The organism is Nitrospinaceae bacterium, assembly GCA_018669005.1.
Taxonomy (GTDB): Bacteria; UBA8248; UBA8248; order UBA8248; family UBA8248; genus UBA8248.
In genome coordinates, this window is sequence record JABJAL010000122.1 from 1 (window position 1) to 57,671 (window position 57,671).

The 57,671-nt window shown below is 53.6% G+C and carries 54 protein-coding genes and 2 pseudogenes (1 of these 56 running past the window's edge); 20 read left to right on the forward strand and 36 right to left on the reverse strand.

Annotated features, from left to right (window positions below; genetic code table 11):
• The coding region (locus HOJ95_18025) for a hypothetical protein (protein ID MBT6396593.1) at window positions 1-580 on the reverse strand (580 nt) is incomplete at its 3' end.
• A 329-nt stretch (window positions 581-909) separates the two neighbouring features.
• Here HOJ95_18025 and HOJ95_18030 point away from each other — a divergent pair.
• Entirely contained in the window at window positions 910-1,794 is an 885-nt protein-coding gene (locus HOJ95_18030; protein ID MBT6396594.1) for an alpha/beta hydrolase, read from the forward strand.
• A 20-nt stretch (window positions 1,795-1,814) separates the two neighbouring features.
• Here the strand turns inward: HOJ95_18030 and HOJ95_18035 are convergent, their stop codons facing one another.
• From HOJ95_18035 to HOJ95_18045, 3 genes are all read right to left on the reverse strand, one after another.
• A complete protein-coding gene (locus HOJ95_18035; GenBank protein MBT6396595.1) occupies window positions 1,815-2,306 on the reverse strand; it encodes a hypothetical protein in 492 nt (163 codons plus the stop codon).
• A gap of 332 nt (window positions 2,307-2,638) precedes the next feature.
• Complete coding sequence (locus HOJ95_18040) at window positions 2,639-3,721, reverse strand: NADH:flavin oxidoreductase/NADH oxidase (protein MBT6396596.1); 1,083 nt, start codon at window positions 3,719-3,721, stop codon at window positions 2,639-2,641.
• A gap of 85 nt (window positions 3,722-3,806) precedes the next feature.
• Window positions 3,807-4,595 carry an SDR family oxidoreductase gene (locus HOJ95_18045; protein MBT6396597.1) on the reverse strand — a complete coding sequence of 263 codons (789 nt, stop codon included), beginning with the start codon at window positions 4,593-4,595 and terminating at the stop codon, window positions 3,807-3,809.
• Window positions 4,596-4,791: 196 nt separating this feature from the next.
• Between HOJ95_18045 and HOJ95_18050 the strand changes: the two genes are divergently transcribed.
• The 6 genes from HOJ95_18050 to HOJ95_18075 all read left to right on the forward strand — a co-directional run bounded on the left by HOJ95_18050 (window position 4,792) and on the right by HOJ95_18075 (window position 10,157).
• A complete protein-coding gene (locus HOJ95_18050) occupies window positions 4,792-5,841 on the forward strand; it encodes an Ldh family oxidoreductase (GenBank protein ID MBT6396598.1) in 1,050 nt (349 codons plus the stop codon).
• Window positions 5,842-6,007: 166 nt separating this feature from the next.
• Window positions 6,008-6,307 carry a UxaA family hydrolase gene (locus tag HOJ95_18055; GenBank protein MBT6396599.1) on the forward strand — a complete coding sequence of 100 codons (300 nt, stop codon included), beginning with the start codon at window positions 6,008-6,010 and terminating at the stop codon, window positions 6,305-6,307.
• Window positions 6,308-6,319: 12 nt separating this feature from the next.
• On the forward strand, window positions 6,320-7,519 hold the full coding sequence (locus HOJ95_18060) for a UxaA family hydrolase (GenBank protein ID MBT6396600.1): 1,200 nt from the start codon (window positions 6,320-6,322) through the stop codon (window positions 7,517-7,519).
• Between the two features lie 23 nt (window positions 7,520-7,542).
• Window positions 7,543-8,118 (forward strand): hypothetical protein, encoded by a 576-nt coding sequence (locus tag HOJ95_18065; protein MBT6396601.1) that lies wholly within the window; start codon window positions 7,543-7,545, stop codon window positions 8,116-8,118.
• A gap of 63 nt (window positions 8,119-8,181) precedes the next feature.
• Entirely contained in the window at window positions 8,182-9,231 is a 1,050-nt protein-coding gene (locus HOJ95_18070) for an Ldh family oxidoreductase (GenBank protein MBT6396602.1), read from the forward strand.
• The gene (locus HOJ95_18075; protein ID MBT6396603.1) at window positions 9,228-10,157 is read left to right on the forward strand and encodes an inositol monophosphatase; all 930 of its coding nucleotides are present in this window, start codon (window positions 9,228-9,230) and stop codon (window positions 10,155-10,157) included. Before HOJ95_18070 ends, HOJ95_18075 begins: the two co-directional genes overlap by 4 nt.
• Before the next feature lie 33 nt (window positions 10,158-10,190).
• Here the strand turns inward: HOJ95_18075 and HOJ95_18080 are convergent, their stop codons facing one another.
• Genes HOJ95_18080 through HOJ95_18090 form a run of 3 tightly spaced genes read right to left on the reverse strand, consistent with a single transcriptional unit; the run spans window position 10,191 to window position 12,917 of the window.
• Window positions 10,191-11,453 (reverse strand): hypothetical protein, encoded by a 1,263-nt coding sequence (locus HOJ95_18080; protein ID MBT6396604.1) that lies wholly within the window; start codon window positions 11,451-11,453, stop codon window positions 10,191-10,193.
• A 49-nt stretch (window positions 11,454-11,502) separates the two neighbouring features.
• Window positions 11,503-12,294, reverse strand: a complete 792-nt coding sequence (locus HOJ95_18085) for an SCO1664 family protein (GenBank protein ID MBT6396605.1) — start codon at window positions 12,292-12,294, stop codon at window positions 11,503-11,505.
• 32 nt (window positions 12,295-12,326) lie between these two features.
• Window positions 12,327-12,917 (reverse strand): DUF3090 family protein, encoded by a 591-nt coding sequence (locus HOJ95_18090; GenBank protein ID MBT6396606.1) that lies wholly within the window; start codon window positions 12,915-12,917, stop codon window positions 12,327-12,329.
• A gap of 179 nt (window positions 12,918-13,096) precedes the next feature.
• Here HOJ95_18090 and HOJ95_18095 point away from each other — a divergent pair, with 179 nt between their 5' ends.
• Entirely contained in the window at window positions 13,097-13,249 is a 153-nt protein-coding gene (locus tag HOJ95_18095) for a hypothetical protein (protein ID MBT6396607.1), read from the forward strand.
• Window positions 13,250-13,271: 22 nt separating this feature from the next.
• Here HOJ95_18095 and HOJ95_18100 read toward each other — a convergent pair whose 3' ends face one another.
• On the reverse strand, window positions 13,272-13,565 hold the full coding sequence (locus HOJ95_18100; GenBank protein MBT6396608.1) for a peroxidase: 294 nt from the start codon (window positions 13,563-13,565) through the stop codon (window positions 13,272-13,274).
• Between the two features lie 54 nt (window positions 13,566-13,619).
• The gene (locus HOJ95_18105; GenBank protein MBT6396609.1) at window positions 13,620-13,898 is read right to left on the reverse strand and encodes a peroxidase; all 279 of its coding nucleotides are present in this window, start codon (window positions 13,896-13,898) and stop codon (window positions 13,620-13,622) included.
• A 247-nt stretch (window positions 13,899-14,145) separates the two neighbouring features.
• Between HOJ95_18105 and HOJ95_18110 the strand changes: the two genes are divergently transcribed.
• The gene (locus HOJ95_18110; protein ID MBT6396610.1) at window positions 14,146-14,913 is read left to right on the forward strand and encodes an SDR family oxidoreductase; all 768 of its coding nucleotides are present in this window, start codon (window positions 14,146-14,148) and stop codon (window positions 14,911-14,913) included.
• Window positions 14,914-14,944: 31 nt separating this feature from the next.
• On the forward strand, window positions 14,945-15,568 hold the full coding sequence (locus HOJ95_18115; GenBank protein MBT6396611.1) for a flavin reductase family protein: 624 nt from the start codon (window positions 14,945-14,947) through the stop codon (window positions 15,566-15,568).
• Here the strand turns inward: HOJ95_18115 and HOJ95_18120 are convergent.
• The 8 genes from HOJ95_18120 to HOJ95_18155 form a co-directional block, all read right to left on the reverse strand.
• Window positions 15,565-16,200: a GNAT family N-acetyltransferase gene (locus HOJ95_18120; GenBank protein ID MBT6396612.1), complete on the reverse strand. Its 636-nt coding sequence runs from the start codon at window positions 16,198-16,200 to the stop codon at window positions 15,565-15,567. The two genes, HOJ95_18115 and HOJ95_18120, sit on opposite strands and share 4 nt — an antisense overlap.
• 42 nt (window positions 16,201-16,242) lie before the next feature.
• Window positions 16,243-16,449, reverse strand: a complete 207-nt coding sequence (locus tag HOJ95_18125; GenBank protein ID MBT6396613.1) for a heavy-metal-associated domain-containing protein — start codon at window positions 16,447-16,449, stop codon at window positions 16,243-16,245.
• A gap of 28 nt (window positions 16,450-16,477) precedes the next feature.
• Complete coding sequence (locus tag HOJ95_18130; GenBank protein ID MBT6396614.1) at window positions 16,478-18,880, reverse strand: copper-translocating P-type ATPase; 2,403 nt, start codon at window positions 18,878-18,880, stop codon at window positions 16,478-16,480.
• A 54-nt stretch (window positions 18,881-18,934) separates the two neighbouring features.
• On the reverse strand, window positions 18,935-19,603 hold the full coding sequence (locus HOJ95_18135) for a TetR/AcrR family transcriptional regulator (GenBank protein MBT6396615.1): 669 nt from the start codon (window positions 19,601-19,603) through the stop codon (window positions 18,935-18,937).
• Between the two features lie 135 nt (window positions 19,604-19,738).
• The gene (locus tag HOJ95_18140) at window positions 19,739-20,677 is read right to left on the reverse strand and encodes a histone deacetylase (GenBank protein MBT6396616.1); all 939 of its coding nucleotides are present in this window, start codon (window positions 20,675-20,677) and stop codon (window positions 19,739-19,741) included.
• Between the two features lie 38 nt (window positions 20,678-20,715).
• Window positions 20,716-21,633: an ABC transporter permease gene (locus HOJ95_18145; protein ID MBT6396617.1), complete on the reverse strand. Its 918-nt coding sequence runs from the start codon at window positions 21,631-21,633 to the stop codon at window positions 20,716-20,718.
• 21 nt (window positions 21,634-21,654) lie between these two features.
• Window positions 21,655-23,205, reverse strand: coding sequence for a hypothetical protein (locus HOJ95_18150; GenBank protein MBT6396618.1), 1,551 nt, complete (start codon window positions 23,203-23,205; stop codon window positions 21,655-21,657).
• Window positions 23,206-23,256: 51 nt separating this feature from the next.
• Complete coding sequence (locus HOJ95_18155) at window positions 23,257-24,183, reverse strand: ABC transporter permease (GenBank protein ID MBT6396619.1); 927 nt, start codon at window positions 24,181-24,183, stop codon at window positions 23,257-23,259.
• A 164-nt stretch (window positions 24,184-24,347) separates the two neighbouring features.
• On the opposite strand from HOJ95_18155, the gene HOJ95_18160 reads away from it, so the two are divergent.
• From HOJ95_18160 to HOJ95_18180, 5 genes are all read left to right on the forward strand, one after another.
• Entirely contained in the window at window positions 24,348-25,799 is a 1,452-nt protein-coding gene (locus HOJ95_18160; GenBank protein ID MBT6396620.1) for an ATP-grasp domain-containing protein, read from the forward strand.
• Window positions 25,796-26,968, forward strand: a complete 1,173-nt coding sequence (locus HOJ95_18165) for a hypothetical protein (GenBank protein MBT6396621.1) — start codon at window positions 25,796-25,798, stop codon at window positions 26,966-26,968. The genes HOJ95_18160 and HOJ95_18165 overlap by 4 nt, the downstream gene beginning before the upstream one ends.
• Window positions 26,965-28,590, forward strand: a complete 1,626-nt coding sequence (locus HOJ95_18170) for a hypothetical protein (GenBank protein ID MBT6396622.1) — start codon at window positions 26,965-26,967, stop codon at window positions 28,588-28,590. Before HOJ95_18165 ends, HOJ95_18170 begins: the two co-directional genes overlap by 4 nt.
• An 84-nt stretch (window positions 28,591-28,674) precedes the next feature.
• Window positions 28,675-32,139 (forward strand): cyclic nucleotide-binding domain-containing protein, encoded by a 3,465-nt coding sequence (locus HOJ95_18175; protein ID MBT6396623.1) that lies wholly within the window; start codon window positions 28,675-28,677, stop codon window positions 32,137-32,139.
• A 159-nt stretch (window positions 32,140-32,298) separates the two neighbouring features.
• Window positions 32,299-35,148: a c-type cytochrome gene (locus HOJ95_18180; protein ID MBT6396624.1), complete on the forward strand. Its 2,850-nt coding sequence runs from the start codon at window positions 32,299-32,301 to the stop codon at window positions 35,146-35,148.
• Between the two features lie 57 nt (window positions 35,149-35,205).
• Here HOJ95_18180 and HOJ95_18185 read toward each other — a convergent pair.
• From HOJ95_18185 to HOJ95_18205, 5 genes and pseudogenes are all read right to left on the reverse strand, one after another.
• A pseudogene (locus HOJ95_18185) lies at window positions 35,206-35,482 on the reverse strand (hypothetical protein).
• A pseudogene (locus HOJ95_18190) lies at window positions 35,433-35,579 on the reverse strand (hypothetical protein). The pseudogenes HOJ95_18185 and HOJ95_18190 overlap by 50 nt, the downstream one beginning before the upstream one ends.
• A gap of 320 nt (window positions 35,580-35,899) precedes the next feature.
• Entirely contained in the window at window positions 35,900-36,973 is a 1,074-nt protein-coding gene (locus HOJ95_18195) for a potassium channel protein (GenBank protein ID MBT6396625.1), read from the reverse strand.
• 98 nt (window positions 36,974-37,071) lie between these two features.
• Window positions 37,072-39,294 (reverse strand): bifunctional (p)ppGpp synthetase/guanosine-3',5'-bis(diphosphate) 3'-pyrophosphohydrolase, encoded by a 2,223-nt coding sequence (locus HOJ95_18200; GenBank protein MBT6396626.1) that lies wholly within the window; start codon window positions 39,292-39,294, stop codon window positions 37,072-37,074.
• Between the two features lie 170 nt (window positions 39,295-39,464).
• Complete coding sequence (locus HOJ95_18205; protein MBT6396627.1) at window positions 39,465-39,983, reverse strand: 4Fe-4S binding protein; 519 nt, start codon at window positions 39,981-39,983, stop codon at window positions 39,465-39,467.
• A gap of 256 nt (window positions 39,984-40,239) precedes the next feature.
• Between HOJ95_18205 and HOJ95_18210 the strand changes: the two genes are divergently transcribed.
• Both HOJ95_18210 and HOJ95_18215 read left to right on the forward strand, forming a co-directional pair.
• A complete protein-coding gene (locus HOJ95_18210; GenBank protein MBT6396628.1) occupies window positions 40,240-40,407 on the forward strand; it encodes a hypothetical protein in 168 nt (55 codons plus the stop codon).
• 150 nt (window positions 40,408-40,557) lie between these two features.
• Entirely contained in the window at window positions 40,558-41,067 is a 510-nt protein-coding gene (locus HOJ95_18215) for a hypothetical protein (GenBank protein MBT6396629.1), read from the forward strand.
• Window positions 41,068-41,349: 282 nt separating this feature from the next.
• On the opposite strand, the gene HOJ95_18220 is transcribed toward HOJ95_18215, so the two are convergent.
• The 11 genes from HOJ95_18220 to HOJ95_18270 all read right to left on the reverse strand — a co-directional run bounded on the left by HOJ95_18220 (window position 41,350) and on the right by HOJ95_18270 (window position 51,071).
• Window positions 41,350-42,018 carry a cytochrome C gene (locus tag HOJ95_18220; protein ID MBT6396630.1) on the reverse strand — a complete coding sequence of 223 codons (669 nt, stop codon included), beginning with the start codon at window positions 42,016-42,018 and terminating at the stop codon, window positions 41,350-41,352.
• Between the two features lie 135 nt (window positions 42,019-42,153).
• A complete protein-coding gene (locus tag HOJ95_18225; protein ID MBT6396631.1) occupies window positions 42,154-42,942 on the reverse strand; it encodes a DUF4405 domain-containing protein in 789 nt (262 codons plus the stop codon).
• Window positions 42,943-42,993: 51 nt separating this feature from the next.
• Window positions 42,994-43,470: a ubiquinol-cytochrome c reductase iron-sulfur subunit gene (locus HOJ95_18230; protein ID MBT6396632.1), complete on the reverse strand. Its 477-nt coding sequence runs from the start codon at window positions 43,468-43,470 to the stop codon at window positions 42,994-42,996.
• A 363-nt stretch (window positions 43,471-43,833) separates the two neighbouring features.
• Complete coding sequence (locus HOJ95_18235; protein MBT6396633.1) at window positions 43,834-44,508, reverse strand: hypothetical protein; 675 nt, start codon at window positions 44,506-44,508, stop codon at window positions 43,834-43,836.
• A 10-nt stretch (window positions 44,509-44,518) separates the two neighbouring features.
• The gene (locus HOJ95_18240) at window positions 44,519-45,949 is read right to left on the reverse strand and encodes an MCE family protein (GenBank protein ID MBT6396634.1); all 1,431 of its coding nucleotides are present in this window, start codon (window positions 45,947-45,949) and stop codon (window positions 44,519-44,521) included.
• A gap of 1 nt (window position 45,950) precedes the next feature.
• Window positions 45,951-46,793 carry an ABC transporter ATP-binding protein gene (locus HOJ95_18245; GenBank protein MBT6396635.1) on the reverse strand — a complete coding sequence of 281 codons (843 nt, stop codon included), beginning with the start codon at window positions 46,791-46,793 and terminating at the stop codon, window positions 45,951-45,953.
• Between the two features lie 12 nt (window positions 46,794-46,805).
• Window positions 46,806-47,633 (reverse strand): ABC transporter permease, encoded by an 828-nt coding sequence (locus HOJ95_18250; protein MBT6396636.1) that lies wholly within the window; start codon window positions 47,631-47,633, stop codon window positions 46,806-46,808.
• A 3-nt stretch (window positions 47,634-47,636) separates the two neighbouring features.
• On the reverse strand, window positions 47,637-47,969 hold the full coding sequence (locus HOJ95_18255; GenBank protein MBT6396637.1) for an STAS domain-containing protein: 333 nt from the start codon (window positions 47,967-47,969) through the stop codon (window positions 47,637-47,639).
• A 5-nt stretch (window positions 47,970-47,974) separates the two neighbouring features.
• Window positions 47,975-48,391 carry an ATP-binding protein gene (locus HOJ95_18260; protein ID MBT6396638.1) on the reverse strand — a complete coding sequence of 139 codons (417 nt, stop codon included), beginning with the start codon at window positions 48,389-48,391 and terminating at the stop codon, window positions 47,975-47,977.
• Window positions 48,388-49,755, reverse strand: a complete 1,368-nt coding sequence (locus HOJ95_18265) for a SpoIIE family protein phosphatase (GenBank protein ID MBT6396639.1) — start codon at window positions 49,753-49,755, stop codon at window positions 48,388-48,390. Before HOJ95_18265 ends, HOJ95_18260 begins: the two co-directional genes overlap by 4 nt.
• Before the next feature lie 326 nt (window positions 49,756-50,081).
• Window positions 50,082-51,071 carry a C-terminal binding protein gene (locus tag HOJ95_18270; GenBank protein ID MBT6396640.1) on the reverse strand — a complete coding sequence of 330 codons (990 nt, stop codon included), beginning with the start codon at window positions 51,069-51,071 and terminating at the stop codon, window positions 50,082-50,084.
• A 187-nt stretch (window positions 51,072-51,258) separates the two neighbouring features.
• Here HOJ95_18270 and HOJ95_18275 point away from each other — a divergent pair, with 187 nt between their 5' ends.
• Window positions 51,259-51,825: an isochorismatase family protein gene (locus HOJ95_18275; protein ID MBT6396641.1), complete on the forward strand. Its 567-nt coding sequence runs from the start codon at window positions 51,259-51,261 to the stop codon at window positions 51,823-51,825.
• Window positions 51,826-51,855: 30 nt separating this feature from the next.
• The gene (locus tag HOJ95_18280; protein ID MBT6396642.1) at window positions 51,856-52,962 is read left to right on the forward strand and encodes a D-alanine--D-alanine ligase; all 1,107 of its coding nucleotides are present in this window, start codon (window positions 51,856-51,858) and stop codon (window positions 52,960-52,962) included.
• A gap of 421 nt (window positions 52,963-53,383) precedes the next feature.
• On the opposite strand, the gene HOJ95_18285 is transcribed toward HOJ95_18280, so the two are convergent.
• From HOJ95_18285 to apbC, 3 genes are all read right to left on the reverse strand, one after another.
• Entirely contained in the window at window positions 53,384-54,337 is a 954-nt protein-coding gene (locus HOJ95_18285; GenBank protein ID MBT6396643.1) for a hypothetical protein, read from the reverse strand.
• A 53-nt stretch (window positions 54,338-54,390) separates the two neighbouring features.
• Entirely contained in the window at window positions 54,391-55,419 is a 1,029-nt protein-coding gene (locus tag HOJ95_18290; GenBank protein MBT6396644.1) for a Gfo/Idh/MocA family oxidoreductase, read from the reverse strand.
• A gap of 107 nt (window positions 55,420-55,526) precedes the next feature.
• On the reverse strand, window positions 55,527-56,618 hold the full coding sequence (gene apbC, locus HOJ95_18295; GenBank protein MBT6396645.1) for an iron-sulfur cluster carrier protein ApbC: 1,092 nt from the start codon (window positions 56,616-56,618) through the stop codon (window positions 55,527-55,529).
• A 321-nt stretch (window positions 56,619-56,939) separates the two neighbouring features.
• Here apbC and HOJ95_18300 point away from each other — a divergent pair, with 321 nt between their 5' ends.
• Window positions 56,940-57,671 carry the 5' portion of an electron transfer flavoprotein subunit beta/FixA family protein gene (locus tag HOJ95_18300; protein MBT6396646.1) on the forward strand. It continues 69 nt past the right edge of the window, so the window shows 732 of its 801 coding nt (coding positions 1-732); it begins with the start codon at window positions 56,940-56,942; its stop codon lies beyond the right edge, outside the window.

A 57,671-nucleotide genomic window follows, 5' to 3' on the forward strand; every position in this document is an offset into this window, starting at 1 on the left:
ACACGAACCATGAGGCCCCAAGACCGCCATATATCTCGCCAGCGGCATATACAACAACAGCGAATGCCACCCATAGAGCAAAGAAATATCTATCAAAGAAACGCTGCACCGGATCACGATCCAGATCCTTGGCGAATCGACAGTATTCCTCATAAGCTTCACAACCGGGCATCGTCACAAAGAGCCAGCCCATGTGCGCCCACATGAATGTGACGAGCGGTGAATGCGGATCAGGCTCGTCATCAGCCTCCTTGTGGTGAATCCGGTGCTGGGCCACCCACTGCATCGGCCCGCTCTGAAGAGCGAGCACACCACAAAAGGTCAGAAAATACTCCATCCATTTGAACGTCTGAAAGCTTCGATGGGTGAGCAATCGATGAAAGCACAGTGTCACGCCCAGCATTCCGGCAACAAAATAGAGAACGACGGCGAGAATGAGGCCCGAGGTACTGTAGAAGCTCGGATTAAAAGCAGCAAGAACAGCGATATGGACACCAGCGATGATAACTACACTCCACCATTGAATCTTCCGTTCATTTTTTTTATGAACGGCGAGATGTCTCTTTTCAGTATGGGTCACCAAACTTCTCCTTAAAGATTGGCCAAGCAACGATGTGCAAAACCGACATTCCAGCAAATTAGCGGAGCACATGCGCCAAAAAACAATTGCGGACGAAATCTATACCACTCGATATTGAGTTATTCTTAAAATAACAAGCAGCTTGAGGTTCCATATTATAACGGATGCCCAAGCAGGGCCATTTTCAAGGAGATAATGGCTAAAATCAAGCCAAAAATTTCGGGATATTGCTACTCACTTTTGTTACGCCGCCCGCTTCCCCCAATTGCCGCATTGACATACATTTAGCTACCATTCTCGATACTCACCTACAGCGCAGGAGTGAAAACGTGCCTGAAATTAAAGCGAACGGCATTCAGATTCATTACGAAACCTCGGGAGAGGGAGCCCCCATCGTATTTGTCCACGAATTCGCCGCCGACCTCCGTAGTTGGGAAGACCAGGTGCGCTACTTCAACCGTCGCTACCAAACGATCACCTACAACGCCAGAGGATTTCCTCCCACGGAGGTTCCCGAGGAGGTTTCAGCATATAGCCAGGACCACGCCGTTAACGATCTCGCCGACCTTATCAGGGGCCTCAATCTCGCCCCGGCTCATATCGTAGGCCTATCGATGGGTGGTTTCGCATCGCTACATCTCGGGCTTCGCTATCCAGAGCTCGCCCGTTCATGCGTGGTGGCCGGCTGCGGCTACGGCTCTGACATGAGCCAACGCGATAAATTCCAGAGTGAGGCCCAAGAGGTTGCCCGGCGTTTCCTTGAGGATGGTCTTGAGAAATTTGGCCCCACCTACACAGCCGGGCCCACGCGCGTTCAGCTTGAGAGAAAAGACCCAATCGCCTACGAGCGTTTCCAGAGAGAATTTGTCGAGCGCTCGGCTCTCGGGGCGGCGAATACCATGCGGGGCCTTCAGGCTCTTCGCCCCTCGGTCTACGAACTTGAAGAATCGATGAAAAAATGCAAGGTTCCGATGCTTATTCTCACAGGCGATGAAGACGAGCCCTGTCTTGAGCCCGCGCTTTTCATGAAGCGCACGATTTCGACAGCGGCCCTCATCACATTTCCCAACGCTGGCCACCTTATTAACCTCGAGGAGCCCGCGATGTTCAACCGGGTCGTTCTCGAATTCATCACCGAGGTCGATGCCGGAAGATGGCCTACACGCGACCCAAGATCTATTAGTTCCTCCTCACTCATGCCTGAGGAAAAGTAGACGCGCTTAAAGGTGAGGTTTTACTTAAGTATCTCTTTTATGGCATTTCTCATCTCGCCGTCGATTTGTTTTGTTTTCTTGGGCGACATGTAGGGGTCGCTCGATCCAAACAACATAAAAGAGCTTATCGACTCCATGGTTGACCTCAAGTCCGCCTTCATCACAAGAGTTGACACCAGTGCAGTGACCAAACAGAAAAGAAACCAGGCCGCATACAATTTGACTGTTCTTGCCTTGTGCGCCCAATGGATATGCTCCATGCCACTCGTACTCTTGCTGGTCCCTCGCTTCCTGCGATGACTTCTTGACTTTCTGCCTCTGCCAGAGCGCCCTTTCTTTGGAGAAGGGTGGCTTGCCTTGTACAAACGCACGCTTCCGATGATCAGGAAGCTCATAAAGACCCCGTAAATATTCAGAGAAATATCTCGCCAGAGAAACCCAAATATCATGGTCGTATCATTGATTGATGCGCTCACCACAAGACCGACGAGACCTATGAAAATGAAAACCACCGCCATTCTCCTATTACACAGGCAGCTAACTCTGGGAGTGTCTACCCTGCGAGTGTTCACACTCACAGGTGTGCACAAAATCTGGATACGCTTTTTTGTAAAAGGCGCATCCGAGACAAAATTAATCTTATAAAGTGTTGTGATTATTAGCAATACAGCGTTTCAAGGGGCACCTATCGCGAAACTGTTATCCCAAGAGGTTTATATGGATATTGAGGCGTAACGATACGATGGAAAACCCACAAAACTTCGCGAAATAAAATTTCCCGTAGAGAAGCGCAACGGTGAATTTAATAGAGGAATTGCTCAAACTAGAATGTTGGCGGCGGGAGTTACCCCATCTTTCGCCCATGAGCCCGGTGGTAGGGATCAGGAACGTAGGCCAAATCTTTTTTTGCCAGCGCTGCCGCAGCACGTTGGGGCCAGTAGGGGTCGCGCAGATATTCGCGCGCCAAAAGAACGATATCGGCCTGCCCATTTCGGATGATTTGATCGGCCTGCCAGGGCTCGGTAATCATCCCGACCGCCGAGGTGGGGACATCCGCCTCTCGCCGAACAGCATCGGCAAAAGGAACTTGATAGCCAGCGCCAACGGGAATCTTAGCCAACGGCGTTCCCCCGCCACCGCTGCAATCAATCAAGTCCACTCCCTCAGCCTTTAGAATTTTTGCAAGCTCAATTGTTTCCTCAAGCGTCCAGCCCCCCTCGAACCAGTCCGTGGACGAGAGTCGGACCGACATGGGCCGATCCTCGGGCCATTCCTCTCTGACGATACGGACCGTATCCACTGTGAAGCGAACACGGTTCTCGAAGCTGCCACCATAGTTGTCGGTCCGCTTATTTGAGATTGGCGAGTGAAAACTGTGCATCAAATATCCATGTGCACCATGGACCTCTATCCAATCGAATCCCGCCTCCTTTGAGCGGCGTGCGGCCAAACGGAAGGCATCCTGAAGCCCGGCGATATCATCTAAAGTAAGTTCGCGGGGCACCGGTGCCGAATCATTAAACGGAACAGCGCTCGGAGCCACTATTTCCCAGGCACCCTCATCGTCCGAAAGATAACTGCCACCCTCCCAAGGCTCTCTACAACTGGCCTTGCGACCGGCATGGCCTATTTGAATGGCAGCTACTGCACCCTGCCCTTTTACAAACTTAGTAATTCGCTCCAGGGGCTCGATATGATCGTCTGACCAGATACCCAAACAGCCAGGCGTTATTCTCCCCTCAGGTACAACACCCGTCGCCTCGACGATTACAAGCCCCGCCCCGCCTGCCGCTCGCGCTCCGAGGTGAACGAGGTGCCACTCGTCGGCAAAACCGTCTTTTGCGACGTACTGGCACATTGGCGAAACACCGATACGGTTTCTTAGCGTTATACCGCGAAGTTGTAATTCATCGAAAAGATGAGGCATCCGGATAAACTCCTGTCAGAGAAATCATGCACAACGAATGAAAAAAGCCCGGAGCGCAAAACGCTCCGGGCCGATAACGCTCGGATCAGGGCGTGCTGCGGCGCGCACCACCATCCATATATATCGAGGCTGCCATAGAATAAGAATTCGCCTCCGAAGCCAAGAAGGCGGCCATCCGTCCGACTTCCTCGGGCTCGCAAATACGGCCAGCCGGTATCTTGGAGCCCCGCTCTTTCAAGAATTCCTCGACGCTCTTGCCTGCCTTATCGGCCCCGGCTTGAGAAATATCGCGGGCCCGCTGGGTGTTCGTCATGCCAGGACAAATGTTGTTCACGATAATTCCGTCGCCCGAAACAGCATCGGAAAGACCACGCGAGGCGTTGAGAACTGTGATGTTCGCAAAACTGGTGGGCAGATTCCCCCGAGCCGGGCTTGCGCCCGCACCGCCGCAAATGTTGATGACTCGGCCCCAGCTGTTTTTCTTCATGTGGGATACGCAGAGCTGTGCCATGCGAATATAACCGAAGGTCTTGAGGCTCAACGCATCGGAAAACAGGTCCACATCGATATCAAGAACATCGCCGCCCTTGGCTGCACCAGCACTATTGATGAGAATATCCACGCCACCGAACTTACTCGCAGTGGCATCTACTACTTTCTTGCATCCATCGAGCGATGTCAGGTCGGACACGACGTACATCCCCTCGCCGCCTGCTGCGTTGACATCATCAACCGCCTTTTTGAGCAGTTCCTCATCACGCGCCGTCACACAGACTCGCGCCCCCTCACCGGCCAGTGCAATTGCGCACTCGCGCCCGATGCCCCGGCTCGACCCGGTGACGATGGCACTTTTCCCCTTCAATCCAAGATCCATTCTGCACCCCTTTCACATAAGTAAAAATGCTTCAAAATTCCGCGTGCAACAGACATGGGGACACCTGCCCCCAGCCTGACTCCCCATCAATTTTCGATGCCTAACTATATAACGCCATTTCGCCTCCACGCCAAGGCGAGACCGGAGGGCATAAATATGATATTTGTTCATCCCACATACATATGAGGGAGACTTCATGCCAGATACCACGATTAGCGCCGAGGCGCTTAACGATTTTCTCACTCGCGCCTACGAGGCGCTGGGTCTGCCAGCCGGGGACGCGGCAAAGTGTGCCGCCCAGACTGTCGATGCTGAACTCCGGGGAGTGGGCTCCCACGGCTGCGTGCGCTTCGGGGTGTTCGCCGAGCGCCTTCGCCGCGGCACCGCCAACCCGCGCCCGAACATTACGACCGTAACCGATCTTCCCGCCTTTTCGCTTCTTGATGGAGACCTTGGCATGAGCGCCGTCGTCGCGAGCCGGGCCATGGAAGTGGCGATGGAAAAAGCCGAAGCCTCGGGAATTGGCGCAGCCGCCATTCGCCGCTCCTCGCACACGGGGCACATCGGTTATCTCGCCGCCATGGCCCTCCAAAAGGGCATGATCGGTATCGTCATAAGCGGGGCAACCGGAAACCTCGCACCATGGGGCGGGGCCGAGCGACTTTTGGGCAACAGTCCGATTGCCTTCGCCATTCCCTCATCACAAGAGTTTCCTATTATCTTTGATATGGCGACCTCGAAGGTGGCCAAGGGATATGTCCTCCTCGCAGCAAAGTCCGGGGAGCCCATCCCCGAGGGCTGGGCTCTTGACCCGGAAGGTCAGCCTACGACCGACGCCGCCCTGGGCGCGAAGGGCACAATGCTCCCCCTTGGCGACTACAAGGGTTATGGGCTCGCGCTAATGTTCAGCTTTATCACCTCGGCCCTTTCGGGGAACGGCTTCGATGCCGAGCAGCCAGAGTGGACCGAGACAGACAAACAATTCGCACTTCCCATGCTCGCCATCGCCATCGACCCAGAGCGCTGCCTTGGGGGCGACTACCAGGCGGCTGTAGACGAAACCGTTCGTGAGATAAAAAGCTCGCGCCTTGCGCCGGGCTTCGATGAAATTCGAATCCCAGGAGAGGGTGCCCACCGCCGCTATCGCGATGCGCTTGCAGGCGGCATTAATCTCAAGCCAGCCCTGATAGAGGATCTCAACCGCATTGCCAACGAGCTTGGCGTGCGGCCCCTCTCTAATGCCTGACATTTGTTTACCTGCAATTTGGGCATGTGTTCCTTGAACACCACTCAAACGTTGCGGTAAAGTGCCGGTGGAAACACAACCAAGTCGATTGAATCGGGTCGCTGTCGCCATCGCAATTCGCCTGAGCGGCAGGCATGTTATTTACCTTTTAATTCGGAGGAGTGCTGTGGCTAAAGTCGCCATGATTATTGACAAGTCGGACAATGTCGCTACCTGTATCGCCAAAATAAAAAAAGGTGAGACGGTCGAGTTGATGTTCAACGGCAAGAAAACGAAGAAATTAAAGGCCAGACAGAGTATCCCGTTTGCCCACAAGATTTGCGTCAAACCGCTTAAAAAGGGCGACCAGTGCCTAAAGTATGGCCTTTCGATCGGCTCTGCCAGCAAAGAGATCAAGATGGGCGACTACATTCACGTTCACAACATTGAAAGCAACCGGGGCCGCGGCGACCTCGAAGAAAACTAAGGAGCACTGCACATGGCCAGAAGAAAAAAACCGACCCCCCGGCTGCGCAAGACATGGTTCGGCTACCCAAGAGAAAACGGCGACGTGGGAGCAAGGAACTATCTCCTCGTCCTGAGCGGTACGCTATACGCCAACCCCACCTGCGAGCGAGTGACGCGCACTTTGCGCCATAGCGTCTCCATCACCCATCCCCTCGGGCGCTGCCAGATTGAACCCGACCTCAGGCGCACGTTCGAGACCCTCGTCGCACACGGTCAGAACGCAAACGCCGGTGCGGTCGTCGTCATCGACCACCACCGCGAGGAGGGCTGCACCGCCGAGGAGATCGCCCACGAGATTGCCAAGACCGGCAAGCGCGTTGAGGCCATCAACATCCGGCTGGACGGCGGCGCCATCGATGCCACCGCTAAGGCAACGCGCATCGGCATGGAAATGATTCGTGAACTCACCAACGAGCACCGCCAGGAAGTGCCCGTCTCAAAGCTCCTCCTCGGCCTCAACTGTGGCACATCGGACACGACCTCGGGCATCTCGCACAACAAGGCGACCGGCTGGGTCACCGACCAGGTCATCAAGCTTGGTGGTCGCGCCCTTTTGGCCGAAACAACGGAGATGATGGGCGGCGAGGATGTTCTCGCGGCCAAATGTGTACGTCCGGCGCTGGGCAAGAAAATCTGGGCAATGGTCAACAAGATGGAAGCCGACATCCTCGCTTGCGGCGTGGACCTTCGCGGAAGCCAGCCCACGGGCGACAACATGGAGGGTGGCCTCTCCACCATCGAGGAAAAATCACTGGGCGCCATTCAAAAAGCGGGCTCGGCCCCCATCGTCGACGTGATTCCCTACTCCGTGCGGGCGAAGAAAATACCCGGCCTCCACGTCATGGACACCCCCGGCCACGGCGGCGAGTCCATCACCGGCATAGCCGGTGGAGGCGCCCAGGTGCTTATTTTCTCAACGGGCGGCGGCCATACCATCAACCACCCGCTGATGAGCACCCTGCGTATTACGGGAAATCCCGTATCCGCCAAGTTGCAGCGCGACACCCTCGACGTTGACGTGTCGGACATGTTTACGGGAACAACCATCGAGGAGGCCGGGCGGCGCGTTTATGACGAGGTGATCGACATCGCCAACGGCAAGATGACCAAGGCCGAAATCCTTCACGAGGACAATGCCTTTGCCATCACCCGCAACGGCCTGAGCGTCTAGGTTGCAGGGAGGGCGGCAAAACGATGCCGCTCATCGGCTATGATGAGGCGCTAGCCCGCCTCGCCAGCGAGGAGGCTGGCGAGGGCTGGTTGCCCTGGTGCGAGGCGCATGACATTTACCAGCTCCCCACCGTCGAATGGGTCGAGGCGCTAGCTGATACCATCCGGCCACTGGCTCCGAGGCACGTTGTTGAGGTGGGCTCAGGGGCTGGGGCACTTGGTCGGGCACTCATGGCGCAGGGAATTCCCCTTCGAATGACGGACCCGGCGGGCGATGACGATATTGAGCCTCTTGGCGCGGAAGAAGCCCTGTCCCGCTATCGTCCCGACATGGTCGTGTCTTGCTGGCTTCCCTTCGATCTTGGCGCAGAAAAAATCATCTTGGCCAACCCCGATGTGCGCTGGTACCTCGTCATCCTACAGGAGGGGCCTGGTTTTGCCGGAAGCGAGCATCTCTGGCGCAATTCAGATTGGATATCGCAGCGCATTGAAACAGCTGATCGATGGTCAGTGTCGCGTAGCGACTACTTAACGGAAGTGGTGAGCGGCGAGCACATCCGCCACGGAGGCGCATATCTTTTTGAGCGCCATAAAAACTGAGGACACAAACTCTCACGCAAGGCCTCGCCTTCAACCGCTGGCCAAAATCCCAAGGAGCGTTAAATGAGTCGTCTCGTTCACAAAGAAGAGCTCAAACGATTCATCACCGAAGTTTTCAAACGCGCGGACATGCCCGAGGCGGATGCGGCATGGACCGCCGACACGCTCACCCAGGCAGAGCTTCGCGGCACATCGAGCCACGGCGTCATCCGCACTTCTGCATACGTCACTCGTTTAAAAAGTAAAACCAACAACCCCACACCCAACATCAAGGTCATCAAAGACGCCGGCGCGCTCGCCCTCATGGATGGCGACAACGGCATGGGTCAGGTGGTCTCCAAGCGCGGGATGGAAGAGAGTCTAGACCGTGCTGAAAAACACAACGTCGGCGTCGTCATCATGCAACGCAGCAACCACTTCGGCGCGGCTGGAACCTTCGCCCAGTTGGCGCTTAAGCGAGGCATGGTCGGCATCGTCACAACAAACGCGGTGAAGACCATCGCGCCTGCAGGCGGGAAAGAAAAAATTCTCGGGAACAATCCGGTCGCCATCGCCATACCAGGAGACCCGCCCATCGAACTCGACATGGCGCTCAGCACGGTGGCGCGCGGCTATGTCCTCCAGGCGCACATGGCAGGCAAAAACATCCCTGAGGGCTGGGGGGTGGATGCCGAGGGCGAGCCCACGACAGATCCTAACGAAGTCCTCGAATCAGGCTCCCTCACCGCAATTGCCGGCTACAAGGGCGTTGGCCTCTCGGTCGCCATCGACGCCATTTTGGGTGCACTAACGGGCGGCGCCCATAGCCACGGCATCGGCGGGCTCATGGACCCCACGGACCCCGGCAACGTCACCCACTTTTTCGCCGCCATCCGAATTGAATCCCTAATTCCTATGGCGGAGTTTCGGGCCACGGTAAACACGCTATGCAGCGTGCTTCGCGCCGCGCCTAAGGCGGCTGGCGTCGAGCGCATCTATATGCCCGGGGAGAAGGAATATGATAGCGAGCAGGCGCTTAGGGCAAGCGGCATACCCCTGCTTCCCGAGCGCTACACCGAACTCGCTGAGCTGGCTCGCCAGCTCGACATCCCCGAAATGGAAACCTTCGAATGACACCCTCCCCCAAAATCGCCCCCGAGGCGCTGGCTGATTCTGCTGCCGAATTCGCACGCGGGGCAGGCGCGATTCTTTTGGGTCTGTTCGGCAAGCGCGTCGAGGTGGACTACAAGAACAAGGCGAAAACTGATCCCGTCAGCGAGGCCGACACCGCGAGCCAGGATTTTCTCTCCAAGGCCATTGTCGCCAAATTTTCGGACCACGCCGTATTAGGCGAGGAAACCTCCAAGGATAAAGAAGAGGCCAAACGCGAAGGGGAAAAAGAGGTCCCCGATTACCTGTGGATACTCGACCCACTGGACGGCACTAAAAATTTTTTAAACGGTTTATCCGTTTGGGGGTGCTCGGTCGGCGTACTTTACAAAGGCCGCCCAGTCGCGGGCGCTATCTTCACGCCGGAGCCCTCGTCAAGCGGGGGCACCATCTACCGCGCATGGGAGGGGGGCGGCGCATTTCGCGAGTCGCATCCTATTCAAGTGGCCGAGGACGGCAAGCCAACCGGCAAGCGAATCGCGAGTCTGCCTGGCGCCTACTGGACCCAGTTCCGGCCGACGGGACCTCTCAAATCTAGCCTCGGCGAGGTTCGTGCGCCGGGCTCCATCGCTTATGAACTCGCGCTCGTGGCAAGAGGCGGGCTTCACTATGCCCTTTTCGGCGCTCCTAGCATCTGGGATGTGGCCGCAGGCGTCCTCATCGTCAAGGAAGCAGGCGGGCGTCCCGTTATCCGGCAAAACGGCACTGACCGATGGGAGCCATTCGAGAATTTTTTCCCGCCCGAAAACCTACCTAAAAATATCGACGCCGCCAGAAAATGGCGGCGCTCGCTGCTGGTAGGCAATCCCGAACTCACGAAATTCATCTCCACCAATATCCGCAAGGTGAACAGGCCGGGGCTTTGGACCAAGAAACGACCCGGCAACTAATTTTTCTTTTTTCCCAATACAAATGAAGTGGCTTCAACGCCTTTTGCCCAACGGCGGGACGGGTACGGGCTTGAAGCTATCGACGGGCGATTTCTTTCCAAACGTCTGTATCTCGGTCAGTGATTCTTTCTCGTTTCCAGATGAATTTCTATAGGAACTAGACGACTTGATACGAAGCTCATAGTTGGGGGGGCGGCCCTTGGGCTCTATCCCGGGAATCGAGAACGAAAAGAGGCGACTCTCGCCCGGCACAATCCCCCTTACGCTGTGCGATGTTTTACAGCAGCGCCTTCCCTTTTCAACAATCTCGATCTCAAGGACCAGATCATAGACAAAATCCTTGTCGATGTTCGCGAGCGTGCCGTGCACCTTGAGGTATGGTTTGCATTTTGGGCATTTTCGGGGCCTGTAAACATCTAGCTCGACTTCCTTAACCTTCATCCATTTCTCCGCCCGCCGGTCCCGAATTTTCGACATGAGGGCGAGCGAGGAGAGAATACGCCCACGGTGCGGCGTCTTAGGATAGCGCTTTAAATATTTATCGAGAGCCGCCGCGCTTCCCGAGCGCTCGGCAACGCGGAGCTCTTGTTTCTCCATGTGTTTAGAGACGATCTCAGCCTCTTGGCTCCTGGGATAGCGCCGAATAAAAGCATCCCAGTCGTCAGCAACCATCGAGTTCATGGCTCGCTCAAAGGAGGCCTGCTTGAGCGCTTCTCTGGCCTCATCCATGTAGGGGTTACCGGGATTATCATGAATGTAGCGAGTAAGTGTGAGAACATTATCCGATGACTTGGCGCGGTCCAAAAGAAGGCGCTCTAGCCGCTGGGTCGCAGCAGCTGTCCACTCGCTAGGCGTTTTTATGTGGCGTGCAATGAAGGCACGGTAATCTTTTATCGAATCCTTCCGCTTCACTTTGTCGTACTCTGTCTTTTGGAGCTCTTCTTGTGCGGTCGAGGCGAATTTACTTTTTGGGTACTTGCGGATGAACGCTTCAAGCTGGCTAGACTTCATACGCGAGATCACATCGTAATAAGAAATCTTCTCGACCAGCAGCTCAGCCCGTCTGGTATGCGCTCCGGTGGGATGAAGTTTTATGTACTTTCGGTAGGCGTTAGCAGTGTGGACAGACTGTGCCGTCCGAAAGTCGGCTTCATCACTCTGCTTGGGAGATATCGCTTGCGAGCCGCCACCACCCAAACCCAATCTGTCGACAAGTCCGCAAGCACCTAAAACCATCACCAGAAAAATAGCGCCAACGAGAGGTTTGAGGAAAATCATCCGCCTGACATCTTGCATACCACGCACCTCTTCTCGCCTGTGTAAACCCGGGCGTTTTTCATTTCGCTTAAATGGGAGGCCAGGGGAAACTTCTGTACTCCTCGGGATGCGGTAACCGAGGATTAGCCAGAAATGCTCCTACCCGCCTGCGAAGCATATCGAATTCTTCGGGCTCAAGCCGTGAAATTATTTCACTTGTCATGGGATTTTCGCCATCATCCAGCTTTCTGTCGAGCCCTCTGAGATCGTCGAGAATGTTTTCCGAAAGTTCATGGCCCGCAAAATCCCATATAACGGTTCTCAGCTTCGGTTCGACATGAAAAGTCAGGCCATGGTCGATGCCCCAAACGCGGCCGTCCTGGCCTTTGAGGCAATGTCCCCCTTTGCGGTCGGTATTATTTACAATGAGATCAAAAACCGCGAGGAGAAAAAGCTCGGGCCTACCCTCTTCCAGGAGGGTGAAGTAGTCAGATTCAGGGTCATGGGCAATGTAGAGTTGAACTGAGCCCTCACCGTGCGGGCCCTCTCGCACGATTGTGGGCGGCACGAGTTGCCAGCCGAGAGCCTGGCTAATGAGAAAAGAGCAGCGCTCGCGATGGTGAAGGGTGCCATATGGATAATCCCACAACGGGCGCTCGCCGCCGGCAGGCTTGTAGATACCCAGAAAGCGCAGGTCGCCATTTCGAAGCTCGACCGCAAAGGTGTAGTTCGAGCCCCGGGGAACGAGCTCGCCCCCCTCAATTTCGGCCCCATCGATTAGACTTTCGATCTCATCGATGGATAGGCGAGTGCCTTCATCCTCCTCAGAGGAAGGCGCATCCTCCCCAAAATCTGTCTCGGGAAACGACTCAGAAGACACGCTGGCTTTCCTATGAAATGGGCGGCGGCAGATTAATGTTTAAAGTGACCGTTCGTATTGGGATTGACCTTACCCGCAGCAACAAGGGCCTGCCTGGAAACCGAATCAGTTCCCCTGCCCGAGGCGCAGAGTTCAAGACTCTTATTCACGAAACTCTCGGAGTGACTCACCTCTAGAGAAATTTGCAACTTCGCCCGAATGGTTGGCTCTGCGTCGCCTACCTCCTCGGAATCCTCGAAGTCCTCAAAGGTGTCTTCCTCGGCCTCCTCAAGTGCATCGTGGAAAAAAAGCGTGACATACTTTTTGCCCGGCCCAAAGGCGAGACCCAGACGACCGACCTTGAACTCCACCATTTCCTCGGATGAGCACTGAAGGATACTCATGTCCTCAAGGTAGGGGACATCGGCCTCCTCTGGATTAGCCCCTTCCTTCCATGGGGTGCTCTCGATAAGTTTCTTGATGGCCACGGACAGGCCGTAGAGCTGCTCTTTTTCGAGCCACAGTGTCGCGGCGGCCTGCGGCGTACTGTCAATCAACAACCTGAATACACGTTTGCCCGGCAAGCCCAGAGATTCGGGCTCGACAGTATCAACCAGTCCAAAATTATGTTCTGCCATTTCCATTGATATTTGAATCCTCATTTCGAAAAGAGATAATCAGTTAGCCAAAGCCATCAATTAGCCAAAACCCAGGGCGCTCTCCTTGCATACGCAGGCACCAAGCTTATAATCCTCCTACCTCACCGCCAGGGCGGCGAGGTTCATCCTATGCCGCCACGACCCGATAACACCAGGCCATTTTTATGACGAAAAGTTCTGACAAACGACCCTCCGGCGCCCGGGCTGGCGCGATGGAGTATCTACTGCTCGCCCTTTTGATTCTCGCCGTCACCGTGACGGCCTGGACCCTTATCGACAATGGCCTGCTTGATACGATCGCCAGCCTAGTGAATTAACTCCCGCGCCGTCAATTGGGCTTCATTCATCCAAGCGTTCGAGCTCGGCCCGCAGCGCCTCGGGCGCGGCGCGGCCCTTGAGCCCCTCATCAAGATAGACGCCAAGACCATGAGCTACCCGGTTGATGAAGTTGAAGTATCCCACGAGCGCAACCAGATCAACGATGGCGGTATCATCGAGGCCCTGGGCTCGAAGCTTGTCCATATCGGCCCGCCGAAGCGTCTCAGAGTCTTTCGTGAGGCGCCGGGCAAAATCGAGCATAATCCGCATGCGATCTGTTAATTGCGCCTCATCGGGCCGCTCTTTTAGCTCCAAGGCGAGCGCATCATCGCCAAGCTCTTGACGGAGAAACTCTCCGTGGCTCGTCGTTCAGTAAAAACACCCGTTCGCCTTCGAGACCGCGATGGCCACAAATTCTCGCTCCACCCGCGACAACCTCGAATCGCCATGCATGAGCGTCAGGTACAAACCCCTGTGGGCACGCATGAGTTCGGGCCGATTGCTAAAGGGGCGCGATATATTCGCCGGGGAGCCAAATTTTTCTCGCCCCGCCTCATAGTAGCGCTTCACAAGGCCCTCGGCCTCATCCTCGGGGACCGTATGCACCCAGGCAATGGGATTGCCCTCGCTTCCGTCGATTTTCGCCATAACGATACACCACCTCATTAATTGGAAAATTTCAGACTTTCTCTACCAGTTGCTATATTTTTCTTTGCCCGTTGAATACCATGCCCCACCGAGAAAAAAAAGACGTTGTCTGACGTACCTTGTAAAACACTCAGTCTCGGGCGATATTCTTTTTAATATCCTTGTTCGGGCCGCGAGGCCAAAACATTTTCGAAGCTGCCACGAGCAGCTATCTTTCACATACCGATTTTTTTTGCGAGGAACGATCATGGGCAAGACGAAATTCGATTTTAGCGGACAGGTTGCAATTGCCACGGGCGCGGCAGTAGGCATTGGTCGAGGCGCCGCCCAGGCTTTTGCCGATTTCGGGGCAAAAGTCTATCTGCTCGACATCGATGATGAGAAAACCGAAAAATCTGCCGAGACCATAAGGGACTCCGGTGGAGACGCCACCTTCATTCACTGTGACATCACCAACTCGGGCGAAGTCAAAGCCGTCTTGGAGCGCATCGTATCCGAGGCAGGGCGAATTGATGTTCTCCTGAACAACGCGGGCGGCTTCAACAAACAACTTACCGTGGCCGAGACCGATGAAGAGGAATGGGATCAGGTCATCTCTCGCAACCTCAAGGGCGTATTTCTCTGCTCCCGGGCCGCCATCCCCACCCTGATGGAGCAAAAGAGCGGGCGCATCATCAACATGGGCTCGGTCGCCGGCCAGGCCTCCATGACACGCTCATCTCCACCCTACTCGGCCGCCAAGGCAGGCGTTCACGCCATGACCCGCGTCATGGCCAACGAGCTTGGCGAACACAACATCACCGTGAATGCCATTGCACCCGGCACCACCGCGACGGACCGCGTCGTCGCCCTGAGGAGCGAGGAGCAGCGCAAACAAATCGGCTCCCTCTCGCCCCTGGGCCGCATTGGTGAGGTCGAGGACATGGTCGGGTGGATTCTCTTTCTCGCCTCGCCTGAGGCAGGCTATTTTACCGGCCAGACGGTCTCGGTGAACGGCGGGCGCCTGGCAGTTTGATTTCATTTTTAGAGCTGGAGAAATTTTTCCAATGGCTAATCATACCGAGTTCGACCCGGGCGAGCTTGAGCGCCAGGATATATATCGCCTGTTGACGGGCTCTGTTGTTCCGCGCCCAATTGGTTGGGCGTCCACGGTGAGCCCGAGCGGCGTTCACAACCTTGCGCCATTCAGTTTCTTCACCGTGGTCTGCATCGCGCCGCCAATGGTCACCCTCACCATCGCCCGCAACCCGGACGGAAGCAAAAAACACACATTGAAGAACGCCGAGGACACAGGAGAGTTTTGCGTCAATGTGGTGGATGTCGCCAACTGGGAGCAGATGGTCGATTCGGCAAACGGCATACCCGAGAATGAAAGCGAATTCGAGGTAACGGGATTGACCGCCATCCCTGGCGTCAAGACAGGCGCCCCGCGCGTGAAAGAGGCGCCAATTCATCTTGAGTGCAAGGTGGACCGCGTCCTGGAACTTGGCCCCAATAAGCACCCCCTGCTTTTTGGCGAGGTGGTCTACTTTCATGTTCGAGACGATGTAATGGAGGGCAAGTACATCAAGATGGAGAAGCTCGACCCGCTAGGGCGCCTGAACGGGATGTTTTATTCAACGACCGGAAAAATTATCGAGCGCGCTTTTAACGACGGGCAGCCCCGCTAGAGCCCACCTTGCTGGCGGATACGGAAAAAGACGAGCTGGCCCGACTGACTCACCTTTTTTCCGAGAACATCTCTAATTTTTTTCTCCTGCGTTTCGTCCATATCAAGGGAAACACGCTCCTCGGTCATTCCTTCCTTGACTTCTATGCTAAAGCCCAGCGATGAGAGGATATAGGCAATCGCCTTGTGGGCGGCAATGGTGGAGAGCGAATACAACTCTCCTGGCCAAAATTCGAGCATGTAGCGAAGGTTTGCCTCTAACAGCCATCGACTCACACCCAAGCCCCGATATTCGGAAGGGACAACAACAGCGTCGATTCGCCCGTACCAGGCGCGGCGTTGGTCCGTGCTTCCCAAGTGAGCCAGGATATTTCGATTTTCAATAACGCCAAACGATGTTACGCCCAAAAGCGTATTATTCCAGTAGGCGCCGATAACCCCATAATGAGGATCGCCTTTGCCGTAGTTGTCCATGTAGGCAGCCCCGATCTCGCCCTCACTGCCATCTGTTCGCTCACCCTGGCGGCGAAGCATCGAGGCCAAATCATCACGCCCGACGAAGTGAAGCGACATGGGCTCGTTGCAGCGCAAAACCCGCCGGAGAAAGTCCTCATCTTTTGTATATTCCACCACTTGCGAAGCGCTCCTTGAAAAGACCGTAAAACTTTTTAATTTTCATTCTACCTCAAAACCGGCCTCCTCGACAGCCGCTTCAAAATCTTTGACGCTAGCCCGGGCCTCATCATAATCGACAGCTGCCGTGCCGCCTGCAAGGTCCACCTTTGCCGACGCCACACCATCGATGCCGCCCAGTGCACCCTCGACAGCCGCCTGGCAATGTTCACAAGACATACCCTTGACCTTAACAATGATGTTGCTCATTTTTTTAAACCTCCTGTTATAAAGCGTTTTATCGCTCTGGCCGCCAACGCCGGAGCAAAAGCGTATTGCTCACAACCGAAACAGAACTGAATGCCATCGCCGCCCCGGCAACAACCGGGCTCAAGAACCCGAGCGCCGCGAGCGGGATGCCCAGCACGTTATAAAAAAATGCCCAGAAAAGATTCTGTCTGATCTTTCTCAAGGTCGCCCGCGAGAGCCCGATTGCGTCCACAACGCTCATCAAATCACCTCGCATCAAGGTAATATCAGAGGCCTCCATGGCGACATCAGTTCCCGTACCGATGGCAAAACCCACGTCCGCCTCGGCCAGCGCAGGCGCGTCGTTGATGCCGTCGCCGACCATGCCAACCGAGCGCCCCGCCTGGCGGAGGCTCTTCACCTTCTCGGCCTTCTCGGCTGGCAACACCTCGGCCATGACGTTATCGATGCCCACCTGGGCCGCAATGGCGCTCGCTGTACGGCGGTTATCGCCCGTCATCATGTATACCTCGATATCCATCTCTTTTAGGGCGCGAACCGCACTGGCAGATGTTTCCTTCGGGGTGTCGGCCACTGCCACCGCCCCGAGAATGCGCTGCTCATCGGCGAGGAACATTACCGTCTTTCCGGCATTCTCTAACTCGGCCATAGCCGACTCATTGTTGCCCAATAATAGACCCCGCTCAGCCATGAGCTTGGTATTTCCAAACCAGAGCGCCTGACCGTCCACAGTTACCTCAAGGCCGTGGCCCGGAATCGCCCGAAACCCCTCCGCCGGAGAAAGGTTGAGCTCATCGGCTTTGGCCCGCTCCAATATTGCCGCTCCCAGGGGATGCTCTGAGCCTTGCTCGGCACTCGCCGCAAGCCGAAGAAGCTCTTCGTTTTCAATTTCAAACGGAATGATATCCGTCACAATGGGCTTTCCGTTTGTAAGAGTCCCCGTTTTGTCTAAAATTATCGCGTCGAGTTTGTGTGCCGTCTCAAGCGACTCGCCCCCTTTTATGAGCACACCCGCCTCGGCGCCCTTTCCGGTCCCGACCATGATGGCGGTCGGGGTGGCTAGTCCCAACGCGCACGGGCAGGCGATCACCAGAACGGCAACGGCGTTCACCAGCGCGGGTGCGAAGCCGGCGTAGTAGTACCAAAGAGCCGATGTCACCACCGCGATAACGATGACGATAGGAACGAAAACACCCGAGATTTGGTCCGCGAGGCGCTGAATCGGCGCTTTTGAGCCCTGTGCCTGCTCGACGAGTTTAATAATCTGAGCAAGTACGGTGTCGCGTCCTATCTTGCGGGCGCGAAATTGGACAGCACCAGTGCCATTGATTGTTGCGCCGGTAACAGAATCTCCCTGCCTCTTTTCAACCGGAATGCTCTCGCCCGTGATCATCGACTCATCAACCGAAGTCGCGCCCTCGGTGATGTCGCCATCCACCGGGAACCTTTCGCCTGGCCTGACAAGCACCAGATCGTCCACAACCACCTGCTCGATGGGTATTTCACGCTCCTCACCCCCTCGGAGGACGCGCGCCACCTTTGCCTGAAGACCCATGAGTTTTTTGATGGCGTCAGAGGTGCGACCCATCGCCCGGCCCTCAAGAACCTTGCCGAACAAGATAAGCGTGATGAGAACAGCCGAGGCCTCGAAGTACACAAACATTTCATCAAGGCCCATCGCAGTCACCGCAAGGCTGTGAAGATAGGCGGCCGATGTGCCCAGAGCGACGAGGACATCCATGTTCGCGCCGCCACCCCTCAGGGAATGATACGCCCCCCGATAGAAGCGCCAGCCCGCGATGAACTGCACCGGGGTGGCAAGGGCAAGTTGCCACCAGCGGGGAAGCTCTGAAATCTCGCCTCCCCCGGGAAGATGCCCCTTCATCTGATACAGCAGGGGAAGCGAGAGAAGTGCCGAGGCCATTAACAGCCAAAGCTCGCGGCGCGCTTTTTTTTCTTTCTCGGCACGCTCGGCCTCTCCGGCGTCATCGCCCACTTCACTGGCCGTGTAGCCGGTCTTCTCAACCCGCTCAATCAAATTATCGACCGAGACGACCCCTGGCCTGTAGCTGATGAGCGCCCTTTCGGTGGCCAAATTCACCGTCGCTGATGACACCCCGTCGAGCGCGTTGAGCCGCTTGTCCACTCGCGCCGAGCAGGCGGCGCAGGTCATTCCGCCCACGGCAAGCTCAATCGATTTTTCGGGAACACGGAACCCGGTCTGAACAATTCGATCGGCGATGCCTGAGGGTGTGACTTTCTCTGGGTTATAGGTGACGCTGGCGCGGGCCGTTGCGAGATTGACGTTGGCCACGGCCACGCCCTCAAGGGCGCTCAGGCGACGCTCGATACGCGCTGAGCAGGCGGCACACGTCATCCCCTCAACCGGAATTTCCGTCTGCGTGAGCTCACTCTCTTTGGTTTCTGGCATTTTCACTTTCCCCCCCTACAAAACTCCGGCTTCAACCGGAGGGTTTTATGCGAATCAATTCACCCAGGGCAGACCTTCAAGAGCGCGACGGCAGTCTCTGCCAAGCGCCTCGGCATCGAGGGTGCTTCGCGCGATGATGTGGGCCCCTTGGATTTGTGCGAAAAAAGAGCGGGCAAGCCCCTCAGTATCTGCAGAGGATGGCAGCGCCCCCTCCTCCCTGGCCTGGCAAACCATAGTTTCAATCACCGATATCACCCCCCCCCAGACATTTTTCAAGGAGAGGCGCAGATCCTCATCCACCCCGCTGAGTTCAAGCGATAGCTTGCCAATTGGGCAGCCGCAGCAGGGCGACTCGGCCCTGGGCATCTCGGAATATAGATCGGCCAGCCTCTTTAACTGCCCGCGCCCTGCCCGCTCATTTTGCAGAACTGGCTGGAGAAAATTTTGATGAATCTGACGCTCGAAGTGATCGATTACGGCCAGGCCAAGGTTTTTCTTTGACTTGAAAAAATAATAGAGGCTTCCCCGATTGACGCCCGCCCGCCTGGCCACGCTATCGAGAGAGGCTGCCTGGTAGCCTTCGATGTAAAAAAGATCGGCGGCCGCACTCACAATGCGCTCTCGGGTGCCGGGCCCCTCTTTTTTCTTTGTTCCCACAGCTACCTTGCCAGCTGATTTAATCGTCTGTTTTCCTGCCCTCTTCCCTGCTGTCTCCAATACCATGGAAATTTCTCCTCGGGGAAAAGATAGGCCCATTTAGTTAGTCAGTCAACTAAATATATAAACAAAATAAATTATACTCATATATCGTTTAATAACAACTATTTGAAATGTAATTACGAGATAATATCTAGGTTATTATTCGCCCAGTGCAGTGAGATGCACCACCACAGATGACCTGAGCGCATCGAGATTGTAGCCACCCTCGAGAATACTGACGATTCGCCCATCACAGCAATCATGGGCAACGCTCTTGAGGATCCGTGTCATATGGCCAAACGACTCGCTCGAAAGACGCAACTCCCCCAATGGATCTCCCTTGTGGGCATCGAATCCAGCAGAAATGATGAGGAATTCGGGCGCAAACGCCCTGACGGCCGCCGCCGCCTCGTTTTCAAAGCGATCGAGATATTCTCCCTCTGGTGTCCCGGGGGCGAAGGTGAGGTTCAAGGTCGTCCCGAGGCCAGCTCCTTCGCCCCGCTCATTTTCCATTCCACTACCGGGCCACAGAGGGTGCTGCTGAAGCGAGACGAAGAAAACATCCGGGTCTTCCCAGAAAACGTTCTGCGTGCCGTTTCCGTGGTGCACATCCCAATCCAGAATCGCCACTCGGCGAAGACCGTGTTTTTCCTGAAGATATCGGGCGAGTATCGAGGCGGTGGCAAAGAGACAAAACCCCATCGCCCGAAATGGCAGGGCATGGTGGCCGGGCGGGCGCATCGCGCAAAAAGCAGTGGGATATTTACCGCCCACGACTTCGTCCCCTGCCGTTAGAGCCGCGTCCAGGGCATTCAGCGCCGCCTCGTAGCTACCATCGCTGATGCGCGTATCTCCATTATCGAGAACATGAAAATTATGCTCCCTGGCAGAGCGGACGAACTCAAAATATTCGTCATCATGCACACGGCGAATCCATTCCTCGGCGCCGTGCGTAAAAATCGGTCGATGCACAATCAGCGGAACGCGCTCACTAATTTCCTCGGGCCTAAGTCGCTCGGCCCTTTCAATACATTCCACGTGACGACCAGTGTTGTGGCGCAACGAGGATTCATCCCAGAAATAAGCAATTTGGGGCAATGCGGAGCCTCACCTTAAAAAATGGATTGCAGAAAAATCTAGACCAGTCGAACTCTCGGGTCTAAATATGAATAGATGAAATCAACAAGAAAATTAATGGAGACAAATATTACGGCAGCTATCGTTACCGAGGCTTGAACGAGAGGGAAATCCTTTGCATAAACAGCTTGAATCATGAGTCGCCCGATTCCAGGCCAAGCAAAGATTGTTTCGACAATAACCGCCCCACCCAGCAAGTGGCCAAATTCCAAGCCGATGATAGTGACCACCGGAATCAGCGAATTTCTCAATGCATGGATATAAACTATACTTCGCTCGGCGAGCCCCTTGGCTCTTGCTGTGCGGACATAGTCGAGCCCCAGGACTTCGAGCATCGAACTTCTGATAACCCGGGTGTTGCGCGCCAGAGAATAGGTTGCCAACGTAATCGCGGGAAGTATTAGTCTCTCAAAACCACCCCTTCCGCTAACCGGCAGCCAATGCAAGTGAACACCGAATATCAAAATTAGCATCAAACCAAGCCAGAATACTGGCATCGCCTGCCCGAACAGGGCCAAAAGCATACCACCATAATCGTAAGCGGAACCTCGCCTCGATGCGCTCAGAATTCCCAACGGCAACGCCAGAATCACAGAAATTAAAAGCGCCACCAGAGCCAACTCCAAGGTCGCCGGCACTCGTTCGGCGATGAGTTCAAAAGCCGGTTGGCGGTAGCGGAGGCTTTCCCCAAAATCGCCCTGTATCGCTCGGCTCACATAGGTCGTGTACTGGATGATCCAGGGCCTATCGAGTCCCATGTCCTTTCTGAGCTTTAAGACCTCCTCGCGAGTCCAGTCCTCTCCAACCATGGTGTCGGTCGGATCTCCCGAAAGGAAAAGCACGGCGAAGGTAATAAAACTCACCCCCACGATGACAAGCATCGCTCGAAAGGCACGCCGAATCAGATAAGCACCCACAGTATTCTCCTACGCCAATACCTATTTTTTCTCTTCCAAGGTAATCGAAGGAAGATAAATTCTCTCATCGGGCCGAGGCATCCACTTGACGCGAGAACTCAACCCATAAAAATCATACTGATTCCACAGAAAAACCCAGGGAGCATCGTCGCTTACAATTCGCTGCATCCGGTAGCTAATTTTTTTGCGCTCGGCCTGATTGAATACCTGCCCCAACCGTTTGTAGTTATCCATGAATTCCGAGTTCTTCCAGTCCGTAAGATTGGCATAAAGATTCTGGCGGAGAACGCCCAAATCGAGCTCGGCGTTAAATGCCGAACTGAAGCCATGATAGTAAAGGGGCGAGAACTTCTTCTTTCGTCGCCTGGAGAGGAATACCGACCATTCGAGGGGGTTTACCTCGGCCTTGATTCCCACGGCTCGAAGATTCGCCGCCACCGACTCGCAAATTTCCTTACCCTTGAGGTAGCGCGAAGCTGGCACATCAATTTTAATTTCAAAGGGCTTGCCGTCTCTCTCCAGAATGCCATCACCATTCGAGTCCTTGAAGCCAGCCTCTGCAAGCAGAGCTTTTGCCTTTTGAGGATCGTAGGAATAAGGCTTAATTGACGCATCGACATTTGGGCTGTTCACGATGCTCGCCATACGGGAACCATGCTTGTTCAGGATTTTATCCGTCACTAATTTGAAATTGACTGCATGGTTCAATGCCTGACGAACCCGTATGTCCTTAAAAGGGCCGAAATTCTGACGGATACCAAGATAGATGCGCCGGCCACCCTGAATTCCCTGGAGGCGTTTTCCTTTGTCCCCACTAACTAACATCGCCCCTTGATCCGGAGAAATATTAGCGATGATATCCGCGGCTCCCGACTCGAGTTCGGCAATGCGAGAGGAGGCCTCAGGAACGGGTCTCCAAATAACTGTCTTAACTTTCACCTTCCCGCCCCACCAATCTTCATTCGCCTCCATGCGGATAAAGTCGTCTTTTGCCCACTTCACTAACTTATAGGCGCCAGTGCCAATGGGCTTGCGCGAAACCTCTTTGGCGGATGTCTCGGTATAATGTTTAGGGGCAAGCATGTGGGCATTGACTAACCAGATGGGCAACGTCGCGACCGGGCGCTTCGTGTGGATGCGTACCGTGTGATCATCCACGATTTCGACATGGTCGAGCGCAATACGCCTTGGAACGGTGGTCCGGGCTTTGAGTTTTTTATCCAGCATCCGCTCAAACGTGAATTTGACTGCCTGGGCGTTGAAGGGCTCTCCGTTCGTAAATTCCACACCCTTACGAAGATGGAAAGTCCAAATTTTCTTCGTATCATCGATTTCCCATTTTTCGGCGAGCCCTGGCCCCAGAGTCATATTATCTTTGCGAACGACCAGGCCGTCGAAAATATTCATCAAAAAACTCCATTCGACCGTCGATGATGCAAATTGAGGATCGAACGAGCGCGCCTCAACCGAAACGAGAATCGTCAATGGACGATCAGCATCATCTCCTCCGCAACCCTGGAGAGACAGCAAAAAAAAGGTAATAAAAATCCCACCCCAAAATCGCTTTAACATTCGCAAAAAACCTCCGAAAGGAATCTAGGCATCGCCAAAAAATCGCCTAAATTAAGAATCTTTTCTCACCCTGGGGTCGAGATAATCCCTCATCCAATCACCAATAAGATTAATACTAAGAACCGTAAACATAATGGCCAGGCCTGGAAACGTAGCCATCCACCAGGACACGCGCAGATACTCTCTACCCTCTGAAAGCATGGTTCCCCAGGTGACGATAGACGGGGGGACTCCGAGCCCAAGAAAACTCAAAGAAGCCTCTGAAATTATATTCCCCGCCACCGCAAAACTGGCAATTATGATTAGGGGAGACATGATGTTGGGAAGAATCTGAAAGAAGAGTACCCGGTAGGTGGGGTAGCCTAGAGCCCTTGCCGCCTCGACATATTCCATCTCACGTGCCGCGAGGACCTGCCCCCGCACAACGCGGCCATAGGCCACCCAGCGACTTATCCCGAGAACAACGATAGTGTTCATTAATCCAGGTCCCACCACAGTCATAATGGTCAACGCCAGTAAAATAAAGGGAAAAGCGAGCTGAACTTCGGCGAATCCCATGATCAAATCGTCAATTTTACCTCGGTAATAACCGGCAACAAGCCCCAGCACGATACCGAGGACCCCCGAGACTAGAACAGAGCTCAACCCAACGATTATCGATATGCGTGAGCCATAGATAAGGCGACTAAAAATGTCGCGGCCCAGCGCATCAGTGCCCAAAAAATTACGGGCTTGTCCCCCCGTTTGCCAAGCTGGGGGCTTAAGGCGCTGCAACACATCAACTTTTAGAGGATCATGGGGTGCAATCAGGGGGGCCGTGGCGGCGACAAATATCAATAACACCAAAAACATGCTTCCAAATAAAGCTGTTTTGGCGCGCACCAAATCTTGAAACATTTTTTTCCATCGGTGCTCTTTATCTATGGCAAGTTCATCACCCGGGGCAGGAGAAGATAGCGACCCCGATTGTGCGGACATTTTGTTTTGTATCGCCTTAATTTAATGAAAATAATAAAACCACCATATGTGGATATCTTATCACAGAGAAAATGTCTTGTGTGTATATGGTGGAGGAACTAGAATCCGCTCCGGCAGAGCACAATACAATTCTAGTTTCATCTCTTTTTTTGAGGATTTCCTAGATGTCCACATCAATATTCGAATTCCGCGAGCGGTTGGCCGCAGCAGCTCCACCATCGGCGGAATTTGGCTTTCAGGGCCTCCGGGCGGCCGATTCCATCGCCGTTGAGTCATCCCTGCCCTTAAGTTTCATCGTGGCATGCGATTGGGGGATAGATGGGCCTAAATGGAATTCTCGACTCAAGTATTTTGCCGTTGAAAAGGATACTGGAAAGCGAATCGTCTGGACCCACACCTCCATCGTCGAGGCCTACAAAGGCGAATGGGGAACGAAAATACAGGCCCACCTCACATCAGGCGAGACTCCCCGCATCGTCATCCCCTATCGCTCGACAGAATTTCTCGAACAACTGGCTAGCGAATCAGACGGGAGAATCTCGATTCTCGCAAATCCTTTGGCCCTAAAAACCCGTCTCGACGACAAGGTGGCTTTTCGCCAAGAGGCGGAAGAAAGAGGAATTGCCGTGGCGCCCGGCGAGACAATTGCGATTGGCGATCTATCGGCTGATTTGATTCAGAAATGGGGACCCAAGATCATCTTAAACGAGCAAATCGGCTCATCGGGCAATCAAACCCACCTCATCGAGACATCGGATGAACTCTCCACACTCAAAAAACTTCTTATTGAAAAATCAGGCGAGGACACCCCGATTATTGTTTGTCGATTTTTGAGCGGCCCTGCGCTCGGCGCCGCCGCGATTGTTTTCAGGGGCCGCACGAGGATGTCCTATCCCTCGGTAATGATCACAGGTCTTCCCGGCTCCTCTATGCACCGCTTTGATTATGCGGGGAGTGATTACGGTGCTTATCATCGCCTTTCGGACTCGGCCCGCGAGAAAATTCGCGCCCATACCCTGACCTTCGGCAAGTGGGCCTCTGAGCTGGGCTACAAGGGCCTATTCGGGGTTGATTTTGTCGTCCATAATGGCGAGCCGTATGCATTGGAACTAAATCCCCGACTCCTGGGCACGAGCCAGTTGATGACTGAACTTGAGCTTCATGAGAATCCGGGCCCGCCAACAATTTCCTGGCATCTGGCTGAGCTCCTCGGGGCAGGTGTTCAAGATGATGAGACCAAGCCCGAATTGGAGCGCATCGGCACGTCATCGCTCCACGGTTTTCAGCTTTTACTTAGAAACACCCGACCTCACCGCGTCCGCATTCAAAGTGCCGTAAAACCAGGAATATATACGCTACCGGGCGAGACCCCTGTATTTATCAGAGATGGAGACAGGATCGCCGACCTTGAAGGGCCCGAGGAGATCCTCGTCACCTGCTCGCCACCAGAATCAGGTACTGTCGTAGAGCCCCGTGGCGCATTCTTTAAACTTGAAGGCCTGGGGAGACTCCTTGATGATAACGGGGAATCTGTCACCCCCATGACCACCCAAATGGTCAATTCATTCACTGTCGCTTTGCAGCTTACTGCCAACGTTCAAGGAGATGCACGGTGATTGGCGTTGACTACTTCGCCTCAACGGTCCGCGGTCTTTTTCTCCAAGAGGGCCTACTCGAGCGCGGCGCCACGGAACTACCCCTATCACCCCTCCCCGTCCCGGCGGGCGCGCCAATCGTCGTCGAAGTTGTCAGCGCACCAAAAGACGCAAAAGTGAGAAACCTCGAAATCATCGAACCGGTTCAGGGTTCACTCGAGGCCTGGCAAACAAAAGAAATCGCTCTAAGCGAGGGGGACATATTCGTCGGAGCAACTGGTAGCCGCTTCGCCAACCACAGCGTTAACGGTCACGCTCCAAAACAACCTGTTCCTGCTGGTGAGACGATCAACTTACTCAATACGGGAGGCGTGATTGGAAATAGTGCTTCTCAAGACTTGCCCATGGTAAAGCTCAAGGTATTAGGCGGAATCAAACAAGGCAACTCGCTCGCCCTCATGTCAGATCTTGCCTCGATTTCGGGAGCCTCATCCCCCGAGGAGGACGATTTGCCTCCAAGCACTCCCCTCGTCTTAATTACCGGATCCGATATGGATGTTGGCAAAACCACTTGCGCTGCCGCTCTGGCTCTCTCTCTCCGCTCCTCGGGCATCAGGGTGACGTTCGCCAAGCTGACGGGCACGGGAAGGATGCGAGATCTCATGAGAGTGTATTATGGCCGACCTCACGGCTACTACGACACAGATCGACTGGCCTGGGATTTTGTCGATTCAGGCCTTGCCTCCACCTTTGAAATTGATCGGGACGAGGTTCGACGCCGAGCCAGATTCCTTCTTCGCCATGCTGCAGCGAAAGGAGAAGTCGTCCTCGCGGAAGTGGCCGACGCTCCTAACGACGAGGGGAGCATCCACGTCACGACGGACCCGTGGCTAAAAACCTGGTTGAAGCGTTGCGGACTCGTCATTTGTGCCTGTGATAGCGTAAGCTCTACCCTGACGGCGCAATGGATTAGAAGCCATATTGAACTGGGCGAGGAGGAAATACTCATTTCTGGCCCCGTTGCAGATAATCGCGCCACAAGGGATGAAGTGGAAAGAGAAATCGGTCTATCCACTGTGAGCTATAAAGAAAAGAGTCGGTTGTCCACTTACGGAGGCGACATTCCGGGTGGAGCCATGGCAGATTGGGTCATCCGCCACATCATGACTCTTCGAAGGGCAATTGAATGAATTCTTCTATTTCATCGGCCTCGGCCTCACCTGACACAGAAATTCCGCTAGAGAGGGACGACTCCCTTTATCGCCTTACCCAAGATGCCAGCGACGGGATATGGGACCTGTTCAGGGTCAGCCAGGAATTTGACTCTGAAACGGGAAATCTCACGGAAGATATTATCGGGCACCTTAATGATTGGGCTCGGACCTCCGAGGCATTTTCGGACATGGGACTCAAGACCCAAGAGCCGGGCGGGCCTCAACCCCGGGAGATACTGTTGCTGGACGGCTCCCCGAATCGCCTTCCACTATCCGCAGAAACGGCGCGAATCATAAACGCCCATTTAACCGCCCAAGGGCTCTCCATCCCCATTCACGTCATCAACAGGCGAGACGAATTAATGGCACGGGTGGCCAGGGCCCCCCGGCAAACGCTGGTTCTCAGCCAAACTGCCCAGCGTAGTCTCTATAACGCCCGCCTCGCAGAGGTCCTTGTGGGCATGGGCGCAATTGTGGTTCCAGGTCCCCTCACCGCCCCCGGCGGGCCACTCTCCAACAAGGAGAAGACTTATGAGTTTCTCGGCGGCGAGGAGCCCACAAAAGGTAGCGAGCAGGCGATAAAAGATGAGCCAAAGCGAATGACAGCTCGATATCGAGCCGTCTCTGTTGATGGTCGGGTCGCCGTGGCTACGGCCGATGCAATTCTTGATACTGCAGACCAACTGAGAGAAAAATGGGACAACACCACTTTTTTCGTAAAACCCCAACGAGGCGGCGGCGGCATTGGATGCTTTCGCATCGGCGTCCACCCCGAGGGCTACTCTCTTCCAGATCTCAGCCGCCTAGGCATCGCCTCCGAGCGCTTGAATCCGATGTCTCTCTCACTTGACCCCGGCAATCTCGTACATGTCCGTGCGCTGGCCTGGTTGGCTGGTCGCTATGCGAAGAGCCCCGCCACCACGAGGGCTTACCTTCACAACGGCGATCTCACGCAAGGCAACCTCGCAAAACTCATGGAAAGTTCCCTGCCAATTCTTGAAGAGAACTTAAAGAGATCTATTGAGCCAAAATCTCGCGTGAGAGAGCGCCTGGCACAAGCCATCGAAAACTACCAGCAACTCTTTGGGCAAGCCTATCATCCACTAATCTGCGACTGGATTGACTTTGGTCTATACAGTGTTCGTGTTCATATCCGGCTGACGCGTAGCGGGCCCGTCCTTGAATCTCTTTATGCCCGCCTGTTCCCCGTGGAGTTCACCCACCAAACTATCGGAACAGTTGGCGTGGACAGCATCGCCAACCATGAGGGGGAAGGAATGGAATTTAACCGCTACGCCCCTCTTGTCCCACAACTAGTTGATTTGGTCGGAGGCACTGACGTGCTATGCGACAAAATCAAGAATTCCTTTTACGCCTTTCAGCGATTTGTTGACTTTCTCCCCACTAAGGAGCGAGAGCGAATGCCGGTGAGGGCAGGCTTCGACATCTCACCACTCAGTGGGCTTATTCCCGAGGGAAACGCCGACCCCGTCCGGGGCTATTGCGCCAACACAAGATGGTCTTCGATGTACACCAACACAAGTGAATGGGCCGAGGATGCACTTGCCTACTATTCTTGGAAAAGCCAGACCGAATAAGCTACAATCAGTGGGACAAGGCATTCTTGTGGCGAATGGGGCGGCTTTACCCAAGTTTTTCCTTACCACCAATCGGCTAAACACATGTCTAACTTTATCAAACGTCTTTTCAATGTTCGCGAAGATGAATTTCTCGTCTTCATATCATTCTTTGTGTTCTATTTTTTAATCGGACTGCAATTCTCAATCGGCCTTTCCGTGTCGGAAGCGCTCTTTTTATCCCACCCGAAAGTAGGGCCCGGATTCCTCCCCTACATGTACATATTCAACTCGCTGGTGATCATCGTCGTCAGCATGGTTTACGGCTCCTTCACCGACAAAATGTCGATACCCTCGATGTTCAAAGCGGTCCTTGCATTTTTTATCGGTCTGGTCTTTTTAATCCGGCTCGCCATCTCGGTGGACATCCAGGTGATGGAATTCCCTATCGCCCTGCCTTTCCTACACACCCTATTCGTGATGTTCACGAACATGGTTCCAAACAACTTTCGTGCCTTCTACGGCTTGTATCTAGATGTTCTCCAATCCAAGAGATTGGTCCCAATCATTCTGACTGGTGGGCGATACGGCGGCATTGTCGGCGGCTTCTCCATCCCGATACTCGTCGCAATCCTTGGAAATGTGGCCAACCTTCTTTATTTCTGGATCGCCACTATCGTTGCTTCCATATTTTTTATAACTGCGATTCAGGTTCGGCTGAGCAACCATCTGATCGACAAATCTGTTGCACCCAAGAAAAAAGCCGCTGGCAAATCAAAAAGACAGGGCGGCATCGCCCTAATGAAAACGAACAGATATGTCGCGGCATTTTCTATTTTCAGTTTTCTTATTATCCTCTTGAGAAGTTTCCAAGACTTCCAGTACAGCGTCATCTTTAGAGAAGTATTCCAGGACAAGGCCCAACTTGCCTCCTTTCTGGGAATGTTCACCGGAATTGGAAGCGCTTTTGCGCTGCTGGTACAAACCTTCATCACGCCCCGCATTATTCGCCGACTAGGCTTGGGAACCGCCAATCTACTCTACCCCTTCACGACCCTGCTCGGCCTTGGCGCCATGACACTCCTTCCCGGCTTCTACGCTGCGGTGTTCCTGCGTTTCAACAACAAGAATCTCCAAGAATCCATTAGAAATCCCATCAACGCACTTTTATATAATGCGTTGCCAACGAACATTCGCGGTCGCGTGGGCGCCTTCGTGGCCGGCCAGGTGGTCGCTATCGCCAGCATACTTAGCGGCATTATCCTGCTCGTCATCCGGCCCACGGGCTTGGCACTGTTCCCTCTTAGCCCACGATGGGTCGCCGGTATCACCTTCTTCATCGCAATAGGATATCTGGCCGCAGGATTTATCCTTCGTAGCGAATACTCTGCTGCGCTCCGAAAAATGCTTGAAGAACGTAACCTCGGCCTTTTCCGTTTTGCCCAACAGGGGTTCGGCGAAATCGATGAGCAAAGCATGTCGTTCCTCGTGAAAAATCTTCACGAAGGCGATGATGATCTATGTGTTTACGCGGCGGGGATGCTAGCAGACACAGGGGAGGCCAAGGCCATTGGATTCATCATGGATGAAATCCCTCGCCGCAAAGGCGAGTGCCTATGCCAATTGCTCCGCCTTCTGGCCGGAACCCCAGACATAAAGGAAAATGAGCGGGCCAGAAAAATATGGGAGCGCATGCTCAACGCTGAGGACGATGAGTGCCGCCGGGCCACAATGGATGCAATCGTCGAGGCGGGTCTGGTCGATGACTTTGTCGAGGAGATACAGGATAGCCTGACCCACGACTCTCCCCTCGTGCGCGCTCGCGCCATACAGCTTCTTGTTCATTCAGACGATCTGTTCTATCTCGCTGCGGGGCTTCAAGTTCTGCATACCATGCTTGAGGAGGGCACCCAGGAGGAGCGGGTATGCGCCCTAAAATGCATTGGAGAGCTTGAAAATCCACGTTTCGTTAAGCGGGTTGTTCCCTATCTTTCCAATAGTGATGTCGCTGTTCGAGAATCCGCCATGGAATCGGTCGAGCGCCTACTCAAGGATAATATTCATGAGGCCCGACATCTTGACGAAATCATAAATCTCGCCCTCAAGGATTCCGAGGTCTCCATACGCCGAAGGGGGGTCCACCTTCTCGGCAAAAGGGGGAGCAAGTCGGATTTCGAGCATCTGTTGGCCTCGCTATCCGACACCGACGTCCTGGTCCGCAACGAGGCGGTGAATTCACTCAAGGAAATAAAGCGTCGAGATGCGCTCTCGCTTGAAGGAGGTGCCCTGATTGCTATTTTCGGGCGCTGGCTAGCACCCGCCCAGAACGGCAACTCGCCGCAAGAGGTGAACTCCGATGAGTTGACCGAAGGGTTGACGGAATTCTCGCTTGAGCACCTGCTCGGGGTCTACGAGATGATTAACCACCTTCACACCATTGAGAGAAGGGGTGTGAGCGAGCCCTATGTCATGCTCCACAGGGCGTTGTCGGATAAGGTCCAGGAGCGTCAAACCCTTATTCTCCAGCTACTAGGTGTCATCGGGGATGAGAAGACCGTCGATACGGTATCCGAATCCCTTGCCCGGGGAGAGAAATCCTCTCGTGCGATAGCCATCGAAACACTCAGCAATGTTAATGCAGTTGGTGATATGCGCCAGTTGATCCTCATGCTCGAGCCACTCCTTCTCGATGGCACCACGGTTGAAAAACTCAACGAGGGCCGCAAGGCATGGACGCTGGCCTCTGTTGAGTTTAATGAAGTCCTCCAAATCTATGTGGACTCATTGGACCCATGGATTCGCGCCGTTGCGACCGATGCCGCCGGACATTTTATCGCAGAGGACAAAAGCGCCTCTTCTCTATCAAAAAGCACCCTAGGAGAGGCACTTCACAGATGGTCCACACACCTCCGTTTACTTGCCAGCGACGATGACATCTATGTTCGCGAGGCCGCCGTCGGCGCCATGAGCCAGATGTCTCTTCACGAAAGCGAAGATAAAAAAGAATGGATAGAGGTCGCCGCCAATGACCCGGATGAAAGAGTTCGTACCCAAGCCAAGCGTGCGCAAGCTCAAATCAAGGCAGGGGGCGAAAATGCGGGGGGCCGCGAGATGCTATCAACTATCGAAAAAGCCCTGTTTCTCAAGGGAGTCAAGCTATTCGACTCGATGACCTCTGATCAATTCAGAGTTTTGAGTGATATTTCCTCTGAATTTCATTTTAAACCGAACACTCTCATATTCGAGGAGGATGACCCCTGCGACTACTTGTACGTAATAGTGGACGGAGAGGTCGATATTATGAAAGTTTTCGGAAAAGAGGAGCAAAAGCTAGCCACACTCGGTGTATCCTCCTCTTTTGGTGAAATCGCCTTGTTTGGAGATGAGGGACGCACAGCTGGCGCCAAGGCTGGAGACACCGAAGTCACCCTCTTGGGTATCGAAAAAGACCCGCTTCTGGCGCTCATTAACAAAAATCCTTCGATATCCATCGCCATAATCTATGAGTTGAGTTCAATCGTACGCACCCAGGACACGGCCAGAACGGTATCCACCCAAGAGGAGAGCTAACGCCCTTCTATCAGGGCTCTCCCCGCCTGCCTCTCCAAGCCCTAGAATCCAGTTTTTAAAGGGCTAATCGGTTGACGCGCCATGGGCCGAAATCTATAATCCTGCCTGCTAATTGACACTGACTTATCCGCTCACGTATTTCCAGGAGTATCTGCCAGTATGTCTTCACGAGAGTTTCGGCCTCCCGAGGAAAAAACTTCCCCGGTTCTTTTCTTTGTGATCGGCATCCTAATGGTAGCCGTAACCTTCTGGGTCGTATGGGATGAAATCTTTACCCGAAGGCCTTGGAAAAACCATCAGGTTGAATTCAACCAAATGGAGATTCGATCCCTTTCCGCTAAGCTCGCCAAGAGCCGAGAGAAATTTGGCTCAAAAATTGCCAAGCTAGACACCGCAATCGCCAAGAGCGAGACGAGCCTGGCCTCCGATGCCGAGATTGCAAAATTTAAGGTGGGGCTTGAGAAACTAAAGCTTGAAGCCTTTGAGAAGGTCCAAGAGTTGGGTTTCGCGAAAGCTAATTTCGATGAAGCCTACTTCGAGCTCAATGAGGGTATTCGGCAAGGCAAGGACATTTCAGCCGAATCGAAGCATGTTGATGAGCTACGCAAGGAAATCGAGCGTCTCAAAAAGCCGGCCGAGTCCGCCGAGGCTGCGCGCGATGCCGTTGATATTAAAATCAAGGCTAAATATCAAGCCCTAGAAAACTTAAAAAAACAACGCCGAGGGGTCGCCGGCGAAGTATCAGGTCTTGAGCGCCGCCTCGAGGCCGTAGGAAAGCGCACCCTCGATATCAAGCAAATCGTCCTCAAAGCCTACGAGCGCAACAATTTCAACGAACCTGTTCTGCGGGCAGACCGGTGCCAGAGTTGTCATCTGGGCGCTAACCGAGCCGGATTTGAGAAGTCTAAAGCACCCTACGCTACGCACCCGGACAAAAATTTCTACCTCAAGAAACACGATCTTGAAAAAATTGGGTGCCAATCTTGCCATGGAGGACAAGGCAACGCCCTCAAGACCGCTGACCTTGCCCACGGCAAAGACCATTTCTGGGAAGATAAATTATTATCAAAATCCGAAATGGAATCCAAGTGCTATGCATGCCACACGAACGTATTCAACCTTGATCGTGCGCCAATACTTTCCAAAGGCATTTCGCTTGTACGCGAACTGGGCTGCTATGGCTGCCATAACATCCCCGGGACCGATGACCTGAGAAAACGAGGGCCCGACCTTTCCCGCATTCAGGAAAAAGTAAACACCGGCTGGCTCGTTTCATGGATAAAGAGTCCTCGTGCCTACAACCCTCGTACAAAGATGCCCTTCTTCAGCCTCAACGACCAAGAAACAAAAGATATCGCCACCTACATCTGGACCTCTGGCGTCAGGCGCACACCCTCAGAGAAAGTTAGCGGCCTTGGCGATGCCGCCACGATCGCCAAGGGCAAGGAAATTTTCGAGTCCGTCGGTTGCCTGGGTTGCCACGCCCGGGGCGCTGAGGATGACAATCCGGGCAAGGCCCTCGAAGGCGTCACGGGACGCCCCCTCGTCATACGCAACCGCGACTTTGCCCCAGCCCTGGCCAACGTCGGCTTAAAGGTACAGCCCGATTGGCTTATCCGCTGGCTGAAAAACCCCAAAAAATACTGGCACGAAACGACGATGCCGAGCTTGCGCCTCTCGGATACCGAGGCCACTTCGATAGCCGCCTACCTCTTCAGCCTCTCGGATCCCTCGAAAAAAGCGACCGAGATAGCCCTGGAAGACAAGGCAGCCTTCAAGCGTGGAGCCAAGTTAATCAGGCAACGGGGCTGCGCCGGGTGCCACATCATCCCCGGCATGGAAAATACCTCTAAAATAGGCCCCGACCTCTCAAGATTCTCACTAAAAAGAGAAGTCGAATTATCATTCGGCAATGTCGTCAACATGAAGCACACCTGGGATGCTTGGGCATTCGGAAAACTCAAAAACCCGAAAATCTATCAGACCGAACGTGAAAAGCTCTTGATGCCGAACTTTGACCTCTCCGATGAGGAGGCCAGAAACATCCGCACCTTCTTGCGCGGAATGGGCGGACATGGCCCACCCCACTCGGTCCACAACGAACTTGATGATCGAGGCAAGAAAATAGAGTTGGGCCGCCGCATGCTTGAAAAATACAACTGCAACGGCTGCCACGTCATTGAAAACTGGGGCGGCGAAATCCTTCGACGCTACAAGGAGAAAAACAACGGTCCGCCCCACCTGACTGGCGAGGGCAGCAAAATTCAGCCCGACTGGTTCTATGGCTTCCTTAATGATGTCGTTATATTGCGCCCCTGGCTAAAGGTACGAATGCCTAGCTTTGAAATGCCTCAAAAGGATGCAGCCGCGCTAGTAAATTATTTTGCCGCACTCGATGGAAAACTGGAGCCTTACGTCCATTTCGACAAAAAGCTGGTCTCAGCAGAATCGCTCAATGCCGGGCAAGAACTCTTCCGAAAAGCAGAGTGCTTCTCGTGCCATGGCGAATGGCCGCCCAAGGCAGGCGTTGAGCCCCCTTCGGCACCAGACATGAAATATGCGAAAAAGCGCATCCGCCCCGAATGGATTCTCCGATGGATTCAGAACCCACAGAAAATCGTACCTGGCACAAAAATGCCCGTATTCTTCGAGGGCGCTGGCGTCACGGCCAATATTGTCAGAGGGAAATTAACTGGGCAGGATGATGGGCGCTGGGTTTATGAGCTAACTGCCACCCAGGAAGCAGAACTAGCCGAGGAAAAACCCGCCAACCTTCGCATCGGCGCCAAATCGATTATGGTTAGCGTGGTGGAAACCGACGAGAAGAAAATAAAGGTTTCGAGCCCTGAGAATCTCGGGGCCTCTTTTGGCCGAAGTAGTATTACAAGCCATGGAGAGCCAATTGATCCGGAACTTCTCGGTGGTGACGGACTTCGTCAAATCAAAGCGCTTCGCGATTTCATCATGCTCGGAAACAACTTCAAGAAGCCCTCTAAAGCCAGCAACTAATAACTCAGCACACATTTTAGCCCCTCCCTGCCATTGGCGCGGAGGGGCTTTTTTTATCTAGATGATGCCAAGTCGGCGGCGCTCCTCGTTAGATCTGATATGGGCTGCGCGAATAGGAACAGGGAGCCGGTACCGCGAGCAGAGCGCCAAGGTATACGCAATAGCACTCTCAAGATCGATTAAATGCCCCGGCGAGAGATATAACCGGCTTTACGCTTTTTCGTGTCCTTAGAATTGCGCCCACAGTCTCACCTGCCGGCGATTTCAATGGCCTCCAAGCGCCTTTATCGTCCCCAGGCTCTTCCAGCCTTACCCCAGAGGCGGCTCTTGGCACAACCCACCGAGGGAATCCCTAGGCGAAGACCCAGATGGAAGGCTATTCCCAGCCCCCGAGGATGATGCCCCTGGCCATCGAAAAAATAGGTCTGGTTTTTGTTTCAGCTTAAAAGGGCCCGCTCCAAAAGTGGACCCTCGAAAAACGAAAGCAGCCCTGGAACATAAGGAAACGAAATTTTCCCTCAACAAGCGATTCTTCCACACACTCAAGCTCGGGAAAGGAGAAAACCATGATGTCGGCCACGGCTCGCTTGCCAAAGCGAGGAGGGGGAGATATCGGCGCCAGATACTGTTCTCGGTGGGCTTATAGGGATTGGGAATTTCAATCGAATTCTGAGGTTTTCCTGAAGTTCTCGGGCCCTTTGGGCAGTAAGGTTCCACTCGTGCAGCAAAAGCCCTTTCGGGGTGTCGTTGCTCATCCGGAATTTGCAGAACTCCCGGTGGAGACGCTGCTTTCCTCAAGGTCTTCTTCCTGAATATCGTGGCCGAGAAGTTTTTTCATCTTGATGACTTGGTCAATTTGGCCGATGACGATGAAAACATTATCTTTCTCGACCACATATTCGGCCCCGGGATTATAAATATAGGACTCTGAGCCCAAGGACTTGACCGCCACGACGAGCAGACCCGTCTGTTTGGGGAAATCGATTTCTCTAAGTGTTTTCCCAACCCAATCCACGGCTTTTTCTATCACCCGTACCTCCTCGATACGAAGGGTCTTGTCTTGCCCGCGCAACATTGTATCGAGGAAGGAAACCACCGTCGGGCGTATTGCCTCAGAGGCCATTCGGAGGCCGCCGATGAAGTCTGCCATGACCGTTCCATTCGCACCCACGCGCTGAAACTTTTGAGCGCTCTCGCGTTCGTACACACATGAAATAATACGAACGGTAGTGCTCATCTCGCGTGCCGAGAGAACGACGAGAAGGTTTTCGCTATCAACGGAGAGCGCACTAATTAAACCCTGGGCATTTTCGATATTCGCCAGCGCCAGTGTTTGCTCTCTCGTGGGGTCGCCCTCGACCGTCAATATATCCTCATCAGGAAACATCGCCTTTAATTCGGACAAATCTTTGTCAACGACAACATGAGGCGTCTTCGTTTTTATAAGTTCCTCAAGCGCGTAGCGCCCCTCTCCCCGGTATCCACAGATAATAAAGTGATTTCGAAGTCGCTGAATTTTTTTCTGCATTTGACGGCCTCTCAGGTAGTCCAACAACTGGCCCTCGACCAGGAATGCGGTAAAAGTTCCCATTCCATACGCGAGTATCCCCATTCCGCTGAAAAGGAGGAGTATCGTGAAAATTCGGCCATTAGTGGTAAGGTCGCGTACTTCCCCATAGCCTACCGTGGTGAGAGATATGACGGTCATGTAGAGGGCGTCGAAAAAAGTCCATCCCTCGATCGACATATATCCAATGACGCCGGCGAGCAAAACCAGAACCAGCACCACAAAGGCAAAGAGGAGGCGCTTCCAAAGTGATTTCATCGTTTGAAAAATTCTCTTTTATCTAAAATAAATTCGTTTCAATCTAATATCATATCGTGAAACCATGATGATGGCACAGGCAAACACGAAGAAGCCGCCTAGTCTTGGTAAGTCTCGTCCAAAACTTCGCTGCGATGCACGCGGGGCTCGACACGGAGCACGGAATGAACGCCCTTAACGCCACGGGTTTTTTTCAGCACTTCGTTTAAGTGTGCCAAATCGTGCACCTGAACATCCAGGCGAATTCCAGCCTTATCTTCCTGGGATTCCGCCTCAATGCGAATAATATTGCTATTGCAACCGGCAATGGCCATGCTCATTCCAGCAAGTATCCCCGGGCGATCTACGGCCTCGACCAGAAGCGAGACCGTGTGCATTACATTTTTTTTCTCCTGCCCCCAAGAGACATCGACCAGCCGTTCGCTCTCAGCGAGGAGATCTTGGACACTCTGGCACTGTTCAAGATGAACCGTCACCCCTTTTCCGCGTGTGATGAAGCCCACGATTGGGTCCCCCGGTATCGGGTCGCAGCACTTTGCAAAGTGAATCAGGGTATCGTCCTGCCCCTTGAGAATAATCCCTGTGGGTGACTTGCCACCCACCCTATGGACAAAACGGCGAAGCGCCGATTTCTCACGCTTCTCCTGGCTTTGAACAAGCTCGTCGGGGATAAGGCAGCGAACAACATCTCGAGCCGAAAGACGACCGAATCCGATGTCAGCCAGGAGCTCGTCCTCGCCCGGCACTTCCAATGTCTCGGCGGCCTTACGGAGAGGCGCCTCTTTGATGAAATCGGCAGGATCGGCCCGAAATCGATTCAATTCGTGTTCGAGCAGCTCGCGGCCCAAATCCGTCGAACGCATGCGCTGCTCCTGGCGAACCCACATTTTTACCTGCTGCTTGGCTCGGGGCGTCACGATGGATTTTAACCACTCGCGATCCGGCGTCCGCTGGCTATTGGTAAGAATCTCCACCACATCACCATTCTCAAGCGGCCTGTTCAGGGGAACGATTCGACCGTTAATCTTCGCACCCACGCAATGATGTCCCACCTCGGAATGAATGGCGTAGGCAAAATCGACTGGCGTCGCGCCCCGAGAAAAACTTTTCACCTCGCTCATAGGAGTAAACACAAAAACCTCGTCCTGAAAGAGATTCAGACGCACAGAATCGACCAGATTCTTCGGATCCGACTCCTCGCTCAGGCTCTCCACAATTCGACGCAACCACTCGAATTTGTCGAAGCTCTCGTCCTCGGACTCCCCCTCCTCTTTATAGCGCCAGTGGGCGGCAATGCCCTCCTCGGACATCTGATGCATTTGCTTGGTTCTAATCTGAAATTCGATGCGCCGTCCTTTCGAGCCCATGACGGTCGTATGGAGCGATTGATAGAGGTTCGATTTAGGCAACGCTATATAGTCCTTGAAACGTCCCTGAATCGGCTTCCACATCGAGTGCAATATACCGAGAACGGCGTAGCAGTCTTTCAGATCCTCGACAACGATTCGAAGACCAGCGATATCGTAGACCTGGTGAAAATCGAGATTCTGCTCCCGCATTTTTCGGTAAATACTCGAATGGAGCTTGAAGCGTGCCGATACAGTAGCCTCAATCTCCGCCTCCTCAAGCGCCTTTCGAACAAGCTCTTGTCTTTCCTCTAGGTATAATTTCCTGTCCTCGTAGCCCTCTTGGAGCTTTTCGTCGATTTCCTGATATTCCGCAGCGTGAAGATGTCGAAAGGCCACATCCTCGAGTGCACCCTTTAACCAACCGATGCCCAGCCGGTTTGCGAGTGGTGCATAAATTTGAGCCGTCTCCCGAGCAATGCGCTCCCGCCTTTCGGGCGGTAGAAACTCAAGCGTCATGGCGTTGTGGAGACGGTCGGCTAGCTTGATCAAGATGACTCGGATGTCGTGCGACATTGCAACAAGCATCTTGCGATAGTTCTCGGCCTGTCTTGCCTGGGGGTTGGAATTATCGAGTTTAGCGAGTTTGGTGACGCCATCGACAAGTTCGCCCACATGGGTACCAAATAGCTCGACAATTTCGTCAATTGAGGCAGAAGTGTCCTCTACCGTGTCGTGAAGCATGCCGGCAGCAACGGTGTCGGGGTCTTGTCGCATAATGGCAAGGACACGAGAGACTTCAAGGGGATGCGAAATGTAGGGCTCGCCCGATACACGTGACTGCCCACGATGCACTTTCGCTGTGTAGATATACGCGCGGGTAATGAGATCCGAATGTCCCGGGGCGTATTCCTCCACCAGATCGACGATATCCATTATCCGGGCCGGTGGTAGGCCATTGAGTCTAGGAGGCATTCCCTCTCTCCTTTCACGCAAACATCAAATTGCGCGAACACCAAAGAGAAACGCTACCCGAGGGAGGGAGCAAGCGTCAACAAGGGGATTGGAAGTCATTGAGAAAAAACGGCCTCCCCATTTAGTGGGAGGCCGTAGAATTGAAATATATTCGTAAAAAATTGCTCTTTTTAATACGCCCTGAGTGGAGAGACCACAAAATCGTTCATAAGAGGGGCCATGTAATCCGACTCATCGTCATGGCGATTCACCACAACCGCACCCTTATTGCAAATTTCAACGCAGAGACGGCAACCGACACAGGTCGATTGATCCACTACGGCCACCTGGCTGTGATCGCGCTCAACAGTAGAGTCAGCCATGGTGATGCAATCAAACGGGCATATGTCCACACACCAGACACATCCGGTGCAATTCTCCTCAAGAACAAATGCCTTGGGCATCTCTTTGTGCTTAATATTCGTGATGCGGCTGCCACCTTTATCCTGAATCGACTCCACGGGACAGTATTTCCCGCATACTCCGCAATCGATGCAAAGAGTGGGCGTGATGACGTATATCTCCCTCCCCTTACCCTCAAAGCCTTGTGCCGTCACGGTGATCCCACTGTTGCCCTTAATCGCACCCGTGGGGCACACCGGCAAGCAGGCATCACATCCAATACAATCGTTAAAAATAAAATGTGGCATCCGGTTTTTAAATTCCTATTCAAACGGGCCGGAATCACTTGGCGGGAGGCACCTAGGCACCAAACCAAAGTACTAGACCAACTCAGTCATATATCTAAATTTCGCCTGAATTGTCAAGCGAATGAGGGCTCCGGAATCCATCGCTCACTGCCAGGCGACTTGCCCCACCCCCCTATTTTGGAGTAAATAAAGGAAAGCGAGAGTTTAATAAACGCCCAATTTTGAGTTTATCGAAAATCAGGAGGTTATCTCTGGTATGGAACAATTCATCCAGATTCTTATGAAGCCCGACAACATTCCAATCGCAATCATGGCTCCCTTGATTGCGTTCTTCGTTTGGCTGTCTATTTCGCAGGGATTAAGACATGACAAACTAAGCAAGGAAGGCAAAAAAGACGCAATTTACGATGAAATGATCCGATAGCAGGATTTTTATAAATATTTGGGTCGATGTGCCTAAATATTATTACGCGTTTTACCAATTGCAGTTGAGATTCTTTCGCTTACGGGACCTTTTTGACTGGCACCCGACAATACTAATCAACTTCCCACATGAATTCCGGACTCAAGCTATATGCTAGAAGTGATTGCTTTCGCTCTTATTATGGGATTCATCGCCATCTTCTTCGTCAAGAAGACTACCTCGAATATTGCTCTCGAAGAAGAATCAGAAAAAACCCAAAGCGACACAGAGATACAGACACTCCGAAAAATGGCGCCTCAGGCCTTCGAGCGAGCGGTCTTGAATCTTCTTGAGGACATGAACCTGAGAATAGTCGAAACCGTTTGGGTAAATAGCGAGGAGTTCGATATTCTCGCCCACAACCCCACGCCAATAATCGGCGGAGACTACCTCGTGCACGGAATACTCGTGCCTGAGGGGCAATTTGTGGATTCCATCCGAGTAATCGGCCTCTCGGACACAGTCCGTGCCGAGCGGGCGCTGAAAGGCATCCTAATCACAACGGGATTTTTCACCGAAGAGGTGAACAAATACACCGAGGGCGCACCGATGGAACTCATCAACGTATCAAAGTTCCGTGAAATCATGCGCTCCCGGAACCTCCCCTGGCCAGCCGGTTGAAATTTAATTTTTAAGTTTTCCTCCCCCCCCCTCTCAATAGTTCGCCTTCAATCGCCCAACTCCAATCCTCAAAATAAATTCATCAGACAGAACAAAAAAAGCCCCCTCAAACGAGGGAGCTTTTTCATATTCAAGAGGTCATTGTAATGTGCGGTTATGCGATCAGGAAATAGGTCGCCGCTCCCACACCTGTGAGAAGAACCAGCACCCACAAACCGCAGGCATCCCACCACAAATGTTTCTTGGGCCTACCCTCCTGGCTCATTCGGTTATCTCCTTAACTCAGATATTCAACCATGGAAGCACAAGCACGTACTTCACGTTAAATCCAATTCGCAAGATCATCTTCGCCACCATGCCCATCATCGTCACAAACAAGAAAGCTTTGAGCGCATAGCGAGTGAACCCGACGTTTACCAGTGTATCCCGGCGCCAGATGTACCAAATAGGAATTGTGGCGTACCAGGCAGCAATACAAAAGATACCGAAGGCAGCCTGGCTCCAATAGGTCCTGAAGCCGAACAGATACGGCAAATCAATGTTCGTTAAGGCAACCACCTTGTGCGGATCCCAATGCTCCCAGGGCATGAAGAAGTTCCAGCCCGGCCCGCGCATGAAAGTTCCCTGGATGACCAGCCAGACCCAGAGAACGAGAAAACCGAACAGGAAGGTAAGGATGGCAAATTTTCGATCTTTGAAAGTGTAGTAACCGTTTCCCCTGGGGTTTACATCAATGTAGGGAATGGCCATGAGGCCGACGATAATCAGCGTGGGCAACACCACCCCCGCCATCCAGGGGTCAAAGTAGACGAGCATCTCCTGGAGCCCCAGGAAGTACCACGGCGCCTTCGAGGGATTCGGGGTGACCGAGGGGTTTGCCGGCTCCTCAAGGGGCGCATCTATCGTAATGGACCAGACGGTGAGTAGAATCGTAATGATGATCGCACACATGAACTCAAGACGTGTCAGGTAGGGCCACACATGCACCTTGTCGTTGACCCGCTCCCAGCTTGTACGCGGGAAATCATCTACCGTACCGACAACCTTGTCTTCTTTCGCCACAATAATCGCCTTTTAAAAGCGGGCCTACAGGGGCCCCGAAATTCCGCCGTCTTTCCTGATTCGCCAGAAATGAACCATCATCAATATCGAGGCAACCAGGGGTATCACGATGCAATGGAGTACATAGAAGCGCAAAAGGGTCGGCGGCCCGACAATGGTACCGCCCAGAAGGGCCGAACGAGCGTCAAAGCGGGGGGTCACACCCACCATTTCACCAAAGGGCCCCTCACTCCCCAACAGAGGCGTTGCGCGGGCCATATTCGTTCCCACCGTCACCGCCCAGATGGAAAGCTGGTCCCAGGGAAGCAAATATCCAGTGAAACTGAGCAAAAGGGTGAGAGTCAAAAGCAGCACGCCGATAACCCAGTTGAACTCCCTGGGGGGCTTATACGAGCCCGTCATGAAGACGCGGAACATATGGAGCCAAACCGCAATAATCATTGCGTGAGCCGCCCAGCGGTGCATATTTCGCATGAACATACCAAAGGGCGCATCGAATTCAAGGAATTTCATGTCGAGATAGGCATATTCGCCTACCGGGCGGTAGTAGAACATTAGAATAACGCCGGTTATCGTCAGGTACAAAAAGAGAAGGAACGTGATGCCGCCCATGCACCAGGTGAAGCGGATACGGATGGCATGCCGGCGGATCTTCGTGGGATGAAGATGGAGCCAAAGATTATCCACCACCATCAGGACACGGTTCCTGGGTGTGTCCTCGTAGCCGTGGCGGAACATGGACCGCCAGATTTGCGAGTCCACTATACTTCGCTTCACGAGATCGAGATTGAAGCGCTCTTTCAATTTCGCCATCAAAACCTCCAGCACCCCGGCTAGGGGGAAACAGTCCTTACGAGTAATGGATCATACAAACAAATAGGCAGCAGGCTTGGTCCACTCTCCCCGCTCCTGGCGAAAGGCCTTGCCCCGATCCACTAGAATCCGACCATCTTCGGCCAACACAATTTTGTATCGATCAAGCGGCCGAGGGGCGGGGCCCTCAAAATTCACGCCGCTTCTCCTGAAACCGCTGCCGTGGCAGGGGCACTTGAATTTATTTTCATTGGCAAGCCAATTCGGTGTGCAGCCCAAGTGGGTGCATATCCCGCTAAGGGCGTAAAATCCCTTCTCCTCGCGAACGATCCAGACGCGGTGCGAGCTTAGATAGCGAGAGTCTACCGAGCCCACGGCATAGTCGTCGGGCCGCCCGGCCATGAAGGCCGATGCCGGCTCAAAGAGAACTCGCGGGAACATGAACCTGAGAAAACCCAGGAGACCTACCGTGATGCTCCCAAGGATTCCAACCCACCCGGAATAGTTCAAAAAGCGGCGGCGGTCCATGAAAGCCGGATTGGCCTTCACCTCCGCCTCATATTCAGCGGGCATCCTCACTTCCGGGGATTTAACTCTTGCGCTCATCCTTCCTCCAACTTTACGCGACGGGCCCCAGCTCTTTACCAACCCTGGCCAGCTTTCAACCCTAGCTCATTTCAAGCACCGGGGGACCTATCCGTTTTCGCATTATTCCTAAAATCGCATTGCCGAGGGGGGGCACGTGAAATCACCCGCAACTTCAACCACATTCACCTACATCCTCGCAAATGTAATTTACCAGTCTTGGGTTTCGGTATGCTACCTCGGATGGGCGATGTGCAGATAAAATCAAAGCTTTCCCAGATTAATTACGGGCACAGAGCCACGCTGTCAAGGGCGCTTGGCCATTTGCCGCTGATGCTTCGAGACGGCCTGGCCAATCTGTGCGGCGGCCTGGCCCAAAAGGCCCTTGAGGTTTCTCGCCATGGCATCAACGAAACCTCCCGGCGGCTTAGAGGCTGCCACCTCCCGGCGCGACAAGCGCCTCTGGAGCAAGACCTGCCCCGTGCGTCTATAAATTAGCGAAATCTCGATCTGGGCGTCTGCGAAATACTTATTTGAGATACCGTCCTCCTCAAATCGCTTGACGCGGCCCCGGACCAGATAATCGGACGGCACGCCACTGGCCGCCCTCACAACCTCTCGAAAACGCTTTGTCGCCAGAAGATGATCAATCATCCTGTCCGTGACAATTTCATCGGGCCGCGCGCCCCACCGCTCGTAGGGATAGAAGTTCACCTCGTAGGGCACCTTGCGGAACACGATTTTCTCGGTTCGGTAGACCGCATCGGACCTAAAATTATCCACGCCTACAACCACGGGAACTATAGGCCCTGCATTTATCGAGGTCGGCACAGAATAATCGACCACAAAATAGCGCGTCTCGGGCACCTTTTCTGCGCCCACACCACAGCCAGACAAGGCAAGGGGCGCGACCAATAGCACCAACACCATCCATAGCCCACCCCACCTGGCGCGTCTGATTCTTTCCAGAACACTCAACATGCTCTCATCCTCACTTATTAAAAGTTCGCGGAGCGGCCGGCGCACTCAATATCATCGACGAGGGCCGGTCCTTGATCGTCGCCGTGAAGTTGCTCAGGTTACTGGCCGTATCCCTCAGATCCGTAATTAAAATTTGAATGTCTTCCCGGTGGCTCGCCACCGTGTCGTCGAGCTGACTAAGAAGAGAGCGGGCCCGCCCCATAGCAACACGAAGCTCCTCGGCCGCTCCCTTTATTTTGCTACCCTTCTCCCCTCCCACCTGGAGGAGGATGTCATTCAAGCTGCTTGAGAGCTTGGTGAAATTCACGATGACCTTCCTCAAATCACCCTGATTCGTCACCAGGAAACCATCCACGCGGTTGGCTACCCCCTCGACGGCGCCAAGCGCATCACTGAGACTATCCCCGCCCTTTTTGAGCGCCGACTTAGCCTGAGAGCCTACACCTGAGATCTCACTGCGAACGGCTCCGCCAGAGGCCGCAATCTCTTTTTGCACTTCCTCGCGAATAATTCGAATCTCTGCCTTAAGCGCGCCAGTCAGTTCTCCAACCGCTTGCTCCCCTGTGGCAAAAACTTTTTCAAGACCCTCGCCCACCCGGTCGAACCTAGCCATCAACCTATCTGCCGTGGCCAAGCGCCCCTTAAGCTCTCCAACGAAACTCGAAGACTCCCCCGCCAGTTTTGTAAAAGAGTTCGCCGTCCGGTCAAGCGTGTCGATCGAGCCCCGAACCCTACCCAAAGTTTTTTGAAACTCTCCAATGGCGGGACCAATATTCTTTTCAAGCCGCGTTGCCGCCCCGCCGAGCGAGGCAAGGAATTTCGTGATGTTCTGCTCGTTCTTCTCGCTCAAAATATTTTCCAACCTCGCCACAGCCCGGTCGGTCGTTCCAAGGATCGAAGTAACTTTCTGGCGGGCAACCTGAACCAGCCCCTTCACATCGGAGAACACGAGTTTCGCCGTCTCATCAAGGCCCGATAGAACATTATTCACCCGCGAGGCGACACCCTGGGCCTCATTAATCACATCTTGAAAGCTCGCGGCCTCCTGCCCCCTAATAACCGATTCGGGCTTAACCATCGGCGAGGCTGGCGAGCCAAGTGATATCGAGAGGAACATCGAGCCCGTGATGCCAACCGAGGTGACTTGGACCTTGCTGTCCTTGCGAATTGGGGTGCCCGACTTCAATAGAATCACCGCCTCGGCCATTCGCGCATCGTCCGGCGAAATACCAACGCTCTCGACTCGTCCCACTTTAAGCCCGCCAAGGCGCACCAGGCTTCCGTTCTCGAGCCCCGCCACACTTCCGAACTGCACCCGATAGCGATCCTCGGATACGCTCAGACCCACCCCCATAAGCGAGACGATGAACAAGGCGAAAATACCGAGTCCCACAACGACAAAAATACCAACCTTCACTTCGTTACCTTTATTTCTAGGCATTTTAGTGCTCCGTGCCTCCACTCGCAGTCAAATAATCAAGATATTCATGCGGGTCAACCTTTTCCTCATCCGCATGGCGTTCAAAGAATTGCCTGATTTTCGGATGATCGACCTGCATGACTTCATCAAGTGGGCCCACAGCAGCCGTTTCTCCTTGAAAAAGCATGATCACCCGATCGGCAATCTTCTTGATACTCTCCATCTCATGGGTGACGACCACTATCGTCATCCCAAAAGTATCTCTTAGCCTGAGAATCAACTCATCGAGCCCGGCCCCCGCGATTGGGTCGAGCCCCGCCGAGGGTTCATCAAAAAAAAGCACCTCCGGGTCCATCGAAATCGCCCTAGCCAGCCCCGCCCGTTTTTTCATACCGCCCGACAATTGATCGGGCTTAAGATTCTCGAATCCCGCAAGGTCCACTAAGCCCAGTTTCATACGCACTTGAATCCCGATTGTCGCCTCGGGAAGATCAGTATACTCGCGCAAGGGCAAGGCTATATTCTCGCCGACCGTTAGCGAATTGAAAAGCGCGCCGCCTTGAAACAATACACCCATCTTTCGGCGGATAGGCTGCCATTCCTCCTCGCCCATCGTCGCCGTCTCGTGGCCGAGAATTTTAATCGATCCAGCCGAGGGTTTAAGTAAGCCAACGATATGGCGCAGCAACGTCGATTTGCCGCTACCACTACCTCCCAGAATGACAAAAATCTCCCCTTTGTGAACATCGAAGCTCACATCCTTGAGAATTTTCCGTGTGCCATAGTAGGTATCGAGGTTGCGCACCTCTATAACCACTTCTTCGGCATTCGGGGCTCCACCGCCAGGTGTCGCTAGCTGTGCCACGCGCTCTTGCTCCTATTCAATTGCATAGAAAAAAGCTGTGAATATCAAATTGGCAAAAATTATCAGAAATATCGACACCACCACCGAGTTCGTCGTCGAGCGCCCTACTCCCTCAGCGCCTCCCTCAACTTTAATACCTAGATAACAGCCCGTCATGGCAATAAGGAATCCAAAGACAAAACTCTTCGTCAGCCCGCGCATGACATCGCCCATATCGATTGCATCCATGGTGTGGCGGATATATTGCCACGATCCAAGATCCACCACCGTTATCGACAACAACCAGCCGCCGAGGATCCCCATGAAATCTGCCAGAAGCGTCAAGATTGGCACCGCGATCATCATAGCCATCACGCGGGGCACCATCAAAAACCGAACAGGATTGAGCCCCATCGTCGTCAGGGCATCGATCTCCTCTGCCATTTTCATGCTGCCGATCTCGGCAGCGAAAGCCGAACCACTTCTTCCCGCCACGATGATCGCCGTGAGGAGGGGGCCTAACTCTCGTGTCATCGAAAGCGCCACTGCATTCGCCACCAGAAGAAGCTGACCGAACTGTTTCAGGAGCGATGCGCTCTGGAGCGCTGAGATCATACCCACAAAAAAGTTAATAATGACGACGATAAAAACAGCTTCCCAGCCAACACGAACACCCTGCTCTAAGACGCTTTCCCACCGGGTACCACTTCGCTCCCGCTTCCAGGGAGCGATGAAAGCCCAGTAGAGCATATCTCGGGCGAGCACTCCCGCCTGGCGGACAGAGTCAATTGCGTGAAGGACTGTGCGCCCGAGGGCGGCAAGGGTCTCATCCCAGCCGGATGTATCCTGGTTTTCCGCCAATTTCTACAGCCCCTCTTTCGCCTGTTCCGCATCAGCGTATATATCGAACACGTCCGTCAGACGGGCAAGCTCAAACACCTGCTTCACTTTTTCAGAGAGCCCCGCGATTCGAAACTTCCCGCCGTAGGAGGTGGTCTCCTGGAGACCCTCAACGAGGGTCGCTATGCCCGAGCTGTCCATATAGCTGACCGCCTCGAGATCCACCACGATGGCGGGGACTTTATCCTTGACCAAGCCCATCAGACTGTCGCGCACGGTTGGAGAATTGGACATGTCCACTTCGCCCGACACCCGCACGAGGGAGCCGTTACCCAGATCCTGCGTTTCGATTTCCATTAAACCTATGCCCCCGATTCAGGTATTTTCTTCTCAAGAAAAAGGCGCGTTCCCTCCTCGCCACAATCCTCGAATTCCATACGGTCCATCACTTCTTGAATAAAATGAACGCCGAGCCCTCCAGGCCTCACATCGGCCAGCTCCCGGGATCGTACTTTCGACGGATCTACTTTTTTTCCGTAATCCTGAAGAACGAACAGTAGTTTATGGTTCTCAAGCTTTCCCTGACAAATAATTGGCTTGTCATAAACACCATCATAGCTGTGGCGAATGATGTTGGTACAGGCCTCATCAATGGCAAGCACCACCTTGCAGCTTTCGTTCTCGCTCAACCCCGCCATACTGCAAAGCGATTCGACCGAGGAGCGCACGATCTTCATGCACGCCGGATCGGATGGAACCTCGAGTCGAAATTGGCTCACCTTGCACCCGCCCAAGACATCGAGACCAGGGTCATATCGTCCGCCTGGGTAGCACCACGGCTGAATGACTCGACACATTCAAGCACATGAGAAAGAAGTTTCTTTGCTCCAACTCCTGCCTGAGAAGTATTAGGAAGCAGGTGTGGATCATACTGCTCGCCGTCCAGGTTTTCAGCCTCTACGATACCATCAGAGTAGTACAGTAGGGTATCAAAGGGCTCTAGTTTTATCTTCTCGGTCTTATAAACCGTGGTGCCTATCATACCCAGGGGCGGACCACTGGCCGCGCCCACCCAACGCGCTTCTCTATTCTTGCCCGCCAGCAACGGCGGCAATTGACCGGCATTGGCCAATTCGAGTTCTCCCTTTTCGAGATCCAGAATGCAGTAGACGAAAGTGACAAACATCCCCCGCATTTTTCCGGCAGCCAACGCCTTGTTTAAATCTGTCAAAATCTCTGCCGGCGCCGCCCCGGTGCCGCAACGCATCCGGAACTCGCTCACCACACGGGCCATATAGAGCGCCGCCGGCACGCCTTTTCCCGAGACATCGCCGAGGGCAAGACCAATTCGACCGTCTGCAAGAATTTCACAGGTATATAGGTCCCCGCCAACCTCCTGGGCCGAGCGGTTGAAGGCCTCCACCTCGAAGCGCTCTCCTGAATCTTTGGGAAGCTCCGCTGGCAGGAAGCTTCGTTGAATTTCGGCCGCCATCTTCATCTGCTGATCGAGAAGGCTCTGCTTGACCTCTTTTTCGTGGAGGCGCGCATTCTCGACGGCGACAGCGACCTGGCGGCAGAAAGTGGCAAAAATCTCGAGATCATGCTTTGTGAAGGGCCGGCCTGCCTTGTGGTTTAGCACTTCGCTTACGCCGACGATGCCGTCGTGGACAATCAGAGGGGCGGCCAGTATCGACTTCGTCACGAAACCGGTGGCTTGGTCCGCTTCTTGGAAAAAACGCTCGTCTTTGGAGACATCGGCCACCAGAAGAGGCTCTCCCGTATCAGCCACGGTGCCAGCGATACCCTGCCCTTTTTTGATTTGGAGGGTCTTGAGTTTCTCCATCCCAACACCACCGACGGAAATCTCGAATTCGAGGCACTCAAGTTCCTGGTTCCAAAGCATGATCGAGGCGGCCTCGGCCTCCATCATTTCCTTGGCCATTTTCATAACCCGGTTCATTACTTCTTTGAGATTTAGGCTAGAGGAGACGAGGACAGTGACGTCGATAAGGCGTGCAAGGTTGTTCACGCGCTCCCTGAGGTCCTCAAGCTCGCCAGTCGTGCTCGTCTCAACGGGCAAGTGAGGCTCCTTGAGATCGGCCCTTAGTGCGTCATCGGGCTCAAAGTGGTTGGAAGCCGTCATTGTGAGACCCTAAAGGGATAATCGTGCCATCGATTGCCATTCCAAAAAGGGCATAAGCGTATATTACCAGCAGATGGCTAGCGCTAAGTCCTCTTTATGAGATTGCGAAACAATACCACGTAAGTTATTGAATATACAATAATTATTACATGTACATATCAAACAACAACCAACCTGCACATCATCAACGCAGCATAAACATAAAGCAAAACATTCACTTTTACGAATATCTAGTTGATATCAAACCAGATATTGTCATAGCGTCACGTCCAATCACCGCACAATGAGAGGCAATGAGCGGCAAGCCCGGCAGCCCCCTCGAATGACTACAACCCGGCCCGACTACTACCCTTCACATCCCTATTCACAACGTTGATAGGCCATTCGCCCGAAAGCACACGGCGCACTTCATTGGGCGCCCCCTGCTGGAGCCCCTGCATAGCCTCGATGCTGTACCAAGCCGCATGAGGGTTAATAATGACATTGTCTCGGTCCCTCAGAGGATGGGGATTGGGAAGTGGCTCCGGGTCAGTCGTATCGAGGCCACAACCACCTATTTCACCAGCATCGAGAGCACGAACAAGCGCGTCAGTGTCGATAATGGGCCCTCTGGCACAATTAATAATGTAGGCAGTGCTTTTCATCACCTTGAACACATCGTCGTTGAGCATACCGCGAGTCTGCGGAATAAGCGGCGGATGGACTGACAGAAGATCTGCCTCCCTGAACAGCTCATCGTTCTCAACCTTTTTGGCTGGCACGTCGAACTGCCCCTCCTCGACAAACGGATCGGCAAAAATAACATTCATCCCAAAAGCAGCGCCCCGCTTTGCTACCTCACGAGCAATATTACCGAAACCCAGTAGGCCGAGCGTGCTACCCTCAAGTCTAAACATCGGTTTTCCAGCCATAACGTTCCACTCTCCGGCCCTAACCTGCCGGTCAAAGAATGCCACCCTGCGGGCACAAGCCAACATCAGCGCCATCGCGTGTTCGGCAACCTCCTGAATGCAATAAGTCGGGTTGTTAGTCACAATAATTCCAGCCTCGGTAGCGGCTTTGAGATCGATCGTGTCCACCCCGATTCCGTAGCGGGCGATAATCTTGCAGTTGGGCATCTGGCCCATATCCTCTGCGGTAATGGGACCCGCATAGGTGTTCAGGATGGCGTCACAATCGCCCGCTTCGAGCAAGAACTCCTTTGGTGTCTTCGTCTGGAGTGCAACCAGGGTAGCTAGGCCCTTGAGCGCCTCATTCTCTACATCGAGTGAATCCCAGACATAGTCCGTCAGAACAACTTTCGCATTGCCGGACATTTCCCACTCCTCCTTATTCGCCGCACTGGAGCGGCGTTAATGAATAATAATCCACAGTAATAAAGGATACCGAATTGGATGCTATCCCAGCCATCCAGGCGGATCAAGACGTTGAAATCCTTGACCCTTTATATCCATTATGTTACCAGCTTAGGGAAATTTCATATTGCTGGACATGAGGGCCCGTATGGCTACAACCCAGGACTTTAGACTATCACCCAATGAAAGCGTTCTTCTTATTGTAGACGTTCAAGAAAAATTGATGGCCGCCATGCCTGAGGCACCGCGCAATCGTACCTTAGACTCGGTTCACACTCTAATTGAGACAGCAAACCGCCTCGGCTTCCCGATTTTGGCCACCGAGCAATACCCTAGAGGGCTAGGTCCCACCGTGACTTCATTGGCAGAGTCAATCCCAAATTTCTCGCCTTTCGAAAAAATGACGTTCAGCTGCACGGGTGCAGGCAAATTCTTTTCCGACATAAAGGCCTTAGGTCGCTCAAAAATTATCCTCACCGGGTGCGAAACCCATGTATGCTGTTATCAGACAGCGCTAGACCTAATGGAAAATGGATTCATCGTACACGCCGTAGCTGACGCGCTGTGCTCACGGCAAAAACTTAACTGGCGGAACGCCCTCAAAGCGCTTGAGCGAGCTGGAGCAATTCCAGCTACGACCGAGCAGGTGCTCTTCGACCTTCTCAAAGTCGCTGGCACAGAGGACTTCAAGTCCCTCTCACGCCTGATAAAATAAACTTCGCGCCTGCAAGAGAAAGATTTGAAGATGCCTACTTCTCAATTCAAAAAACTACGAGTTGGTGTTCTCTTCGGCGGTCGCTCTGCTGAGCACGAGGTAAGCCTAGCCTCAGGGCGGGCTATCATGTCCAACCTAGACCAGAGCCGCTACGAGATAGTACCCATCCTCATCACCCTAGAGGGGAGCTGGCGCATATTGCCAAAACCTGAGGCGGAACCAGAAGAAGGCAGTGAGGTCTTCTTCCCTCCCGTGCCAGGCAAAAACACCCTACTCTTCCCCGAAGGAGGTGAAGCCGGGATAATAGATGTATTCTTTCCCATAATTCACGGAACCTTCGGCGAGGACGGCACCCTTCAGGGCCTGCTAGAGATGGCGGGTGCAGCCTTCGTCGGCCCAGGCTGTCTATCTTCTGCTGTCTCGATGGATAAAACGGCTGCCAAAGCGTTGCTACGTGCCGCTGGGCTCCCTGTCTTGCCCTCCTTAAACATTATCCAAAGCCGCTGGGAGGTCGATCGAGCTGGCATCATCGACGATGCCAGCTCAGACATCGGCTTTCCCCTGTTCGTAAAGCCAGCCTCCACGGGCAGTAGCGTGGGTATCCACCGCGTCGAATCGGCAAAGGAATTCACTGCCGCCGTCGACAATGCCTTCTCGTACGACTTCAAGGTGCTAATTGAGGAAGAGGCCAAAGGGCGTGAGCTTGAGTGTGCCGTTATCGAAGATCCAAGTGGCGGACCACCACTTGCCAGTCCTCTAGCTGAGATTCGCCCATTGAAAGGCTGGTACGACTACGAGGCGAAATACACACTGGGCAAAACCGAGGTAATTATCCCGGCCGACATATCGGGCGGCGCGAAAGGAAAGATGCAGGAGATCGCTCGGACCGCTTTTGGGGCACTAGGATGCTCAGGGCTGGCGCGAGTGGATTTCTTCTTCCGTGAAACGAGAGGCGAGATATATATCAATGAATTGAATACTCTACCAGGCTTCACCGAGTTAAGTGGCTATCCCAAGATGATCGCCAAGGCAGGCATCGACTATTCATCCATGCTTGATCGGCTCATCGAGTGCGCACTCGCGAGGCAGGCGCGAACCAACAAGCGCCTTTATAGAAAGACAGATAACCTCTCCTAATCATTGAACAGGAAGCGCACGTAAATACCCCCCAGCTACACTGTTCACCAGCGGCTTTATTCTGCATTTCTTCAACCAGGGATAAATCTACCCAAACTAAATGAAGAGACTCCCATAGTTCTGAGCAAACTTGTCTCATTTTCGAAGAAATGGAGGGTGAAATATACCAACTTACTCCCTGCACTCAGAGCAAAAAAAGGAGCTATACATACCCGGAGATCTACATTTCAATTCCAGTGGTCAATAACTGGCGGGAAATGCCTTATGCAAACCACTAAAAGACGACCTACGAAATCAGCTTATAATGACCGCAACATGTCGCACCTGAAATATTTCTAAATGTATTTCCCTAACATCAAAATGTGTTCCGCCAAGAACATTTTCCTCTACAAAAACCTTGTCAGCATGGACCTAGCGATCGTTATCCAAACACAGCAGGATTAACGAGATTGATTGGACGCTCCCCGGCAAGGGCGAGGCGAATGTTCTCGGCTGTGCGCTCAAGAGCTGCGGCATCAGTCTCGCGGGTGCGCGAGGCGTGGTGGGGGCTAATGAGTACGTTGTTGAATTTACGAAGAGGGTGATCCAAGGGAAAAGGCTCTGGATCGATTACGTCGAGCCCGAAGCCAGATATAAGGCCTTCTCTTGCAGAGGCAAGAATGTCGTCCGTGACAACCACAGACCCACGAGCCATGTTGATGAGAAATGCCTCTTTTCTCATCTTTGATATAGCGCCGTAGTTGATCATACCCTGCGTCTCACTATTCAGCGGTACACACAAGACCAGATAATCCACCTGGGGGAGCAGTTCGTCGAAGGAGCAGAACTCAAGCGCCACACCTGGTACCCGTGAAGGGTCGGGAGTCCGCGTATTGACGAGAACCTTCATGCCAAACCCATCGGCCATACGGGCAAGATGTCCACCAATGTCACCCAGTCCGACAATTCCGATGACCTTACCGCCCAACTGGAGCATAGGTGTAGTCTCCCACTCGGGCTTGCCTTTGAGCCATCCGTTTCGTGATAGCCATAGCATGTGAAAAAATGCATATTCGGCCACGGCACGCCCCCGCACCCCTTCTGCGTTACAGGCCATAACACCCCGTTTGGTTGCTGCTGCTACGTCAATGTTGTTATAGCCAGCGCCGGGCTTAGCCACGACCTTGAGTGAGGGCCCACAAACGTCCATCATCTCAGCGGTAAATGGGTCAAAGCAGGTGACAATACCCTCGGCGCCAGGAAGATAAGGTTTCATTTCATCGAATGAATAGCCCTTGGGCCACACAACTTCGTAAGGGGCCCCAAACCACTCGGGTCCACAATCCCAGTGTTCAATTCGCGAAAAAATAGGATCTGCGATAACTATTTTTGGCACAAAATATTCCTACCTTCATTACAATCCGAACAAGCAAAAAAGAGAGGTCAATTCTAGTCGGCCAAAATTTCTTCCATCGAAACTGCGCGGCCCTCGGCATGACTCTTCAGCATAGCCTGCATAACACCTAGGGCACGCAGCCCATTCGTACCGTTGACCTCAGGATCCCCACCCTCGCGGATAGAGCGTCGAAGGTCGCTAAACTGCTCGGCGTTGCCTAGGTCGCGTCCGTTCCAGAATCCGTAGCCGATGTCGAGTACCTCGGCGTCAGCCATGCCGTCCTCGAATTTCTGGAAGGTTGGCGCCCCGCCACTTGAAAAGCTTAGCGCACCTTTACTGCCCTCAATACTTCCTATGAAGCGAAATGGCGCGGTGTAGCTCCCCGAAAGGATACCGACCATCCCGTTTTTGAAGTGAAGGACCCCTCCTGCCGCGTCGTCGGTCTTAGAGGGTCCGCCCACCTTGCCGCAGACCGCATGGATTGTATCAATTTCGCCAAAGAGCCCCTCCATGAGATCGGCTAAGTGAATAGTGTAGCTGTAGAGAGGGCCTCCTGGATTCTCCACCGGGTCCCAGCGTGGACTCCCCTCCCCGGCAGTGAGGCCAAGAGGACCCGAAAAATTCACCGACGCCAGACTGACAGTTCCTAAATCTCCGGCGTCTATCATTTTCTTGGCGCGACGAAACATGGGCCATCGCCTAAAATTCTGACCAATGCCGAGTTTGACACCAGCCGTCTCACAGACACTGATCATCTCCTTGCAGTCTGCGATGGAAAAAGACATCGGCTTTTCGAGATGAATGTGCTTACCCGCCTCCGCCGCCGCAAGCGTATGTGCCTTGTGCACTCCGTTCGCCGAGGCAATGACGACCGCCTCGGAATCGGGGTCGGCAAGGAGCGCTTCAAGTGAATCATAATTTTTGCACGAGAATTTTTCTGCGAATTTCGCGCGCGTACCCGCTGTTCGGGAATATCCACCCACCACTTCCGCCACACCCGAAGCCACCGCAGCATCAGCAAGAACATCACCCCACCAACCAAGACCGATAAAAGCCACTTTCAATGAATCAGAATTGTCCATGGATATCCTCTCCAAAAAGAACAGCGAGAAAATTTTAGACCCACCCGATTAATGGCGGAGTAGAAAGAATTAATTTTATTGCGAAGAAAATACCACCAAAGGCGGAATTAGCTGATTATCTTGAGTTCAGGCACACTGAAAGGTGCCGATGAGTTGTGGATAGCAACCTGAAGAGCTACTTTTCTCGCAGCCTCACGGAAAGCGACCGCCACTGCACTCTCGGGATCACTCACCACGACAGGCTCGCCACGATCGCCTCCCAAACGAACCTTTATGTCGAGCGGCACGGCCCCCAAAAAAGGAACTTCGTAGCGCGACGCAGCCTTCTCGCCGCCGCCGTTGTCGAATATTTCTTCTCGGCGTCCACAGCCAGGGCACTCATAATAGCTCATATTCTCGATGATCCCCAGAATCGGCACGTCCGTCTTGCGGAACATCTGCAGTCCCTTACGTGCATCGAGCAAAGCAATATCCTGGGGCGTCGTGACAATAACTGCGCCAGCCAACGAGACCTGTTGTACGATCGTAAGCTGAGCATCACCTGTTCCTGGGGGAAGGTCGAGAATAAGATAGTCGAGATCCTCCCATTTCGTCTCGCCCAAGAATTGGACCAGTGCCTTCATCACCATCGGCCCCCGCCAAATGACAGGACTATCCTCTTCGACCAGAAACCCCATCGACATCACCTGCACACCATGGCCCACAAGCGGAAAAATACGGTTGTTCTCATCGGACATAGGCTTCTCACCGGCAATACCAAGCATTTGAGGCTGACTGGGCCCGTATATGTCGGCATCGAGTATACCTACGCGGGCACCCTCGCCCACGAGCGAGAGCGCAAGATTTGAAGCAACTGTAGACTTACCCACTCCACCCTTTCCACTCGCGACAGCGACAATATTCTTGACACCATCGACCGACATCTTCCCCTGTGCCGTGGGTCTAGCAGTCACATGGCTATCGAGGCGCACGTTTACCGTGACCACGCCATCGAGCGTACCCACAGCCATCCGACACTCATCCATGAATTGTTCCTTGCGGGGGTGGGCTGGTGTCGTGAGTTCCAGCGTGAACGCCACAGCGTCGCCACAAATTTGAACATCCTTAATCATATTGAGGCTAACCACATCCTTACCCAGATCCGGGTCCTTCACCTTCTTGAGTGCCTCAAGTACCTGCTCGCTCGTCACTTCTGTCATCGAATCGACTCCCATTGTGCGTTGCCGCACATGCATAACTAGCTAAAATCGGAATGTTTGGATGCTCCTGTCCCGCCTTTTATTGCATTGTTCTTATCATTTCAACAACCCATCTTATGGCTCGCTTTTCTAGACTGTCAATCTATCGTCAAACCAAACAAAAGACCCGCCCGACTTTTATTTACGCAATTACTCCCAATACAGTTGACGGCCCCACACGCCAGGACTAAAAGTAGGTTTGAACTTCCCGCATACATTGGGGAAGTTCCAGTATTCGACATATCCAGCATTTATCAATTAAGTAGAGGGGAGCCAAAAAAAGTGGACATTATCGTTTGCGTCAAGCAGGTCCTCGACCACGACATCCCGCCAAGGGATTTCAAGGTAGATGAGGAAAATTTATCCGTCGTTCCACCTGCGAATGTTTCGCCCATCATCAGCAACTTCGATGAATACGCCATAGAGGAGGCCATCCTCCTCAAGGAGGCCCACGGCGGCAAAATCACCGTCCTCACTGTCGGGGGAGATAGCGCCAAGGATCTTCTCAAAAAATGCCTTGCCATGGGCTGTGATGAGGCAATCCTGCTTCAAGATGAGGCTTTTGAGAATTCAGACTCTTTTGGCGTCGCTCGCATCCTTGCAGGCGCCATCAAGAAAATTGGCACCTTCGACATCCTCCTCTGCGGGCGTATCAGCAGCGACTGGAGCCAAGGTGCCACATCTATCGCGCTAGCTGAAGCCCTCGACATCCCAAGCGCCTCACAGCTCATCAAGATAGAAGTGAACGGCGACACCCTTCGCTGCGACCGCGTCCTCGAAGACGGAGAAGAAGTTGTCGAAATCACGACCCCCTGCCTCCTTACGGCAAGTAATGAAATTAACAACCCACGACTGCCTTCGGTCAAGGGAATACTCATGGCTTCGCGCAAGCAGATTCCAATATGGGGTTTGAGCGATGTGGATGTAGACGCCACCACGGTCGGATCTACCGGATCGACACTTGAACTAACTCGCCTCTACAAGCCTGATCTGAGCGGCAACTGTGAATTTATT

Bases quoted from the DNA above. Each gene is read 5' to 3' on its own strand.
- HOJ95_18205 (MBT6396627.1), bottom strand. From the start codon at position 39,983: ATGCCACATTTTATTTTTAACGATTGTATTGGATGTGATGCCTGCTTG.
- HOJ95_18215 (MBT6396629.1), top strand. From the start codon at position 40,558: ATGCTAGAAGTGATTGCTTTCGCTCTTATTATGGGATTCATCGCCATC.
- HOJ95_18225 (MBT6396631.1), bottom strand. From the start codon at position 42,942: ATGGCGAAATTGAAAGAGCGCTTCAATCTCGATCTCGTGAAGCGAAGT.
- HOJ95_18175 (MBT6396623.1), top strand. From the start codon at position 28,675: ATGTCTAACTTTATCAAACGTCTTTTCAATGTTCGCGAAGATGAATTT.
- HOJ95_18095 (MBT6396607.1), top strand. From the start codon at position 13,097: ATGACGAAAAGTTCTGACAAACGACCCTCCGGCGCCCGGGCTGGCGCG.
- HOJ95_18265 (MBT6396639.1), bottom strand. From the start codon at position 49,755: ATGACGGCTTCCAACCACTTTGAGCCCGATGACGCACTAAGGGCCGAT.
- HOJ95_18155 (MBT6396619.1), bottom strand. From the start codon at position 24,183: ATGTCCGCACAATCGGGGTCGCTATCTTCTCCTGCCCCGGGTGATGAA.
- HOJ95_18210 (MBT6396628.1), top strand. From the start codon at position 40,240: ATGGAACAATTCATCCAGATTCTTATGAAGCCCGACAACATTCCAATC.
- HOJ95_18180 (MBT6396624.1), top strand. From the start codon at position 32,299: ATGTCTTCACGAGAGTTTCGGCCTCCCGAGGAAAAAACTTCCCCGGTT.
- HOJ95_18280 (MBT6396642.1), top strand. From the start codon at position 51,856: ATGCCTACTTCTCAATTCAAAAAACTACGAGTTGGTGTTCTCTTCGGC.
- HOJ95_18195 (MBT6396625.1), bottom strand. From the start codon at position 36,973: ATGAAATCACTTTGGAAGCGCCTCCTCTTTGCCTTTGTGGTGCTGGTT.
- HOJ95_18170 (MBT6396622.1), top strand. From the start codon at position 26,965: ATGAATTCTTCTATTTCATCGGCCTCGGCCTCACCTGACACAGAAATT.
- HOJ95_18110 (MBT6396610.1), top strand. From the start codon at position 14,146: ATGGGCAAGACGAAATTCGATTTTAGCGGACAGGTTGCAATTGCCACG.
- HOJ95_18150 (MBT6396618.1), bottom strand. From the start codon at position 23,205: ATGTTAAAGCGATTTTGGGGTGGGATTTTTATTACCTTTTTTTTGCTG.
- HOJ95_18080 (MBT6396604.1), bottom strand. From the start codon at position 11,453: ATGCAAGATGTCAGGCGGATGATTTTCCTCAAACCTCTCGTTGGCGCT.
- HOJ95_18125 (MBT6396613.1), bottom strand. From the start codon at position 16,449: ATGAGCAACATCATTGTTAAGGTCAAGGGTATGTCTTGTGAACATTGC.
- HOJ95_18255 (MBT6396637.1), bottom strand. From the start codon at position 47,969: ATGGAAATCGAAACGCAGGATCTGGGTAACGGCTCCCTCGTGCGGGTG.
- HOJ95_18075 (MBT6396603.1), top strand. From the start codon at position 9,228: ATGACACCCTCCCCCAAAATCGCCCCCGAGGCGCTGGCTGATTCTGCT.
- HOJ95_18235 (MBT6396633.1), bottom strand. From the start codon at position 44,508: ATGTTGAGTGTTCTGGAAAGAATCAGACGCGCCAGGTGGGGTGGGCTA.
- HOJ95_18220 (MBT6396630.1), bottom strand. From the start codon at position 42,018: ATGTGTGCGATCATCATTACGATTCTACTCACCGTCTGGTCCATTACG.
- HOJ95_18050 (MBT6396598.1), top strand. From the start codon at position 4,792: ATGCCAGATACCACGATTAGCGCCGAGGCGCTTAACGATTTTCTCACT.
- HOJ95_18230 (MBT6396632.1), bottom strand. From the start codon at position 43,470: ATGGACCGCCGCCGCTTTTTGAACTATTCCGGGTGGGTTGGAATCCTT.
- HOJ95_18270 (MBT6396640.1), bottom strand. From the start codon at position 51,071: ATGTCCGGCAATGCGAAAGTTGTTCTGACGGACTATGTCTGGGATTCA.
- HOJ95_18060 (MBT6396600.1), top strand. From the start codon at position 6,320: ATGGCCAGAAGAAAAAAACCGACCCCCCGGCTGCGCAAGACATGGTTC.
- HOJ95_18105 (MBT6396609.1), bottom strand. From the start codon at position 13,898: ATGGCGAAAATCGACGGAAGCGAGGGCAATCCCATTGCCTGGGTGCAT.
- apbC (MBT6396645.1), bottom strand. From the start codon at position 56,618: ATGACAGAAGTGACGAGCGAGCAGGTACTTGAGGCACTCAAGAAGGTG.
- HOJ95_18200 (MBT6396626.1), bottom strand. From the start codon at position 39,294: ATGCCTCCTAGACTCAATGGCCTACCACCGGCCCGGATAATGGATATC.
- HOJ95_18275 (MBT6396641.1), top strand. From the start codon at position 51,259: ATGGCTACAACCCAGGACTTTAGACTATCACCCAATGAAAGCGTTCTT.
- HOJ95_18115 (MBT6396611.1), top strand. From the start codon at position 14,945: ATGGCTAATCATACCGAGTTCGACCCGGGCGAGCTTGAGCGCCAGGAT.
- HOJ95_18240 (MBT6396634.1), bottom strand. From the start codon at position 45,949: ATGCCTAGAAATAAAGGTAACGAAGTGAAGGTTGGTATTTTTGTCGTT.
- HOJ95_18040 (MBT6396596.1), bottom strand. From the start codon at position 3,721: ATGCCTCATCTTTTCGATGAATTACAACTTCGCGGTATAACGCTAAGA.
- HOJ95_18045 (MBT6396597.1), bottom strand. From the start codon at position 4,595: ATGGATCTTGGATTGAAGGGGAAAAGTGCCATCGTCACCGGGTCGAGC.
- HOJ95_18070 (MBT6396602.1), top strand. From the start codon at position 8,182: ATGAGTCGTCTCGTTCACAAAGAAGAGCTCAAACGATTCATCACCGAA.
- HOJ95_18065 (MBT6396601.1), top strand. From the start codon at position 7,543: ATGCCGCTCATCGGCTATGATGAGGCGCTAGCCCGCCTCGCCAGCGAG.
- HOJ95_18290 (MBT6396644.1), bottom strand. From the start codon at position 55,419: ATGGACAATTCTGATTCATTGAAAGTGGCTTTTATCGGTCTTGGTTGG.
- HOJ95_18160 (MBT6396620.1), top strand. From the start codon at position 24,348: ATGTCCACATCAATATTCGAATTCCGCGAGCGGTTGGCCGCAGCAGCT.
- HOJ95_18135 (MBT6396615.1), bottom strand. From the start codon at position 19,603: ATGGTATTGGAGACAGCAGGGAAGAGGGCAGGAAAACAGACGATTAAA.
- HOJ95_18130 (MBT6396614.1), bottom strand. From the start codon at position 18,880: ATGCCAGAAACCAAAGAGAGTGAGCTCACGCAGACGGAAATTCCGGTT.
- HOJ95_18090 (MBT6396606.1), bottom strand. From the start codon at position 12,917: ATGGAAATGGCAGAACATAATTTTGGACTGGTTGATACTGTCGAGCCC.